Raw genomic sequence first — 56,454 nt, forward strand, 5'->3', positions numbered from 1 at the left:
ACGGGCGGGTGCTGGCCGGGCTCGGCCCCGCAGACGCGCTGATCTACCCGCGCTCCACGCTGAAGCCGTTCCAGGCCATCGCGTCGCTGCGCCACGGGGCGGCGCTGGCAGGTGAGGCCCTGTCCATCGCGTGCGGCTCGCACCGGGGCACGCTCCGGCACCAGGCGCTGGCCGAGCGCATGCTCGCGGACGCCGGCCTCGACGCGTCCGCCCTGCGGTGTCCGCCGGCCTGGCCCGCGGACACCTCCGAGGTCGTGGCCCAGGTCCGCCGCGACGGCGAGGCCGCCGCCGCGACCCCGCTGGCCTTCAACTGCTCCGGCAAGCACGCCGGCTTCCTCGCGGCCTGCGCGGCATCCGGGCACGACGTCGCCACGTACCTCGACCCGGCGCACCCCCTGCAGCGCGAGGTGGACGCGGTGATCGCCGAATACTGCGGCGAGCCGGTGGCCCACACCGGTGTGGACGGCTGCGGCGCCCCCGCCGCCGTCATCTCGCTGGCGGGCCTGGCCCGCGGCATCGGGCGGGTCGCCGCGGCACCCGGCCGCGCCGACGCGGACCCGCACGCGGCCGCCGTCGCCACCGCGATGCTCGAGCACCCGTGGGCCGTCCACGGGGAGACGAGCTCCAACACCGTGGTGATGCGCGAGCTCGGCCTGCTCGCCAAGGCGGGCGCGGACGGCGTCCTCGTCATGGCCGCGCCGGACGGCACGGCCGTGGCCGTCAAGGCGCTCGACGGCGGCACGCGGGCCGGCGACCTGGTCGCGCTCGCGCTGCTGGCCCGGTTCGCCCCGGACCACGTGGACCGGGCGACGCTGCCGGGCGTGCTGGCCGCCGTCGTGCCCCCGGTGCTCGGCCGGGGTGAGCCGGTCGGTGAGATCCGCCTGGCCGCGCCGGTGCGGGACCTCGTGGGGGACGTCCTGCCGGCCTTCGAGGCGCGGGCGTGACCACCGGCTCCGTGCCCCGCCGCCGGGTGCCTGTCGTCGAGGGCCACGCGGCGCTGCTGGCGTGGGCACGCGCCCACGAGGAGGACCCCGCGGCGGCCGCCGCGCTGCCGCGCCCCACGCGGGCCATGGCGGTGCGCTTCGCGCTCGAGGAGCTGGCGACCCGCGTGCCCGGGAACTCGGTGGAGGTGCGCGTGCCGCCCTTCGGCGTCGCCCAGTGCCTCCCCGGGCCCCGGCACACCCGCGGCACCCCGCCCAACGTGGTGGAGATGGACGCCGTGACATGGCTGTCCCTGGCCACGGGGCTGACGACCTGGGAGGACGCGACGGCGGCCGGCGGCGTGCGCGCCTCGGGCGTGCGGGCCGACCTCGGCGCGCACCTGCCGCTCGTGCGGCCGTGAGCGAGGGGTGTCCGGCAGTCCTCTCGGCGGCACCGACCGTTCGAACGTCGGCACCGTTCCTCGTCGCGGGATGCAGCTCTGCCGATCCCGCCCCGGACACCGCGGCGAAGGCACAGTTCGCCCGTGCCTGCGGGCAGGTCGTGCTCCCGCTGGAGGAGTATCAGGCCGCGGTCGACGAGCTCAACGTCACGCAACGCGCCGGCCAGAGCGTGCTCCGGGAGTGCCGCCACCGCCGCGGGCACGCGCGACTGGCCCCAGCGGCCGACTCGATAGACTGGCGCGCATGACCTCCGCCCCCGAGCCGACCCCCGATCAGCGCGCCTACACCGTCCGTCGCGCCCCGCGGCTGACCGCGGTGCTCGCGGTGGCGCTCGCGCTCGGCCTGCTGATCGCACTCGTGATCACCACCGCGGTCCACGCCTCCCCCACCCCGCCCGCGGACCCGTACTCCGGCATCCCGCTCTCCTTCTCGGAGACGTTCGGCTTCGCATCGCTGCTGAGCATGCTCGGCACGAGCGTGCTCGGGCTGCTCGTGTGGCTGCTGCTGGACCGCCGCTCCCGGTCGACCGCGCGCACCGTGGTCCTCGAGCGCACCGACGACCCGGCCGTGGCGGACGTCCGCCTGGACCGTGTGGACGCGGGTGCCCCGCCCGCCCGCACCACCCCCACCGAAAGGACCCCCGAGCAGTGATCGCACCGCGCACCCGACGAGGCGACGGCCGCCTGACCGCCGCCCTCGACCCCCAGGACCAGGGGCCGCAGGACGAATGCGGCGTGTTCGGCGTGTGGGCGCCGGGCGAGGAGGTCGCGAAACTGGCCTACTACGGCCTGTACGCCCTCCAGCACCGCGGCCAGGAGTCCGCGGGCATCGCCGTCTCGGACGGCGGGCGCATCGCCGTCTACAAGGACATCGGCCTGGTCTCCCAGGTGTTCGACGAGGCCACCCTGACCGCACTGAGCGGCCACATCGCCGTCGGCCACTGCCGCTACTCCACCACCGGCGTGAACAAGTGGGCCAACGCCCAGCCCACCCTGGGCGCCACCGCCGACGACGGCACGGTCGCCCTGGCGCACAACGGCAACCTCGTGAACTCCGCCGAGCTGCTGCGCATGGTGCACGCCGCGGACGGACGCCACACCCACGGTGAGATGAAGCAGGGCAACACCACGGACACCGCCCTGGTCACGGCCCTGCTGCACGGCACCCCCGGGGACCGCCTCGAGGAAACCGCCCTCGAGCTGCTGCCGAAGATCCGCGGCGCCTACTGCTTCGTGTTCATGGACGAGCACACCCTCTACGCCGCCCGCGACCCGCAGGGCGTGCGCCCGCTCGTGCTCGGCCGCCTCGAGCGGGGCTGGGTGGTGGCCTCCGAGCAGTCGGCCCTCGCCACCGTCGGCGCCTCCTTCATTCGGGAGGTCGAGCCCGGCGAGATGATCGCGATCGACGAGGAGGGCATCCGCTCCACCCGCTTCGCCGAGTCCAAGCCGGCCGGCTGCGTGTTCGAGTACGTCTACCTCGCCCGGCCGGACGCCACGATCGCCGGGCGCTCCGTGTACGAGTCCCGCGTGGAGATGGGCCGCCGCCTCGCGCTCGAGCAGCCGGTCGAGGCCGACGTCGTGATCCCCGTGCCCGAGTCCGGCACGCCCGCCGCCGTGGGCTACGCGGACGCCTCGGGCCTGCCGTTCCGCCAGGGCTTCGTGAAGAACGCGTACGTGGGCCGCACCTTCATCCAGCCGTCCCAGACGCTGCGCCAGCTCGGCATCCGCCTCAAGCTCAACGTCCAGTCCACCGTGGTGGCCGGCAAGCGCGTCGTGGTGGTGGACGACTCGATCGTGCGGGGCAACACCCAGCGCGCCGTCGTGCGGATGCTCAAGGAGGCCGGCGCCGCCGAGGTGCACGTGAAGATCTCCTCCCCGCCCGTGAAGTGGCCCTGCTTCTACGGCATCGACTTCGCCACCCGCGCCGAGCTCATCGCCAACGGCGCCGCGGTGGACCAGATCGCCGCGTCCATCGGCGCCGACTCGCTGGCCTACATCAGCGAGGACGGCATGATCGAGGCCACCGGGCAGCCGCGCGAGCGCCTGTGCACCGCCTGCTTCACCGGCGACTACCCGATCCCGCTGGCCGACGAGGGCGAGCGCGGCAAGGGCCTGCTGGAGCCGGTCGCCGTGTCGCCCGCGTCCACCGTGGTGCTGGACGAGGGCGGCGAGACCACCACCGTGACCGCCACGGGCTGCGAGCCCGGCCCGGACGCCGACGACGAGAAGCTGCTCACCGAGACGGACAGGACCCCGCTGTGACCCCGAACCAGACCCCCTCCTCCGCCGCCCCGATCACCTACGCCTCGGCCGGCGTCGACGTGGAGGCCGGCGACCGCGCCGTCGAGCTGATGAAGGACGCCGTGAAGGCCACCCACACCCCCGAGGTCATGGGCGGCATCGGCGGCTTCGCCGGCATGTGGGACGCCTCCGCGCTGCTGCAGTACCGCAAGCCGCTGCTGACCACGTCCACGGACGGCGTCGGCACCAAGGTGGCGATCGCACAGGCGATGGACAAGCACGACACCATCGGCCAGGACCTCGTGGGCATGGTCGTGGACGACATCGTGGTAGTCGGCGCCCAGCCCCTGTTCATGACCGACTACATCGCGTGCGGCAAGGTCGTGCCCGAGCGCATCGCGGACATCGTGCGCGGCGTGGCCGAGGGCTGCCGCCTGGCCGACACCGCGCTCGTGGGCGGCGAGACCGCCGAGCACCCGGGCCTGCTGGCCGTGGACGAGTACGACGTGGCGGGCGCGGCCACCGGCGTGGTCGAGGCGGACATGGTCCTGGGCGCGGAGCGGGTGCAGTCCGGCGACGTCGTGATCGGCATGGCCTCCTCCGGCATCCACTCGAATGGCTACTCGCTCGTGCGCCGGGTGGTGAACGCCGCGGGCTGGTCCCTCGACCGCGAGGTCACCGAGCTCGGCTGCACCCTCGGCGAGGAGCTGCTCGTGCCTACCCGCATCTACTCCCGCGCCTGCCTCGACCTGGTGCAGCGCCTCAACGGCCACGAGGGCGGCTCGGACCTGCCGGTGCGCGCGTTCAGCCACGTGACCGGCGGCGGCCTGGCCGCGAACCTGGCGCGCGTGCTCCCGCAGGGCCTCATGGCGACCGTCGAGCGCGACACCTGGTCCCTGCCGCCCGTGTTCCGCCTGGTGGGCGAGCTCGGCCGCGTTCCGCAGTCCGACCTCGAGCGCACCCTCAACCTCGGCGTGGGCATGGTGGCCGTGGTGGACCCGGAGGTGGCCGCGACGTCGATCTCCGTGCTCGTGGACGCCGGCATCGACGCGTGGGAGATGGGCACCATCGGCGCCCTCACCGACGACGCGGCGGCCGCGGGCCTGGACTTCGTGCAGGGCGCCAAGGGCGTCGACGGCGGCGCCGTGCTGATGCGCGGCCAGTACGCCGCCTGACCCCCCGGGGGGCGTTTTCGTTCGGGAAACGGCGGGCTCCGGGGTGTTTTCGTTCGGGAAACGGCGGTTCACGACGCGAACACCCGCCCGCCGAGCCGGGCCCGGTGCGTCTGCACCTCGGCGACGACGCGCCGGAAGTCGTCCCGTGCGTCGTCCACCGTGGCCCAGATCTGCGTCCAGCCCGCGCGCGCCCAGCCCTCGTCTCGCCACGCGTCCACGGCGACCTGTGCCGGGTCGAGGTGGTGACCGCCGTCGTAGTGGACCACCATGCGCCACTGCCGCCACCCCAGATCCGCGTCCGGCGACCGCGCCCGGCCCGGGTGCAGCACCAGCTGGAGCTCCGGCTCGGGCAGGCCGGCGTGGAGCAGGGCCAGTCGCAGGGCTGTCTCCTGTGGGGAGTCCGCGCCCACCCGCACCAGCTGGAGGGCGGCACGGGCGGTGCGCACTCCCTTGAACCGCCCGGCACGCAGGAGCGCGGACCGCAGGGCCGCCGTCGTGGTCCGTGGTGAGCGGCGCCCCTCCGGCGACCACGGCCGGTGGACGAGAGCGTCCCCGGCCGCCACGACGGGCACGAGCATGCCTGGACGGAGCAGTGCGGCCAGATCCGCCCAGGATCGCTCCAGGCTCGTCAGGCGGATCCCGTGGAGGACGGTCACATCCGCGGCCGGGACGAGGCGGGCATGCGAGGTGATCTCTGGGCGGACGCTCGCCCCGCGCGGGTGTGGCCGGGACACGTGCACCGTGCCGTCCTCCGCCAGGAACGGCGGCAGCGGCACGCGGTGCAGGAGCAGCGCCGTGAGGTGGGAGGCCACTCCCCCGCTCGCCTCCACGACCGCGGCCGTCTCCTCCGGCGCGAAGGGAGCGGGCGCCTCGGCGTAGCCGAGCTCCGCCCACGAGCCGAGGTGGTCAGTCCGGAGCCGATGGACCCCATGCGTCACGCGCCGCACGTCACCGCCGCGGACCAGTCGCTCCGAGACCCCGGCCGCGCGCAGGTCGCCACGGGTGAACGGCCGGCCGGTCTCGACGATGTCCGGCAGGGGCAGGGAAGACGTGGCCATGCCCGTGACGATGGCTCAACCCGGCCTATCCCGCCCGCTCAGGAGCACCCACCGTGGACGACGACACCGGCGGCGCCACCTGTGCAGGAGTCGTGCGTGGCCCCGGGCCACCCGGTGTCCACACCCCCGGCGCCCGCCGTTTCCCGCACGAAAACGCCCCGGCGTCCGCCGTTTCCCGCACGAAAACGTGGGTGGGGGTCAGAGGCGGGCGTCGAGCCAGGCCAGCGCGTCGGCGACCGGGGCGCGCCAGCGCCAGCGGGCCTTGGCGTCGGCGCGGGTGGGGCCGAGGTTGATCAGCCCCGTCTCATGCCCGGCCCGCTCGGCCCGCAGCACGAACCGGTAGCCGCTCATCACGGCCAGCGAGGTGCCGACGGCGAGCACCGTGCCGCCGTCGTCGGCCATCGCCTCCGCGGCCGCGCGCCGCGCCGCGGGCACGGACTCGCCGAAGTACACGACGTCCGGCTTGAGCTTCACGGAGCCGCACACCCGGCAGCCGACCATCGTGAACTCCTCCACCCAGTGCTGGTCGAGGGAGACGTCCCCGTCGGGGTTCACGGCGTCCGGGTCGATCGCCACGCGCTCGAGGTAGCCCGGATTGGCGGCCTCGAGCCGCAGGTCCAGGTCACGGCGGGACTCGGTGGCCCCGCAGTTCAGGCAGGCCACGCGCGCCAGGTCCCCGTGGAGCTCGATCAGCCGGTCCTCCGGCATCCCCGCCGCGCGTCCGGCCTCGGCGTGCAGCCCGTCCACGTTCTGGGTCAGGACGCCGGCGATCCGCCCCTCGGCCGCCCAGCGCGCGAGGATGCGGTGCGCCTCGTTCGGGCGGGCCTGGTCCATGCGGCGCCAGCCCACGAACGAGCGCGCCCAGTAGCGGTGGCGGGCGGCCGGGTCGTCCCGGAACTCCTGGTACGTCATCGGCCGGTGGCGGTGCAGGGACCCGTTTGGCCCCCGGTAGTCCGGGATGCCGGAGTCCGTGGACACGCCGGCCCCGGTGATCACGAGCGGGCGGGACTCCTCCATCAGACGCAGCAGACCCCGAGACGCCGTCTCGGGGTCCTGCAGCGGTGCTGTCTCATCCACCACCCTGGCGATCGACCGCAGGGCGGCCTGATACCCGTCCAGGGCCGGATGCCGTGCGGGCGTCATCGCGCCCGCGCGTCGTCGTCCTCGTCCTCCGCGTAGAGGTCCGCGTACGGATCCTCGTACTCGGGCTCCTGGTCCTGCTCCGGGCCGCGCGTGCGTCCGCCCGTGAGCTCTCGCTCCAGTGCCGAGAGGTCTGTTCCGGGAGAGAAGTACTTCATCTCCCGTGCCTGCTTCGTGGCCTTCGCCTTCTGACGGCCGCGCCCCATGAGCGTGACCCCCTTCGCATCTCTCGCCGCCTCGGATCTGTGGCGCACAGGGGCCCGCCGAGGTCTTCACTGGTCAATATGGTTCGTGCGGACAAGGATACATGACCCGCCGGACGGCCTGTGGACGACGACGACCGGCCCGGTCCGGCGGGGCGTGCAGTGGCGCCGGGCGCGGCGCGGGCGGCCGCGACACGGGCGGCATCCGGCTGGACGGGCGTGACACACACCCTGTACGGACGCTGGACGACCGGCTAGGTTGCGTACGTCACACCCACTCCGACGATGAGGATGCCCATGCGCCGCACCCCCACCCTGCTGGCCGCCGCCACCCTGGCCGCCACGCTGACCGCCGCCCCCGTCTCACTCGCCGCCCCGGCCGCCCCGGCCGCCCCGGCGAAGGCCAGCGCCGCCACCGCGCAGACCGCCGACCGGGGCCTGGGCCCCGGCCAGAACCGTGCCGGCGGCAACCCGAACTCACCGGAGAAGCTGGTCCGATCCATCTCCTCGGACCACCTCCGCCAGGACATCGAGGCGTTCGCGGCCATCGCGGACGAGCACGGCAACCGCGCCGCGGGCACGCCGGGCTTCCAGGCCTCGCTCGACTACGCCGTGGGCGAGCTCGAGGAGGCCGGCTACGACGTCGAGCTCCAGGAGTTCGAGATCACCTACACCGAGACCCTGCGGGACCGGCTTCAGCAAACCGGACCCGTCCAGCGCGACCTCGAGCACACCGTCTTCACGTCCTCGCCGTCGGCGCAGGTCACCGACGCCCCGCTCGCCGCCCCCGCCGGCGCCGCCACCGGCTGCGCCGACGCGGACTGGGCCGGCGCGGACCTGACCGGCAGCGTCGCCCTGGTCTCCCGGGGCGACTGCACCTTCGCCCAGAAGTCCCAGGTCGCGGCCGCCTCGGGCGCCGAGGCCGTCATCATCTACAACAACGCCGAGGGCGCGCTGAACGGCACCCTGGGCGCCGCGCCGGGCGACGTCGTCGGGACCGTGGGCGTGACCCGCGAGCTGGGCGCCGACCTGCTGGCCCAGACCCGCGCCGGCGGCGCGACCGTCACCCTGGACCTCGAGCAGCTCGTGGAGCAGCGGCCCACCTGGAACGTGCTGGCGGAGACGCGCACGGGCAGCGACGACGACGTCGTGATGCTCGGCGCCCACCTGGATGGCGTGCCGGAGGGCCCGGGCATCCACGACAACGCCTCGGGCGTCGCGGCGACCCTCGAGGTCGCGCGCCAGGCCGCCAAGGCCAACAAGGCCGAGAGCAAGGTCCGCTTCGCCCTGTGGGGTGCCGAGGAGATCGGCCTGCTGGGCTCGCACCACTACGTGGACACCCTGACCGCCGCGGAGCGCGAGGACATCATCCTCTACACCAACCTGGACATGGTGGCCCCGCTGGACCACCAGAACACGCTCGGCGTGCTCACGGCCGACTGGTCGATCGGTGCTGAGTCCCTGCTCGGCGCGCAGCTCGACCGCGACGGCCACACGCACCAGCCCGAGGGCAGCAACGGCCGCTCGGACTACGCGCCGTTCGTGGACGCGGGCATCGCCTCGACGGGCCTGCTCTCGATCCGCGACGACAACTACCACACGCCCCAGGACGACATCGACAACGTCTCCATCACCACGCTGACCCACACGGCCCGCGCGGTGGCGAACCTGATCGGCACCCTCCAGCAGGACGCCGACGCCCTCGGCACCCGCTGACCCGCGCGGCTCCGTCCGACCCGCAGACGCCGTCGGGGGCGGTTTCGGGTGGTATCCAGGCCGGATACCACCCGAAACCGCCCCCGACGCGCCAGAGGGAGGAGGAACACGAGCCGTCGGTCCCGGCGTCAGCCCTTCCGGGTCACGGTGAGGCCGTTCTCGCCCTCGACGCGGTCCACGACCACGGTGTCCCCGTCCGCGATCTCCCCGGCGAGGATGCCGCGGGCCAGGCGGTCGCCGATCTCGCGCTGCACCAGGCGGCGCAGGGGCCGGGCGCCGTAGGCCGGGTCGAACCCGGTCTCGGCGAGCCACGCCTTGGCGGCGTCGGACACCTCGAGGGTGAGGCGGCGGTCCGTCAGGCGCGCCTGCAGGGAGGCGACCTGCAGGTCCACGATCCGCGTCAGCTCGGCCACGGTGAGCGCGTCGAACTGCACGATCTCGTCCAGGCGGTTGAGGAACTCGGGCTTGAACGCCGCGCGCACCACGGACATCACGGACTCGCGCTTGGCGGCCTCGTCCAGGGTCGGGTCCACGAGGAACTGCGAGCCCAGGTTCGAGGTGAGGATCAGGATCACGTTGCGGAAGTCCACGGTGCGGCCCTGGCCGTCGGTGAGGCGGCCGTCGTCGAGCACCTGGAGCAGGATGTCGAAGACCTCGGGGTGGGCCTTCTCCACCTCGTCCAGCAGCACCACCGAGTATGGGCGACGCCGCACGGCCTCCGTGAGCTGGCCGCCCTCGTCGTAGCCGACGTAGCCCGGAGGGGCGCCGACCAGGCGGGAGACGGAGTGCTTCTCCGCGTACTCGGACATGTCGATCCGCACCATGGCGCGCTCGTCGTCGAAGAGGAACTCCGCGAGCGCCTTGGCGAGCTCGGTCTTGCCCACGCCCGTGGGGCCCAGGAACAGGAACGAGCCCGTGGGCCGGTTCGGGTCCGCAATGCCGGCCCGCGAACGGCGCACCGCGTCCGCGACGGCGACGACGGCGTCCCGCTGCCCGATCAGCCGCTCGCCGAGGTGCTCCTCCATGGTGAGCAGCTTCTCGGACTCGGCGGTGAGCATGCGCCCGGCGGGGATGCCGGTCCAGGCGGAGACCACCTCGGCGATGTCGTCCGCCGTGACCTCCTCGGAGACCATCGGCTCGGTGGCCGAGCGGTCGGCCTCGCGGGCGGTGCGGTCCGCCTCCTCGAGCTGCTTCTCCAGCGCGGGGATCTCGCCGTACAGCAGGCGGGAGGCCTCGGCGAGGTCGCCGTCGCGCTGGGCCTTCTCGGCGAGCGAGCGCAGCTCGTCCACCTTGGCGCGCAGGTCGCCGGCCTGGTTGAGGGTGGCCTTCTCCGCGTCCCAGCGGGCGGTGAGGGCGGTGAGCTCCTCCTCGCGGTCCGCCTTCTCGGCACGCAGGGCCTCGAGCCGCTCGATGGACGCGGGGTCCGTCTCGCCCTCGAGGGCGAGCTCCTCCATGGTCAGGCGGTCCACCTGGCGGCGCAGGACGTCGATCTCCTCCGGGGCGGAGTCGATCTCCATGCGCAGGCGCGAGGCGGCCTCGTCCACGAGGTCGATGGCCTTGTCCGGCAGCTGGCGGCCGGTGATGTACCGGTCGGACAGCGTGGCCGCGGCCACGAGCGCGGAGTCGGCGATGGCCACCTTGTGGTGGGCCTCGTAGCGCTCCTTGAGCCCGCGCAGGATGGCGATCGTGTCGTCCACGCTGGGCTCGCCCACGAAGACCTGCTGGAAGCGGCGCTCCAGGGCGGGGTCCTTCTCGATGTTCTCGCGGTACTCGTCCAAGGTGGTCGCGCCGATCAGGCGCAGCTCGCCGCGGGCCAGCATGGGCTTGAGCATGTTGCCGGCGTCCATGGCGCCCTCGGACGCGCCCGCGCCCACGACGGTGTGGATCTCGTCGATGAACGTGACGACCTGCCCCTCGGCGGCCTTGATCTCCTCGAGGACGGCCTTCAGGCGCTCCTCGAACTCGCCGCGGTACTTGGCGCCGGCGACCATGGCGCCCAGGTCCAGGCTGATCAGCGTCTTGCCGCGCAGGGACTCGGGGACGTCCCCGGCCACCATCCGCTGGGCCAGGCCCTCGACGACGGCGGTCTTGCCGACGCCGGGCTCGCCGATGAGCACGGGGTTGTTCTTGGTGCGGCGCGAGAGCACCTGCACCACACGGCGGATCTCGGCGTCGCGGCCGATCACCGGGTCGAGCTTGCCGGAGCGGGCGATCTCGGTGAGGTCCGTGCCGTACTTCTCCAGGGACTGGAAGGTGGTCTCCGGGTCCTGGGTGGTGACGCGGGAGTCGCCGCGCACCAGGGTCAGGGCGGCGGCGAGCGCCTCGAGGCTCGCCCCGTTCGAGCGCAGTGCCTCACCGGCCTCGCCGGAGTCCGCTGCCACGCCGAGCAGCAGGTGCTCGGTGGAGACGAACTCGTCCGAGCGCTGCTCGGCCTGGGTGCGCGCGTTCTGCACGACCTGCAGGGCGGCGCGCGAGAACTGGGGCTGGGCCACCGTGCTGCCCTGGGTGGAGGGCAGGCGTCGGATGGCCGAGGAGGCCGCCGTGGAGACGGCGTCGGGGTCGGCCCCGGCGGCCTTCAGGACGGCCACGGCGACGGACTCCCGCTGGTCCATCAGGGCCTTCAGCAGGTGGGCCGGCTCGACCTGGGGGTTGCCGGCGGTGGAGGCGTTCATGGCCGCAGCCGAGAGCGCCTCCTGGCTCTTGGTGGTGAACTTGGCATCCATGGACTACTGGCTCCTTCTCTCCCGTGTCCCGGGGTGTCGGACAACCGTCGACCGCGGGCCGTTCCCGCCGCAGACGAAGTTGAGTCTATATAGCTCAACCCTCCACGCACCAGGGCTATTCCCCGGCGCGCCGGTACGTTGGTGCCATGGCCGGCTCCACAGCGGCGCCCCGGCGCCTTCGCACGTACACCCGACCGCGGGTGTCCCTGCTGTACGTCCTGCGCCGCACCCTGCACCGGCTCTTCGAGCTGCAGGTCTGGGATGTGGCCGCCGCCATGACCTTCTTCGGGGCGCTGTCCCTGCTGCCCACCGTCATCGCCCTGCTCTCCGTGGTCTCGCTGCTGGGCGTCGAGGAGGAGACCGTGGACGCCGCGGCCCACCTGGCCGCCGAGATCTGGCCGTCGCTGACGCCCGACGTCGTCCGCGAATGGATCCTGACCCTCGGCTCGGCCGGGCCCGGCACCGGCGCCGTCGTCCTCGGGGCCGTCGGCACCGTGGTGTCCGCCTCGGGCGCCGTCGGTGCGTTCCACCGGGCGATGCACCGCATCCACGACACCCGCGAGGGCCGGCCCTTCCTCCACTTCCGCCTCGTGGTCTTCATCGAGACGCTCGCCCTCATGCTCGGCGCCGTGCTGATCACGATCCTGGTGGTCGTCGGCGGCGACCTCTCCCTGCGCCTCGGCCAGGCCGTCGGCCTGCCGGAGGAGACGGTCCAGACGTGGAACGTGGTGAAGTGGCCGGTCATCCTCGTGGTGATCGCCCTGATCGTGACCCTCGCCTACCGCCTGGGGCCCAACGTCCGGCAGCCCCGCTACCGCCCGCTCTCGCTCGGCGCCGTGGCCGTGGTGGTCCTGCTCTTCGGCGCCACCGTGGCCCTGGGCTGGATCACGGACCGGTTCGGCCAGTTCGCCGTGGTCGGGCGGATCAACTCCGCGATCGGCGTGCTCGCCCTCGCGTGGGTGGCGTGCATCGTGCTGTTGGCCGGGGCCGCCTTCGACGCGGAGGTGCTGCGTGCCCGCCAGCTGGCCGTCGGCATCGACGCCTCCGTCGAGATCCAGCTGGCGACGCGGCATACCGCAGTGCTCGAGGCCTCCGAACGGCACGAGGCCCGCAACCGCCGCCTGGCCCGGCTCGTGGCCGACGCCGTGCGCGCCGGCGAGGACCTCACGATCGACGCCACACCCCTGCTCTCCGAGGAGGGGCGCCTCCTCGCGGTCGAGTCGGGGCGGCGGGACCCGGAGGACGTCAGCTCGGGCAGCCCGTTCCACGCGGACCCGGTGTCCGACGACGGCGCCCGCCTCGAGCCGACGCCTCGGCCCGACGATTGACGGGTCAGCGCTCCCGGGTCTCGAACGCCTCGACCTGGGCACGCAGCGTCTCGGCCGCGATCTCCTCGTCGAGGCCCACCATGCCGAGGTACACGAGCTCGTCCCCGTCCGTGACGCCGCCGACGGTCATCGTGAACAGGGCCGTGTCCATGCCCGAGTTCCCCAGAGCGATGTGGGCCGCGTCCGGCACGCCGGGCACCTTTGTGAAGGCCGCCTCGACGCCGTCCGGGTCGCCGAACGTGCCGCACGTGTCGGCCAGCTCGCCGAAGGGCGCCAGCAGATCAGTGCCGTCCTCGGTGACCGCGACCATGCCGAACGCCCCGGCCTGGGAGCCGGCCAGGCCGGTGACGGCGGCCGGGTCCACCTCGTACTGGGCCAGCGCGCCGCCGAGCCCGGGCGCCTGCTGCGTGTTGATCTGCTCGATGAGGTCCGCGCAGGCGCCCGTGGGGGTGACGCCCGTCAGGCTCAGGCTGGTGCTGATCGGCTCCCCGCCGCCGCCGGCCTGGGTCTCCATGTCCGTGAACACACCGTCGGGCGCGGTCTCTGGGGTGAGCAAGACGTCCTCGAGCGCCTCCACGCGCTTCTCCTGCTCGGCCGTGAGGTCCGAGCCGGCCCCCCGCCGGGGCGGACTCGGACGCGTCGGCCGACGCGGAGGACGAGGCCTCGCCGCCGCCCCCGGCACAGCCGACGAGCGCGAGGGCGCCCACCGCGAGCAGGGACAGGGTGGCGGCGGGGCGGGCGGGGGCGGGGGTGCGGAGGATGAGAGACCTCTCAGACCGGGTGACGACGATGTGCCCAGCCTGACAATCCCCACAGCGCGAGGCCAGCCTTCGTCTGCTGAGGCGGGCCGCGGCAGGGCCACCGGTCGATCGGCTCGCTCCGCGGCGACGAGTCGTCTCCCGGCGCCCGCGACGGCCCCCGACGCACTACGATGACCTCCAATCACGGCGGAACACGTCACTCTGCCGGCTCCCTCCGACCCGCACGCCCGTCCTCCCGACGGCGGCACAGAAGGCACTCCATGACCCGCATCCACTCCCGCCTCCTCGGCGCCGTGGGGCTCACCGCGTCGGCGGCGCTGCTCACCGGCTGCGCCGTCCTCGGCGGCGACGCCGGATCCGCCGGCATCGTGTCCGACGACGACCTGAGCACCTCGTACGGCCTCGTCCAGCCCGGCGTCCTGACGGTCTGCTCCGACGTCCCCTACCCGCCCTTCGAGTTCGAGGAGAAGGGTGAGCTGACCGGCTACGACATCCAGCTGGTCGAGGCGGTGGCGGAGAAGCTGGGCCTCGGGGTGAACGTGATCGACTCCTCCTTCGAGGCCATCGAGTCGGGTGCCTCGCTCACTGGCTGCGACGTGAACGCCTCGTCGATCTCCATCACCGAGGCCCGCCAGCGCGTCATGGCCTTCACCCTCCCCTACCTCGACGACGACCTCGTCCTGGTCGCAAAGAAGGGCTCCGGCATCACCGGCATCGACTCCGCGAAGGGCCGCCGGATCGGCGTGCAGGCCGCGACCACCGGCGACGAGTACGCCCAGCAGAACGGCCTGAGCCCCGTGCAGTTCGAGGACGGCGGCATGCAGATCCAGGCCCTGCAGGCCGGCACCGTGGACGCCGCCCTGGGCAACCAGTCCGTGCTGCTCTACTCCCTCAAGGACGACGATCGCTTCGAGGTGGTCGAGTCGCTGCCCACGGGCGAGCAGCTCGGCATGGCGGTCGGCCCGCAGAAGGCGCAGCTCGGCTCCGCCGTGAACCGCGCGCTGCAGGAGCTGCGCAACGACGGCACCGTGGCCGAGCTCCAGGAGCGCTGGTTCGGTCAGGCACAGGAGGACTACCGATGAGCACGCAGGCCCCCGTCTCGCCCGCCCCGGCCCTGAAGCCCGGCCGCGCGCGCCGCCGTCGTCGGCTGTCCCTGATCATCCAGGCGGCCGTCTTCGTCCTCGCCCTCGTCGTCCTGGCCGTCCTCATCGACTGGGGCGCGCTCGCCGAGAACGTCCTGAACTTCCCCGCCGTGGCCCCGATGTTCCCCAACGTGATCCTCGTGGGGCTGGGCAACACGCTGTTCTACACGGTCACCTCGTTCGTCGTCGGCCTGCTGGGCGGCATCGTGCTCGCGCTCATGCGCCTGAGCTCGTTCGGCCCGTACCGGTGGCTGGCCACCGCCTACGTGGAGTTCTTCCGCGGCGTCCCCGCGCTGCTGGTGTTCCTCGCCTTCGGCTACGGGGTGCCCTTCGCGTTCGGGGTGTCCTGGCCGATCCCCGTCGTCGTGATGGTGGCCCTGGGCATGGTCTCGGCCGCGTACATCGCCGAGACCCTGCGTGCCGGCCTGCAGGCGGTGCCCCGCGGCCAGATGGAGGCGGCCCGGTCCCTCGGCATGCCGACGTGGCGGGCCATGGTCACCATCGTGATCCCCCAGGCGTTCCGCATCGTGCTGCCGCCGCTCACCAATGAGGTCATCCTCCTGACCAAGGACTCCTCGCTGGTCTACGTGCTCGGCCTGGCCGCGCACGAGTACGAGCTCACCAAGTTCGGTCGCGACGGCATCTCCGCCCTCGACGCCGGCATGACGCCGATCCTTGTGGCCGGCCTGTTCTACCTCGTGATCACCGTGCCGCTGTCCCTGTTGGCCCGCCGGTTCGAGGCCCGTTCGACCAAGAAGGGGCACTGAGATGGCCCAGCAGAACCCCATCACCGGATCCTTCGGCGCGGTGGCCGCCGCGGACGCCGCCGGCGTGCACGTGGCCGGCCTCAACAAGTCCTTCGGCGCCAACCACGTGCTGCGCGGCATCGACCTCGACGTCGCCCCCGGCGAGGTCGTGTGCCTGATCGGCCCGTCCGGCTCGGGCAAGTCCACCCTCCTGCGCTGCGTGAACCTGCTGGAGAAGCCCGACTCGGGCGTCGTCACGGTCGGTGAGTTCACGGTCACGGACGAGGACGTGGACCTGGACGTGCTGCGCCGGCACGTGGGCATGGTGTTCCAGCAGTTCAACCTGTTCCCGCACCTGTCCGTGCTGGAGAACTGCACCGTGGCCCAGCTCAAGGTGCTCAAGCGGGGCAAGGCCGAGGCGGTGGACGTCGCCCGTCGGCAGCTGGCCCGCGTGGGCCTGGCCGAGCTCGAGGACCGCTACCCGGACCAGCTCTCCGGCGGTCAGCAGCAGCGCGTGGCGATCGCCCGTGCGCTGGCCATGGACCCGCAGCTGATGCTCTTCGACGAGCCCACCTCGGCCCTCGACCCCGAGACCGTCGGCGACGTCCTGGCGATCATGCGTCAGCTGGCCCGCGACGGCATGACCATGCTCGTGGTCACCCACGAGATGGGCTTCGCCCGCGAGGTGGCCGACCGGGTCGTGTTCATGGACGGCGGCGTCGTGGTGGAGGCCGGCCCGGCCGCCGCGGTGATCTCCGATCCCCAGCAGCCGCGCACCCAGGACTTCCTGCGCCGCGTGCTGCACCCCACCGAGATCGATCTCTGAGCCTGCCCGCCCGCCGTGCCCCGGTGGGCGGGCGCATGCGTGAGGGGCCCCGCCTGGACCGTGGTCCGGGCGGGGCCCCTCAGGCATGCGGCGGGGGCGTCAGGCCTTCTTGCGCAGCTTCTTCAGCTCGTCACGGGCCTCGCGCAGCGCGGCGACCTGCTCCTCACGGGCGGCGTGGATCGCGGCGACCTTCTCGTCCTGGGCGTCGCGGATGGCCTGCACCTTGGCGTCGCGGGCGCCCTCGATGCGGGCGGCACGCTTCTTGGCGGCCTTGCGGCGCTTGCCGGGGCGGTTGGCCACGGAGTCGGCGGCGATGGCCAGGCCGGAGCCGACCAGGAAGATGTCCTTGGCGACGGCGGTGCCCTCCTGGGACGGGCGCACGCCGTCCGCCTCGGTCATCTCCGGGGTGTTCAGGTACATGGAGAACAGGCCGCCGGAGAACGCGGTCAGGGCGGAGCCGGCGAGCCAGCCCGGGACGAACGGGGCCAGCAGGGCCGAGCCCACGCCGATCTCGGTGGTCACGAGGAACTTCTTGAACTGCTCCGGTGACAGGTTGGCCAGCGCGGGCAGGCCGCGGGCGCTCATGTCGCGCAGGCCCTGGGCCTGCTCCGCGGAGATGCCGCGCTTGTTCAGGCCGGAGTTCAGGATGAACGCGCCGGAGGCCAGGCGCAGCGGAATCTGGACGATGCTCATGGAGTCTTCCTTCCAGTAGGGCCCGCGGCACGCACGTGGAGTGGGGTGTGGCGCGAACGGTCGGTGAGCGGTCTGCACCTCCGACAGTACCAACGGCAGCCCGCTCCCGCCCGCCCGGAGGCGCGGCTGTGCGCGCAGAGCGGACGACGTCGGCGCCTCCACCACGTCGCGGAGGCGGTCGATGATGGACAATGGGGCGCATGCTCCCCCTCGTCGCACCCCTGACCGTGGCCGCCGCCGCGCCCACCGACTACGGCTGGCTCGGCAACATCGTCGTGGACATCATGGAGGCGGTCGGCCCGATCGGCGTCGGCCTGGCCGTCTTCGCGGAGAACATCTTCCCGCCCATCCCGTCCGAGGTGATCCTGCCCCTGGCAGGCTTCACCGCGGCCGGCGGCGCCTTCAGCCCGCATGCCGCGCTGGTCTGGGCGACGGTCGGCTCGATCGTCGGAGCGCTGGCCCTCTACGGCCTCGGCGCGTGGCTCGGCCGCCACCGCATGTACCGCCTCGCGGACCGCATGCCGCTGGTGGACATGGAGGACGTGGCCAAGACCGAGCGCTGGTTCATCCGATACGGCTACTGGACCGTGTTCCTGGGCCGCATGGTCCCCGTGTTCCGCTCCCTGATCTCCATCCCCGCGGGCATCGAGCGGATGAACCTCGCGAAGTTCACCCTGTTCACGGCGCTGGGCTCCCTGATCTGGAACGCGATCTTCGTCTACGGCGGCTACGCGCTCGGGGAGCGGTTCCACGTCGTCTCCGAGTACGCGGACGTCTTCTCCAACATCGTCCTGGTCCTGATCCTGGCCTTCCTCGCGATCTGGGTGGTCCTGCGCCTGCGCCGTGACGCCCGCCGCCGGAACGACCCGGACTGGCGCCCGCCGACCGCGGACGAGATGGCCGCCCGCGTCGAGGCCATCCTGGAGTCCTCCGACCACCGGAAGTGAATCGCATGCACCCCGTCCTGCCCTCCCCCCGCCGTGGCCGCGCGGCCCTCGGCCTGGCCGCCGTCGCCCTGGTGACGCTGAGCGCCTGTGCCCGCACCGAGCCGCAGCCCGAGCCTGCGCCCGCCACGACGGCGGCCTCCGCCCTGCCGTCCATGGACATGGCCCCGTTCACGGTCGAGGTCCCCTCACACGACCTCGAGCGGGTGCCGGAGGCGAGCGTCGCCGTGCTCGAGGGCGAGGACCCGGACCACCACGGGGCGTGGCTGCAGGTGTCCGGGGCGCCGGCCTGGACGGACGCCATGGCCGGGGCCGTGCGCGACCAGATCGACCAGTACCGCCGGGACACCGACCCGAGCGCGGACCCCCGCCTGGAGATCCAGCCGCAGCTCGCCGTCGTGGCGGAGGACATCGCCGCGGCCCGCCTGCTCGCCACGGAGCGGCGCGGCACGGACTCCGTGTCCACCTCGCACGTGATCTGGTACTCGGCCCGCGAGGACCGCGTGCTCGAGACCGCCGATCTCTTCACCCCCGACGGCTGGGACGCGTTCCGCGCCGAGGTGCGCCAGCGCATGGCCAACGACCCGGACGTGATCGGCTCGCGCCTGGACTCGGCGGTCGACGCCCCGGAGCAGGTGGAGAACCGTCGCGTCTGGGACGCGGTGGTCTTCCTGCCGGACGGCAGCCTGATGCTCGAGGCGGACCAGGCGTCCATGGCGCCGGCCGCCGCGGGCGTGCTGACGGTGCGGATCCCTCGGGACACGGCGACCGCCTGGCTGTCCGACCTGGGCCACGTCGCCGCGGACGCCGCCTCCGCCCCCGCCGACCTGCGTCTGCCGGACCGCTCCACCCCGACCCCCGAGGAGCAGCAGCCGGAGCCCGCCCCCGAGCCGGAGCCCGAGACGTCCTCGTGGACGGAGGAGGCCACCGGCGCACCCGTGCCGCCCCCGTCCGCGCCCGCCGACACGGCGGCCCCGACGCCCAGCGTGACCACCCCGGTGCCGAGCAGCACGGCCCCGTCCTCCTCGGCCCCCGCGCCCACCCGCTCGGCCACGCCGTCCTCCCCGTCGTCTCCCCCCACCTCGTCCTCGCCGTCGGGCACGGGATCCGGCAGTCCGACGCCGAGCACCCCCGACCCGACGCCGACCTCCGCGACGCCGACCCCGACGTCCCCGACCCCGACGTCCCCGAGCCCGTCCGGTCCGTCCACGAGCGCGTCCGGTCCGTCCACGAGCGCGCCGGCCACGGACCCTGCGCCGGACCCGACCGAGTCCGCACCCGAGCCGACCGCCACCACGGCCTCCGCGTCCGCGTCGCCCACGTCGGGGGACCGCTCCAGCAGCACCCCCTGACCCCGGCGCCGGGCGCCGTCGTCGGCCGCGGTCTGCACCGTCGACGCGCGGCCGTGGCAGGATCGGGGCGATGACTGAGCACCTGCCCCGCCCCTGCCCGGACGCACCCGGCCCCGACGCCGTGCCGCCGCCCGCCGAGCGCGTCCACGCGCACGACCACAATCGGGACAAGGACCCCGCCCTCGTCCGACGGGAGCCGGTCTCCTTCGTCCGACGTGGTGCGCGCCTGAACGCGGGGCGGCAGGCCGTGTGGGACCGCCAGGCGGAGCGGGTCCTCGTGGACGTGCCTCGCGGCCGCGGCGCCACCTCGGTGGACGGCCAGGCCCGACTGGACTGGGCGGGGGTGTTCGGGCGCGAGGCCCCCCTGCTGGTCGACATCGGCTCCGGGCTGGGCGAGTCAACGGCGCAGGCCGCCGCCGACCGGCCGGACTGGAACGTGCTCGCCGTCGAGGTCTACGTGCCCGGCCTGGCCGCGCTCATGACGCGCGTGGAGCAGCAGGGCCTGGAGAACGTCCGCGCCGTGGAGGCCAACGCCCCCGAGCTGCTGGACGCCCTGCTCACGCCCGGCTCCGTCTCCGAGGTGTGGGTGTTCTTCCCGGACCCGTGGCACAAGAAGCGGCACCACAAGCGCCGCCTGGTCTCCCCCGCCTTCGCGGACCGCGTGGCGCGGGTGCTCACCCCCGGCGGGGTGCTGCGGCTGGCGACGGACTGGTCGGGCTACGCCGTGCAGATGCGCGAGGTGCTCGAGGCGCACCCGGGGTTCGAGAACCTCTTCCCCGGGCGCGCCGCGGGCGAGGACTCCCCGCTCACGCGGGTGCGCCGAGAGGGCAGGGAGACCGAGGTGGGCGCCCAGCCGCTGCCCGCCGGCTGGGAGAGCGCGGCCGAGGAGGAGCGCCCGCTGCGGGCCGGCCTGGGTGAGGCGCGGGCCGGCGCGGCGGCCGCGGACCCCGTGGACCACGAAGGCGGCTGGGCGCCCCGGTTCGAGGGTCGACCGATCACGAGCTTCGAGGCGAAGTCCCAGCGGGCCGGGCGCCTCGTGTTCGACCTGGCGTACCGCCGCCGCTGAGCACGGGGCCCGACGGAGCCGCTCAGACCGGGGCGACCGGCCCGGCCGGGTCGGCGCCGTCCGGGGCGGGCGACAGCGGCAGGCCGGCGGTCACCCGCGCGGTCGCCGCGAGCGTCACGGACCCGGCGTCCCGGTAGCCCCTCGGGGCGTCCTCGGAGGCCGTCGGCGACCAGCGGGCCGTGTGGTGGCCACGGACGGCGGCCCCCGCCAGGCCGGGCCGCGGGGCCACCGGCAGCACGGCGGCGTCCGTCCAGTCCCGACGTCGGCCCACCGCGCGGCCGACCCGGGCGAGGAGGTCGCCCGGGGCCAGGGCGCGGAACGTCCGTCCGGACCGCAGGCCGAGGTGCGCGGCCCGAGCTGCCAGGGCGGCGGGCAGGCCGACCGCGCCCGAGACCACGAGGGCCTCGACGGGACGCTCGGCCGGCCACGGGGCCTCGGCGTCGTCGGGCTGCAGGCCCCGGTCCGCGAGCAGGCGCAGGGCGTGCGCGGCCACGAGCGAGCCGTACGAGTGGGCCTCCACGGCCCCGTGCACGGCGGTCCCGCGGGCGCGCAGGGCCAGGGTGGCGTCATCGTCCTCCCCCGGCCCGTGGCGCAGGAACTCCCACCAGGCCCACACATCCGCGGCGAGCATCGCACCGCCGCGCCGGCCGGGGCCGTCGAGCACCACCCGCCAGGGCGTGGGTGCGGGGTAGCCGAGCCACCCGATGACGACGGGGCGGGGTGCGCCGGCGGCGCGCTGGGCGGCGGCGAGGTGGGCGGCCTCCCGGGCCGTCCCCCACATGGCCGTCTGGGGGCGGATGCCCATGCCAGAGACGAGCCAGGTCAGGTGGGTGGCGGTCGCGGGGTCCCCCGCGGCGACCACCGCGCGCGGCCCGTCCGGGCCCTCGAGGACGTAGTCCAGCAGATGCCGGGCGGGCAGGTGCGGGTCCATGCCCTCCGGCTTGAGGGCGTGGACGATCCCGTCCAGGGCGCTCCGGGCCTGCCGGCCGAGGCCGTCGCGCCGGGCCATGTCGGCGCGCAGCCGCTCCTGCACGCGGGACCGCGCGGCCGCCCCGAACGACGCCCGGCTCAGTCCTGCTCGGACTGCCACGTGGGCACCCGTCGGAGGCCTGCGACGCCGGAGGGCAGCCTCCGCAGGCCGCTCGGGCAGGCCTCGCCCGCGGTGTCCGCCCCGGCCCGTGCCGCGGCGTGACGGCGGACGGCCATCCGGTCGGCGTAGCGGGCCGAGACGTCACCGCCGGAGCCCACGGTGAAGACGCGGGCCAGGCGGGAGGCGTGGTGGAGGCGGTCCACCTGGGCAGCCAGCTCGACCACGGTGTCCTGCAGCTGCTCGACCTCGCGCTGCAGCGCGATCACGCGGCGGATGCCCTCCAGCGAGATGCCTTCGCGGCTCAGGGTCTGCACGGTCTGCAGCCGCTCGACGTCGGCGAGGGAGTAGCGGCGGTGCCGTCCGTCCTGGCGGGCGGGGACCACGAGGCCGAGCCGGTCGTACTGGCGCAGGGTCTGCGGATGCATGTCCGCCATCTCGGCGGCCACGGAGATCACGAAGACCGGGGCGTGCCGGTCGGGACCCCCCTCGCGGCCCCGGTCCGCACGGGCGGCGCCGTCGCGGGCGCTCACCAGGCTGCCTTCCGGGCCAGCTCCCGCCGCGGATCGTCGCCGGCAGTGGCGGACTGCAGGGCCTCGACGGCGGCGCGGGCGTCGTCGTTGAGCGTGGTGGGCACGGTGACGCGCAGCTCCACGAGCAGGTCACCCGTCGTCGTCCCGCGCTCGACACCGCGGCCCTTCAGGCGCAGCACGCGGCCACACTGGGAGCCCGCCGGCACCTTCACCTTCACGGGGCGCTCCAGCGTGGGCACCTCGATCGTGGCGCCGAGGGCGGCCTCGGGGAAGGTGACGGGCACGGTGATGCGCAGGTCGTCCCCGTCCCGGTGGAAGAACTCGTGCTCGCGCACGTGCACGGTGACCAGCAGGTCGCCGCGGCCGGCCGCACCGGGCGCGCCCTTGCCGCGGGCACGGACCTTCTGGCCGTCGCGGATGCCCTTCGGGATCTTCACCTCGATCGTCTCGCCGTCCGGGGCGCGCAGGGACACCGTGGTGCCCTGGATCGAGCCGCGGAAGGAGATCGTGGTGGTGGCGGTGCGGTCCGCGCCCTTCGTGGGGCGCGGCCGCGCGTAGCCGGCGTCGCCGAAGCCGCCGGGGCCGAAGCCGCCGGGGCCGAAGCCGCCGGTCTGGCCCGCGGCGCCGCCGAACATCCCGCTGAACAGGTCCGACAGGTCGGGCCCGGACTGCGTGGTGCGGGGGCCGCCCCCGCCGCCGAACATCCCGCCGAAGACGTCCTCGAAGCCGCCGCCGTCGGCACCGCCCGGGGCGGAGAACCGGGCGCCGCCGCCCATCGCGCGGATCGCGTCGTACTCCTGGCGCTCCTGGGGGTCGCTCAGGACGGCGTACGCCTCCGAGATCTCCTTGAACTTCTTCTCGGCCGCCTCATCCCCGGGGTTCTGGTCCGGGTGGTGGGTGCGGGCGAGCTTGCGGTAGGCCTTCTTCACATCCGCATCGGAGGCGTCCTTGGACACCCCCAGGGTCGCGTAGAAGTCCTTGTCCATCCAATCCTGCGAGGCCATGGTGCCTCCTCTCGTGTGTATCGGTCAGGGGGTCGGCCGGCGGCGGGGTGGGCCGCCGGCCGACGGGGTCACTCGTCTCCGGCGGAGACCATCACCTGGGCGGCGCGCAGCACGCGGCCGTCCCGGAGGTAGCCGTTGCGGAAGACCTGGACCACGTGGTCCGCGGGCACCTCTGCGTGCGGCTGGCGCATCACGGCCTCGTGCACGGCCGGGTCGAACTCGACGCCGGCCAGGGCCTCCTGGTCGTGACGCTCGAGGCCGAGGCCGGCCAGGGCGGTGTCGAGCTTGGTCGCGATGGCGGCGAACGGACCGTCCGTCAGGTCGCCGGCGGCGCGGGCGGCGTCGATGTCGTCGAGCACCGGCAGCAGCGCCGTGACGGCCTTGAGCACGCCGGCGTCCCTGGCCAGGTCGCGGTCGCGGTCCACGCGGCGCTTGTAGTTCACGTACTCGGCCTGAAGACGGCGCAGGTCGGTCTCGAGCTCGGCCTCGCGGTCCGAGGCCGCGGGCTGCGGCGCCTCGGTCCCGGCCTCCGCGCCGGCCTCGTCGAGGATGCGCTCGGCCTGGGCGAGGGCGTCGCCGTCCTCGGCCTGCTCGGCCGCGCTCTCGGCGGAGACGCGGGGCTCACCGGTCTCGGGGTCGATGCGGCGACGGTCGTTGAACACGATGGGCTCCTCCTCGGAGCCGCGCTCGGCGTCGGAGGAGCCGTGCGGACGCTGCTGGTCGGCGCTCATGGTGTGTCCTTTCGAAGCGGGTGGGCGCGGCGGGTCCGCCGCGCGGGGGGGGTGGTGCGGGAAGGCCGGCGGGCCGGCCTGGCAGGGGCGCTGCCGGGCCGGCCCGCCGGCGTCGTGGGCCTCCGGGCGGGGCGGGCGTGGACGCCCGCCCCGGCACCGGGGTGTCAGGCCTTCTTCTCGTCGTCCTCGTCGACCACCTCGGCGTCGACGATGTCCTCGTCGTCGCCCTGCGGGGCGGCGGACTCGGCGCCGGCGTCGGCCGACTCCGCGCCCTGCTGGGCGTAGAGGGCCTCGCCGATCTTGACCTGGGAGGCCTGGAGCTTCTCGAACGCGGCGGCGACCTCGTCGTCGTTGTCCTGCTTCTCCAGGGCGGCCTTCAGGGCGTCGACGTCGGCCTGCACCTCGGTCTTGACGTCCTCGGGCAGCTTGTCCGCGTTGTCCTGCAGGAGCTTCTCCACGGAGTACGCGGACTGCTCCGCCTGGTTGCGGCGGTCGGCGGCCTCACGGCGCTTCCTGTCCTCGTCCGCGTGGGCCTCGGCGTCCTTGACCATGCGGTCGATGTCCTCCTTGGACAGCGAGGAGCCGCCCGTGATGGTCATCGACTGCTCGGTGCCGGTGCCCTTGTCCTTCGCGGAGACGTGCACGATGCCGTTCGCGTCGATGTCGAAGGTGACCTCGATCTGGGGCATGCCGCGCGGGGCCGGGGCGATGCCGGTCAGCTCGAAGGTGCCCAGCGCCTTGTTGTCCCGGGTGAACTCGCGCTCGCCCTGGAAGACCTGGATGGACACGGAGGGCTGGTTGTCCTCGGCCGTGGTGAACGTCTCGGAGCGCTTGGTCGGGATGGCCGTGTTGCGCTCGATGAGCTTGGCCATCACGCCGCCCTTGGTCTCGATGCCCAGCGACAGCGGGGTCACGTCGATCAGGAGCACGTCCTTGCGCTCGCCGGCGAGCACGCCGGCCTGCACCGCGGCGCCGATGGCGACGACCTCGTCCGGGTTCACGCTCTTGTTGGGCTCCTTGCCGCCGGTCAGCTCCTTCACCAGGTCGGAGACGGCGGGCATGCGAGTCGAGCCGCCGACGAGGACCACGTGGTCGATGTCGGAGACCTTGACGCCGGCCTCCTTGATGACGTCCTCGAACGGCTTGCGGGTGCGCTCGAGCAGGTCCTTGGTGAGGTCCTGGAACTTGGCGCGGGAGAGGTGCTCGTCCAGGTGCACCGGGCCCTCGGGGGTCACGGACAGGTACTGCAGCGAGATGTTGGTGGAGGTGGCCGAGGAGAGCTCCTTCTTGGCCTGCTCCGCGGCCTCCTTCAGGCGCTGCAGGGCGATCTTGTCCTTGGACAGGTCCGCGCCCTTGGACTTGGCCTGCTGGAGCAGCCAGTCCACGATCCGCTGGTCCCAGTCGTCGCCGCCGAGGCGGTTGTCGCCTGCGGTGGCGCGCACCTGGATGGTGGCGAAGTCGTCCTCGTCCTTGGCGACCTCAAGCAGGGACACGTCGAAGGTGCCGCCGCCCAGGTCGAAGACCAGGATGAGCTCGTCCTCCTTGCCCTTCTCCAGGCCGTAGGCCAGGGCGGCCGCGGTGGGCTCGTTGATGATGCGCTTGACGTTCAGGCCCGCGATCTCGCCGGCCTCCTTGGTGGCCTGGCGCTCGGCGTCGTTGAAGTAGGCGGGCACGGTGATCACCGCGTCGGTGACCTTCTCGCCCAGGTACTCCTCGGCGTCGTGCTTGAGCTTCATCAGCGTGCGGGCCGAGATCTCCTGCGGGGTGTACTTCTTGCCGTCCACCTCGGTGGTCCAGTCGGTGCCCATGTGGCGCTTGATGGACGCGAAGGTGCGCTCCGGGTTGTTGACGGCCTGGCGCTTAGCGACCTCGCCGACCAGGACGTCCCCGCCCTTGGAGAACGCGACGACGGACGGGGTGGTGCGGGCGCCCTCGGCGTTCGCGATGACGACCGGGTCGCCACCCTCGAGGACGGCAACCACGGAGTTGGTGGTGCCAAGATCGATACCCACTGCTCGCGACATCATGTGTCCTTTCGTCGACTGCTGCTCGAGGTGACCGCGGCCGACCGGTGCCGGCCGCCCTTGAGCGTTCTGGACTCAACCTGCCACCGGGGCGGAAGGTCTGTCAAGAAACCTGAGTCACCTCGACTCATGTTCTGGTGTCGTGCAGTGCAACCACACCCCCGTGCGCTTCATTCCCGCCCGTCGGTGATCCTCGTCACACCCTCCGTGAATCCCCCTCTCAGGCATCTCGCGGGCGCCCTGCCGAGCCCCTCTCGGTGCCGGCGCACAGGTGCTGACTAGACTTCTGGAAATCGGACCCGCAACCCAGGAGTGACACGTGCTCATCCTCTCGAGTCGCATGCGACCCAAAGAGCAGTTCGAGGGATACGCCTTCGTCGGCACGGACTACGTGCACGGGCCCGCGGGCATGACTGCGTATCGCGCGCGCACCGGCCGCACCGTCGGCCCCGGCGAGGACGGCTGCTACGTGGTCGCACGCCGGGCGGGCAGGCTCTTCGGCCGCCGTTTCGAGGTGGGCACGGACGCCAGCGGTCTGGGCCGTCTCTTCCTTTACCGCAGCGGCGACGATTGGGCGCTCGGCTCCTCCTACAGCGGGCTGGTGGAGCACCTGCGCACCGAGGGCATGACGCTCACGCCCCGGCTCGGCAGGCTCCGTCCGTTCGCCCTCCGCCAGACGCTGACCATGCAGCTGTCCATCTTCCAGACCCCGTTCGACGAGATCCGACTCCTGCCGGTCGGCACCGTCGTGGTGATCCGCGGCAGCGTCCTCTCCCTCGAGCGCGCCCCCGAGCTCCAGCCGCTCGAGTACGAGGCGGCGCTCCAGGAGTACCTCGACGTCTGGCGCGGGCGCACCCGCGCCCTGCTCGCGGACCCGCGGGTCACCTTCACCGCGGACCTCAGCGGCGGCGTGGACTCCCGCACGGTGTTCGCGTTCCTCCTCGAGTCCGGCCTGTTCCGCACGGACTCGGACCGGTTCTGGCTGCACTCGGGCGTCAACCAGAAGGAGGATCTGGCCGTCGCAAAGGGGATCGCCGAGGCCCACGGCCTGACGGTGAACGGCCCCAAGCCGCCCACCCGCACCCTGGTGTCCGGGTCCCGCGCCTACCGCCACTGGCGGGAGAACAGCCTCGGCGTGTACACCCCGGTCTACATGTCGTCGACGTTCCAGAACCCGTTCGAGGTGCATGCACACGGCGGCGGTGGCGGCACCATCAAGCAGTACTACCGGCATGCCGAGCCGCTGCGCCTGCTGGAGCCGTTCAAGGAGAAGATGCCCGCCGCCGACTTCGCCCTCTGGCAGGAGGAGATGGCCACCACGCAGGAGCAACTGAAGCAGACCGCCCCGGGCGTCGTGCCGAGCATCCAACACTACCTCGAGTTCCGGAACCGCTTCCACTTCGGCCACATCCCGAAGGCCCGCCCGCTGTTCATGCCGCTCAACTCGAAGTACGCGATCCGGGCCCTCACCTCCCTCCCCCAGGACGTGCGCCGCCGCTTCTACTTCGACGTCATGGAGTCCCTCGCCCCCGGGCTCAAGGACGTGGACTACGACAACGCCCGCAAGGCACCCACCGCGCAGGAGCTCGAGAGCCTGCTCGTCCTGCCCGCCTCGGACCGGCTCGCCGCCGGCACGGCCTACGGCGACGACACGGTCGAGACAGCCGACCCGGACGATCCCCTGTCCGCCGGCTTCCAGCGCTGGCTGCAGGACATCGACCGGGCCGCCGCCCGCCCGGAGGTGCGTCGCTTCATCATGGGCCGTGCCATGGCGCGCACAGACCGCACAGTGGAGGCCCTGCGCGCGCTGGGCAAGCCCTTCCACTCCCACTCCGGTCACTCCGTGGCGCTGTCCCACCTGCTGATGGTGGACTTCACCCTCGGCGACTGACCGACGCCCCACGCCCGCCGTGTCGGGACGACGACGGCCCGCACCTCGGCGGAGGAGGTGCGGGCCGTCGTCGGGAAGGGTCCGGGACCGACCAGGTCAGGCGGCCTTGGCCGGCCACCAGACCTTCGGGCCGATGTCCCACACGAGGGCCGGGATCAGCAGCGTGCGCACCACCAGTGTGTCCAACAGCACGCCGAACGCGACGATGAATGCCAACTGCACCATGAACATCAGCGGGATCACCGCGAGCGCGGCGAAGGTGGCCGCCAGCACGACGCCGGCCGAGGTGATGACCCCGCCCGTGACGGTGAGGGCGCGCAGCACGCCCGCCCGCGTGCCGTGCCGCGGCGTCTCCTCCCGCGCCCGGGTCATCAGGAAGATCGTGTAGTCGATCCCGAGGGCCACGAGGAAGACGAAGCCGTACAGCGGCACGGTGGGGTCGGCGTCCTCGAAGCCGAACACGTGCCGGAACACGAGGGCCGAGACGCCCAGGGCCGCACCGAAGCTGACCACGGTGGCCGCCACGAGCAGCACGGGCGCCAGGAGCGAGCGCAGCAGCACCGCGAGGACGACCAGCAGCATCGCGAGGATCAGCGGGATGACGACCCGCAGGTCGCGCTGCGTGGTGACGTTCGTGTCCAACGCCTGGGCCGGCGGGCCGCCCACGAGGATCTCGCCCGAGGTGGGGAGATCCGCGAGCCGGTCGCGCAGGCGGGCCACGGTCTGCTGCGCGGCGAGGGACTCGCCCGGGTCCGCCAGGGTGGCCGAGACCAGCACGCGGCCGTCCACCACGCGAGGCTGCGGCTCCGGCGCGGACGCGGCGCCCGTCCCGCCCTCCGCCTCGAGCGCGCTCGGGGGCGGGACCGCGGCGGTCCCGGGGGCGTCCGCGGTGACCTCCGCCTCGGCCACGCCGGGGTCCTCCGCGACGGCGGCGAGCACCGCCTCCGCGTCCTCGGCCGGGGCGAGGATCTGGGCGGGGGCGCCCGCGCCGGCGTCGAAGTGCTCGCTCAGCAGGGCCTGGGCCTGCCGGGCGTCGGAGTCGCCGAGCAGCACGTCCTCCTGGGCGACGCCGTCCGCGCGCAGCTGCAGCAGACCGCCGCAGAGGGCGAGGAGCACGACCGTCGTGGCGACCCAGACGAGACGGGGCCGGCGCGCGACGACGGCACCCACCCGCGTCCACACCCCGTGGTCCTCCTCGAGGCCGGCGACGGGCCGGCCCACGCCGTCGCGCGGCGGGGTGAAGGCCCGGCCCCGGGCGGCGCGGCGCTCCGCGCGACGGCGCGCGCGCTCGGGGGACGGGATCGTGGGCCAGAAGGCGGCACGCCCGGTCAGCCGCAGCAGCGCCGGCAGCAGGGTCAGGGCGGCGAGCCACGCGAACGCCACACCCGTGGCGGCCACGGGGCCGAGGGAGCGCGTCGAGTTCAGGTCCGAGGCCATCAGGATCAGCAGGGCGAGGGCCACGGTCGAGGCGGACGCGGTGATCGCGCCGAAGGACCCGCGCACGGCGGCCCGCAGCGCCTCCCCGACGTCCGCCCGGACCAGCAGCTCCTCGCGGTGCCGGGCCACGAGCAGGAGGCAGTAGTCCGTGGCCGCGCCGATCACGAGGATCGAGAGGATGCCCTGGGCCTGGCCGTTGAGCTGGATCCAGCCCGCCAGGGCCATCCCGTAGACGGCCACGATCGCGCCGCAGAGCGCGGCCACGGCCGTCAGGAGCACGAAGATCGGCAGCAGGACGGAGCGATAGACCGCCACGAGGATCACGAACACCACCGCGAGCGCCACGAGCAGCAGCAGCCCGTCGATGCCCGCGAACGCGCCGCCCAGCTCCGCGACCAGGCCCGCCGGACCGCCCACGTGCCACTCGGTGTCCGCGGCCACGGTCCCGGCGAGGGCGGGGTCGGCGGCCGCCGGGTCCGCCACGACCTCCCGCAGGTCGGCCACCACGTCGGCCACGGGCCGCTCGGCCCCGGCCGAGGAGTCGACGAAGGCCAGGAACTGCACCGCCGCGCCGTCGTCGGAGGGGATCGGGCCGGCGACGTCGGTCACGCCCGGCACCTCACCCAGCCGGCCCGCGAGGTCCGCGAGCGCGGGGAAGGCGGCCGCGGGGTCCGCTGTGCTCGCCGGGCCCATGACGACGGCGGGCACGGCCTCGCCGTCCTGGAACGCCGCCGCCTCCTGCCCCGCGCGGGTGGACTCGGCCGACGCCGGCAGGAAGGTGGCCTGGTCATTCGAGGAGACGTCGCCGATCTTGCCGAACACGGGGCCGCCCAGGCCGAGCACGGCGAGCCAGACCACGGTGAGCGCCGCGGCCAGGCCCAGCCGCAGCCCCCGAGGGGGACGCCCCGTGGCGGCGGGGGTGCGGAAGGCGGAGAGGTCGGGCGGGGTGGGCATGCCCCGAGCGTAGGGGATGGTTCGATGATCAAACAACCATGGGGGCTGGCTAGACTCCCGGCCATGACCACGCAGCCCCCCTCCGCCCCCGCGGAGCACCTCGCCGTGGTCCACGCGCTGCGCGTCTTCAGCGAGAGCGCGGAGCACGCCGTCGACGAGGCCGGCCGCGGCGTCGGCCTGCACCGCACGGACCTCAGAGCCCTCGCGTACCTGATGGCCCGCGCGGCGGCCGGTGAGCCCGTCACGGCCTCGGACCTCGGCGCCCACCTGCACCTCACCCGGGCCTCGGCCACCGCCCTCGTGGACCGCCTGGCCGCCGCGGGCCACGTCCGCCGCCACCGGGACGAGGGCGATCGGCGGCGCGTGCTGGTGGAGCACACGGACACGGCCCGCCGCGACGGACAGCGCGCGTTCGAACCGATGTCCCAGCGGCTGAGCGCCGCCCTCGAGGGGTTCTCCGCCGCGGAGCTGCGGGCCGCGGTGCGGGTGCTCGAGGCGGCCACCGCCGCACTGACGGACCCCGCCCCGGAGGACCCGTGACCCGACCGGCGCTCATCGGCCTGGACGGCCGCTCGGGGTCGGGCAAGACCGTCCTCGCCGCCGCGCTCGCGGCCCGGATCGCACCGTTCGCGCGCGTCGAGGTGATCGAGATCGAGTCCATGTACCGGGGCTGGGACGGGCTGGCCACGGCGGTGGACGACGACGGCCCCTACCCGGCCGTCGTGCGCGCGCTGCGGGAGCGGGGCACGGCGACCTGGACCACGTGGGACTGGCACCGCGCCGCCCCCGGTCCGCCGCGGCGGACCGCGCCGGCCGACGTCGTGGTGTGCGAGGGCGTGGGCGCGCTCAGCACCGCCGCCCGACCGCTGCTCGACCTGGCGGTGTGGCTCGAGCTCGAGACCCCCGCGCGGCGCACGCGGGCGCTGGCCCGGGACGGCGAGACCTTCGCCCCACACTGGGACCGCTGGGCCGCACAGGAAGAGGACTACCTGGCCCGGCATGCCCCGCGCGCCGCGGCGGACCTGGTCCTGCACCCGCCCTCCGCCTGACGGCGGCGGTGCCCGGGGCCGGGGGCGTCGGGGTCTGCGTGCGGGCCGGTTGGGCGCCCGCGCTGGGACCGGAGCGGTTCGCTCCGCTTAGGTGTAGCATCGGAGGCGGCGCGCCGCGTCCGGCCGCGTCCCACCCCAGCGCACGGAGACCTCCCCTTCCCATGGCGACACTGCTCTACCGTCTCGGCCTCGGCGCCGCCCGCCGCCCCCTCCTCGTGATCCTCGCCTGGGTGCTCGCCCTGGCCCTCGCCGTCGGCGGGTTCCTCGCCTTCGGCGGCACGCTCTCCTCCACCGTCACCATCCCCGGCACGCCCACCGCCCAGGTCACGGACCGCCTCAAGGAGGAGTTCCCCGAGGCCTCCCGCGGCAGGGGCCAGGTCGTGTTCACCACCGAGGACGGCTCCCCCCTGACCGACGCCCAGCGCGAGCAGATCACCGCCCTGTTGGACGACGTCGCCGAGCAGCCGGCCGTGGAGGGCGTCGTGAACCCGTTCGAGGCCCAGGCCCAGCAGGACGACGCCCGCACCCGGCTGGACGAGGGCCGCACCGAGCTGGCCGACGGCGAGCAGCGCCTCGCGGACGGACGCCAGGAGATCGAGGACGGCCGGGCCGAGCTCGAGCGTCGCACGGCCGAGGCCGACGCGGCCGAGCAGCGCCTGGCCGAGGCCGCCGCCCAGCTGGACGAGGGGCAGGCGAAGCTCGACGCCGCGCGCGCCGACCTCGAGGAGCGTGGCCTGGACGCCCTGCCGGCCGAGGCCCTGGCCCCGCTCCGGGAGGCCGAGCAGCAGGTGGCCGAAGGCCAGGAGCAGCTCGACGCCGGCCGCGCCGAGCTCGAGGAGCAGGCGGAGCGCCTCGAGGCCGGGCAGGCCAAGCTCGACGCACAGCGTCAGGAGCTCGAGGCCGCGCAGGCCGAGCTCGACGCCCGGTGGGCCGAGCTCGAGGCCGGGCAGGCCGAGCTCGACGCCCGGGCCGAGCAGCTGGCCGCGGGCCGCGCCGAGCTCGAGCAGGCCCGGGACGCCGCACTGGCCGAGGCCGAGGCCGCCGGCATCCCGGCGGAGCAGGTCACCGAGCAGTTCGCCGACCAGGAGGCGCAGCTCGCCGCCGCCGAGGCACAGCTGGCGGCCGGTCAGGACCAGGCCGACGCCGCCCGCGCCCAGCTGGAGGCCGCCCAGGCCGAGGCCGACGCGGGCGCCGAACAGCTCGCGGCCGCCCAGGCCGAGGCCGACGACGGCGCCGCCCGACTCGCCGCCGGCCGGCAGCAGCTGCAGGAGTCCGAGGCCGAGCTCGAGGCCGGCCGCGAGCAGGTGGCCGCGGGACGGCAGCAGGCCCTGGACGCGGCCGAGGCCGAGCTCGACGCGCAGCAGCAGAAGATCGACGAGGGCCGGGCCGAGTACGAGCGCGGCGTCGCCGAGCTCGAGGACGGCCGGGCCCAGCTGGCCGCCGGCGCGGAGCGCCTGGACCAGGCCGAGGCGGACCTCGCCGACGGCCGCGCCGAGCTGGAGGACGGCCGCGTCGAGGCCGAGCGCGGCGAGCGCACCCTGGCCCTCGCGGAGGACTTCCGCACCGTGTCCGAGGACGGCAGCACCGCCGTCGGGATCGTCACCTTCACCACGCCGACCCTGGACGTCACCGCCGAGGACAAGGAGGCGGTCACCGGCGCCCTCACCGGCGCGGACATCGACGGCGTCGCCGTGCATCCCTCCCAGGAGCTCAACGCCACCGCGCCCTCCCTGCTCGGCCCGGGCGAGGTCGTGGGCCTCGTGGTCGCCGCGATCGTGCTGGTGGTCATGCTCGGCACCCTCGTGGGCGCGGGTCTGCCGCTGGTCAACGCGCTGGTGGGCGTGGGCGTGGGCGCCGCCGGGGCGCTCGCGTTCTCCTCCGCCGTGGAGATGATCTCCGTGACCCCGGTGCTCGGGGTGATGCTGGGCCTGGCCGTGGGCATCGACTACGCGCTGTTCATCGTCAACCGGCACCGCCAGGAGCTGCGTCGCGGCACGGGCCTGCACGAGTCGATCGCGCTGGCCAACGGCACCTCCGGCAACGCCGTGGTGTTTGCCGGCATCACCGTGATCGTCGCCCTCGTGGGCCTGAACGTCACCGGCATCCCGTTCCTGGGCCTGATGGGCACCGTGGGCGCGGTCTGCGTGGCCGTGGCCGTGCTGGTGGCCGTCACCCTGACCCCGGCCCTGCTCTCCCTGGCCGGGATGCGGATCCTCTCGAAGAAGGAGCGGGCCCGCCTCGCCGACGAGGGTCCCGCCTCCGTCGCCGAGGGCTCCGCCGCCGTGCGCCGCGCCGGGCGCCGCTCGACCATGTCCACCCCGGCCGCGATCGCCTCGGCCCTGGCGGCCGTCGCCCTGCTGGTGCTCGTGGCCCTGCCGGTCGGCTCGATGCGCCTGGGCCTGCCGGACGGCGGGTCCGAGCCGGAGGGCTCCGACTCGCAGGTTGCGTACGAGCTCACCGCCGAGAAGTTCGGCGAGGGCTACAACGGCCCGCTCGTGGTGACCGTGGACCTGCCCGCCGGCCTGGACGAGGACGCGGCCGAGGACGCCCGCCTGGCGGTGGGCGAGCAGCTCGCCGGCCTCGAGCACGCGCACGCCGTGGTGCCCGCGGGCTTCAACGAGGACCGCACCGTCACCATGTTCCAGGTGCTGCCCGAGGAGGGCCCGAACGCCGTCTCCACCGAGGAGCTGGTGCGCGACCTGCGCGCCACCGAGCCGGCCGGCGAGGCCTCCAACCTCGGCGTGGCCGGCATGACCAGCGGGTTCATCGACGTCTCGGAGAAGCTCTCCGACGCCCTGCCCCTCTACCTGGGCGTGGTGGTGGGCCTGTCCCTGCTGATCATGGTGCTGGTGTTCCGCTCGATCCTGGTGCCGCTGATCGCCACCGGCGGGTTCGTGCTCTCCATGTTCGCCGCCATGGGCGGCGTGGTGGCCATCTACCAGTGGGGCTGGCTCGGCTCGGTGTTCGGGGTCCACAACCCCGGCCCCGTGCTCAGCTTCCTGCCGACCATCATGATCGGCGTGCTGTTCGGCCTGGCCATGGACTACCAGCTGTTCATCGCCTCCGGCATGCGCGAGGCCTACGCCCACGGCCTGCCCGCCCGCCAGGCCGTGCTGACCGGCCTGCGCTCGGGCCGGGCCGTCGTGATCGCCGCGGCGATCATCATGATCTCCGTGTTCGGCGGGTTCATCTTCGCCCACGACGCGATGATCCGCCCGATGGGCTTCGGCCTGGCCTTCGGCGTGCTGCTGGACGCGTTCGTGGTGCGCCTGCTCCTGATGCCGGCGCTGATGCACCTGCTCGGCGAGAAGGCGTGGTGGCTGCCGCGCTGGCTCGACCGGATCATGCCGGACGTGGACGTGGAGGGCGCCCAGCTCGAGCGCGCCCACGCCCCGGCGCAGCCCTCCGTCCCCGCCCCGGACGGCGGCGCCCACCGGGCCTGACCGCCCCCGACTGATGCCCGCCCCCGGCCCCGATCGGCCGGGGGCGGGCGTCTATCCTGGGCGGATGCGTCCCACCGCCTTCTCCCCCGCCGCCGGCTCGCCCGTCCTCGTCCTGCTCGAGACGGACGCGGACGGCGCCCCCGCCCCGCGGCTCGCGGACCCGGCCGTCCCGCACCTGAGCGTCACGGACCAGGGGGTCACGCGCGGCGACGGCATCTTCGAGACGGCGCTCGCCGTCGCCGACGGGCTCGGGACCCTGCGCATGCGCAAGCTCGGAGCCCACCTCGGCCGGCTGGCCGCGTCCGCCGCCGCCCTGCAGCTGGCCGCCCCCGAGGCGGCGGCGTGGGAGGCCGCCGTCGCGCTCGGCCTGCGGGCGTTCACCGAGGCCAACGACGTCGCGCCCGGGGACCGTCTCGCCGTGCGCCTGACCGTCACCCGCGGCCCGGACGCGGCTCCCGGCGCGGTGCCCACGCCCACCGCGTGGGCGCTGCTGAGCCCGGCCCCGGCGATCCAGGACGAGGAGCGGCAGCGGGGGCTGCGGGTGCTGCTGCTGGACCGCGGCATCGACTCGCAGGCCCCCGAGCGCTCCCCGTGGCTGCTCACCGGTGCGAAGACCCTCTCCTACGCCGTGAACATGGCCGCCCTGCGCTACGCCCGCGCCCACGGCGCCGACGACGTCGTCTTCACCAGCGCGGACGGCTACCTGCTCGAGGGCCCCACCTCCACGGTGCTGATCGTGCGCACCGGGGAGGACGGCGTCCGCCGTCTCCTCACCCCGCTGCGCCAGAAGGGCATCCTCGCCGGCACGTCGCAGGCCGTGATCTTCGCGGCCGCCCACGCGGACGGCTGGGAGCTCGGCTACGGCCCGCTCGTCCCGGCGGACCTGAAGGGCGCCGAGGGCGTCTGGCTCGTCTCCTCGGTGCGCGGCGTCCTGCCGGTGCGCGCCGTCGACGGCGTCGAGATCCCCGTGGACCACGAGCTCACCGGCATGCTGCAGGCCCATCTGGACGCCGACGGCGACCCCGGCCGGCACGTCAGCGGCGACCCGGTGCCCACCGCGGGCTAGGCTGGGGACCGGCCCGTCCGGCGTCGTCGGCCGCGGCCGCAACCGCACGTGAGATCCCCGACCACGGAAGGCGCACCATGAACACGCTCGTCCAGAAGGCCCTGTCCGCCGGCATCACGCTGGTCGGCGGCATCGTCGGCTCCCGCGTGGTCGCGGGCGGCTGGCGGCTCGTCACCGGCCACAGCGCCCCGGACGACGCGGCCGACGAGACGCTGCCCCTCGTCGAGGCCCTGTCCTTCGCGTTCATCTCCGCGGGCGTCGCGGCGCTGCTGAAGGTCGCCGGCCAGCGCGGCGCCGGCGCCGCGATCCGCAAGGTGTCCGAGTCCACCGCGCACCGCGTGGACCACGAGGTCTGAGCCGCCCGCGACCACCACGACGACGGCCGCCGCCCGGAGGGATCCGGACGGCGGCCGTCGTGCTGTGCGGGGTGGTGTCAGCGGCGCCCGCGTGGCCGGGCGCCGGCGCGGCGCGGCCCGGGGTCCGCCGGGGGCTCGGCCCGACGGACGACGGCGGCCAGCTCGTCCCGGTGCAGCAGCTCACGGCGGGCGTGCTTGGTGCGGTAGCCCGTGCGGCCCACCAGGTGGGAGGCCACCGGGGCCGTGACCATCTGGGTGACCCAGGCCAGGAACAGCACGGGCAGCCACACCCACGAGCGCCACTCGATCGCCAGCCCCGCGAGCATGAGCAGCAGGCCGAGGACCTGCGGCTTGGCGGCGGCGTGCATGCGGGCCAGCAGGTCCGGCAGCACGAGCAGGCCCACGCCGGCCACCAGGGAGAAGAAGGCGCCGCTGACGAGCAGGAACGCGGCCAGCCAGTCCAGGAGCGTGGCGGTGTCGGTCATCGGCCCTCCTCCCCGCCCGGCACGTCCGTGGTGCCGGGCACGCGCGCCTGGTCCTCGAGCGAGTGGTCCGGGCGCCGGTCCTCCGCGAAGCGCGCCACCGTCACCGAGCCGACGAAGCCGACGGCGGCGGCCAGCACCACGAGGACCACGTGGTGGGTGTGGCGGTGCACGGCCATCTCCAGGACGAGCATCCCGGAGAACACCACGAGCAGCACGTCCGTGGCGACCGCCCGGTCCAGCAGCGAGGGGCCGCGCACGATCCGGTAGAGCGCACCGACGGCGCCGACCACGAGCAGCGCCCCGCCGGCCCACGTGGCCAGGTCCATGGGGTCCATCAGGCCTCCTCCTTCGGGGGGCGGGCGGCGGGGGGCGCCGAACTCGGGAAGCGGCGGACCAGCTCGAGGTCCTCACGCGTGCCGACGGCGCGGATGATGCCCGCCTCCACGTCGAGGGCCTTGGCGCGGAAGCCCGCCACGTCCTCGTCCGTGGTCGCGTCGAGCACGTGCAAGTACAGGACGGAGCGGACCCGGTCCACGTCCAGCACGATCGAGCCCGGCACCAGGGCCAGGGCGTGGCTGACGAGCGTGATGATGAGGTCGTCGTGGCTGCGCAGCGGGACGCCCACGATCGAGCCGCGGGCGCGGCGGCCACGCAGCAGCACCGTCCCGGTCACGTTGACTGAGGCGCGCACGACGTCGACGAGGAACCGCACCGTGAACACGAGGGACCACCAGGGGTTCAGACGGCCGCTGAACGGGATGTCCGGCATCGGGAAGAGCCCGATGATCAGCAGCGCGAAGGCGAGGCCGGTCAGGGCCACGTGCGGAGCGAAGTCCTGCCACAGGGCGCACCACACGGCCACCATCACGAGGATCAGCGGCCACTGGGCCACGATGCCCCGGATCCGGTCGGGGCGCACCACGTCGCGGCGAGCGGAGTCACTTCCGGGCATCGTGCACCTCCGTCGGGTCGACGCTGAGGGTGGCCGCGGCCCGCTCGGCCGCGGCGTCGTCGAGCACCGCGGCGATGTAGGGCGAGCGGTCGAGCATGTCCGTGGCGGCCTCGTCGGCCAGGGCGAACAGCGGACCGGCGGCCACCGTGAACACCAGCGTCAGGCCCACGAGCGCCGTGGTGGGCAGCACGAGGCCCGGCTCGAGCGGGCGGGGGCGCTCGCCACGGGCGACGGCCCGCTCGTAGGCGGCCACGAGCTGGGCGGGCGGGTGCTCCAGGTCCTCGACGCGGCGCCAGAACGCGCGGGTCCACACGCGCACCACCACGAGCAGGGTCAGCAGGGACACGAGCAGGGACACGCCCACCAGCGTGTAGGCCAGGGGCGTGGCCTGCTCGACGCCGCCGCGCAGCAGGCCGACCTTGCCGAGGAAGCCGGAGAACGGCGGGATGCCGCCGAGGTTGAGCGCGGGCACGAGGAACAGGACGCTCACAAACGGGGAGACCTTCGCCAGGGACCCGAGGCGGTCGATGTTCGCGGTGCCGGCGCGGTTCTCGATCAGACCCGTGACGAGGAAGAGCGTGGTCTGCACGGTGATGTGATGGGCCACGTAGTACACGGTGGCCGCCAGCCCCGCCTCCGTGGCCAGGCCCAGGCCGAAGATCATGTAGCCGATGTGGGAGACGAGGATGAAGGACAGGATGCGCTTGATGTCCGTCTGGGCCAGCGCGCCGAGGATGCCCACCACCATGGTCAGCGCGGCCACCACGAGCAGGAGCGCGTTGACGTGCTCCCCCGGGAAGAGCAGCGTCTCGGTGCGGATCATCGCGTATACGCCGACCTTGGTGAGCAGGCCCGCGAACACCGCGGTCACCGGGGCGGGCGCGGTGGGGTACGAGTCCGGCAGCCAGAAGGAGAGCGGGAACACGGCCGCCTTGATGCCGAAGCCCACCAGGAGCAGCACGTGCAGGACCATCTGCACGTCGGTGGGCAGTTCGCCCAGCTTCACGGCCAGGTCCGCCATGTTCACGGTGCCGGTGGCCGCGTAGATCATCGCGATCGCGATCAGGAACACCACCGAGGAGATCACGGAGACCACCACGTAGGTGACGCCCGCGCGGATCCGCTGGGCCGTGCCGCCCATGGTCAGCAGCACGTAGGAGGACGTCAGGAGGATCTCGAAGCCCACGTAGAGGTTGAACAGGTCGCCGGCGAGGAACGCGTTGGACACGCCCGCCACGAGGATCAGGAACGTGGGGTGGAAGATCGAGACCGGTCCGCCCTCGTCCCGGTTGATCAGCCCCTGGGCCGAGGCGTACAGCAGCACCGCCAGGGTGATCAGCGCCGACACCACGAGCATGAGGGCCGAGAGCCGATCCACCACGAGGCTGATGCCCAGCGGGGCCGGCCAGCCGCCGAGGTGGACGGCCGCGACCCCGGTGTCCCAGACCGCGGCCAGCAGCAGCGCGTCCAGCACGAGGGTGAGCACGAGCGCGGAGACCGTGACGGTGATCTGCGCGCGGGGGCGGCGCACGAGCATGAAGGTCACGGCCGCGCCCAGCACGGGCAGCATGACGGCCAGCGGGGCCAGGTCGGTCAGGGGGACGGAACCGATGCTCATGCGCGCTCCCCGCCCTCGGGACGGCGGCCGCGGGACGCTGCCCCGGATCCGGTGGGCGCCTGGGGGGCGGGCGTGGCGTGCTGCACCTGGGGCCGTGCCTCCGTCGCGTGCTCGTAGTGGGCGTTGGGGTCCGCGGCGTCGTCCAGGAACTCGGAGGACTCCGCCACGAGCTCCGCGTCGTCCTCCGCGTCCCAGGCGGGCATCCGGGCGATCTTGACGTCCTCCGCGTCCACCTCGACCTCGTCCTCGCGGACGAGCAGCCACGAGCGGTAGATCATGGCGGTCAGGAACGCGACCACGGCGAAGCCGATCACGATCGCGGTGAGGATCAGCGCCTGCGGCAGCGTGTCCGCGTACTCGTGCGGGTCCCGTCCGCGCACGAACAGCGGGGCCAGGCCCGTGCCGCCCGAGGAGAGGAACAGCAGCATGATGGCGCCGTTGTTGATCAGCACGATGCCGAGCAGGATGCGCGTCAGGCTGCGCTCGAGCACCAGGTAGATCCCCCCGGCGAACATCACGCCCATCGCCAGGAGCAGGGCCAGGTCGACGGTCATCATCGGGCGGCCTCCGGGGCGTCGGGGGTGGACGGGGTGGGCATGCGCGGATGACGACGGCGGGCCGCGGCGCGCAGGCGGGCGCGGCGGGCCTCCTCGCCCCGGCGGTCCACCTCACCGCCGAGCGAGCGCAGCACGTCGATCACGAGCCCGACCACCACGAGGTACACGCCGATGTCGAACGCCGTGGCCGAGACCAGCTTGAGGGCGTCGCCGAACAGCGGCAGGTCGGTGAACTCCACCACATAGGACTGCAGGATCTGCCCGCCGAAGAAGAGCGGGGCGATCCCGGTGAGCGTGGCGATCGCCAGGCCCAGGCCGATCATGGGCCCGGCCGGGATCACGGAGGCCTCCTGCAGCTCGTACCGGCCGCCGGCGAGGAAGCGCAGCGTGAGGGCCAGGCCTGCGAGCAGGCCGCCGGCGAAGCCGCCGCCGGGGGTGTTGTGCCCGGCCAGCAGCAGGTAGACGGAGAGCAGCATCATGATCGGGAACATGAAGCGGGTGACGACCTCGAGGATGATCGAGCGCCGCTCGGGGGCCATCGTGTGGCCGGCCACGAGCCACTGGCCCTTGCGATCGTCCACAGCGAAGCTGCGCACGACGGACAGCTCGCGGGCCCCGAGCGAGGAGTCGGCGCCGAAGTCGCCGACGGAGCCGGGGGCGACGTCGTCGATGCTGCGGGTGCGCCCGTCGCGGTGCTGCAGGAAGATCAGGGAGGCCACGCCGGTGGCCGCGGCGGCCAGCACCGTGATCTCGCCCCACGTGTCCCACGCGCGGATGTCCACGAGGGTGACGTTCACGGCGTTCGTGCCGTAGCCGTCCGTGTAGGCGAGCTCCGGCATGGGCAGCGAGATCCGCTCCGCCGTGCGGGCGGCCAGCGCGGTGGCGGCGATCCACATCATGGTCAGGGCGAAGCCGCCGGCGACCGCCATGCGGGCGATCCGCCGCGAGCCGGTGCGGCGGTCGTACCAGTCCGGCGGCAGCACGCGCAGGCCCAGGATGAGGGTGACCAGGATGATGGTCTCCACGAGCACCTGGGTGATCGCGAGGTCCGGGGCGCCGCGCATCGCGAACAGGGCGGCGGCGCCGTAGCCGGTCACGGACACCAGCATGATCGCCTTGAAGCGGCGGCGCGCGCGGACGGCGAACACGGTGGCGACGGCGATCATCAGCACCACGACCAGCTGCGCCGGGGTCTGGAACCAGGCGACGTCCGCGGAGAGGAACGAGGTGGCCAGCGTGCGCTCGCTGCGCCCCACGGGGAAGAGCAGGAACGCGGCCGGCAGCAGGAACGCGGTGGCCAGGATGATGCCCAGGTAGCGGCGCAGGGAGCCGGTCTGGGTGCGCCCCGTGACCCAGATGGCGACCTCGTCGAGGGCGCCGGTGATCTTCCGGTACGTGCGCAGGGCGTCGACCGGGAACTCGACGCGGCGCTGGAACGCCTCGACTCCCGTCCGGCCGAGGGCGAGCAGCGCGCCGAGCACCCAGACCCCCGCGGAGAGGGCGAGGATGGGCGTCCAGCCGTGCCACAGGGCCAGGTACGCCGGCGCCTCCTCCGGGTCCAGCGGCGGCAGGGAGCCCGTGTGGGCGGTGATGATCCCCTCCACCGGGCCGGGCAGGAAGGCGAGCACGAGGCCGACGAGCGCGAGCAGCGCGGCCGGGGCCAGCTCGAGGGTGGTGACGCGGGTGTGGAAGCGCGTGACGGGGACCGCGGCCCCCTCCTCGTCCCGCTTGGCGGCGAACGAGCCCCACAGGAACCGCCACGTGTAGGCGAAGGTGAGCACCGAGCCCACGGTCATGAGCACGAGCGGCGTCCAGCCCCACACGTCCGCGTGCGCCACGCCGTGGGCGGCCAGGCCCTCCAGGACGGACTCCTTGGCCACGAAGCCGAACAGCGGAGGCAGGCCGGCCATGGACAGGCCCGCCACCACGGCGACGGCGGCCAGGGCCGGGTGGCGGCGGCCGATCCCGGAGAGCTGGCGCAGATCGCGCGTGCCGGCCTCGTGGTCGATGATGCCGACCACCATGAACAGGGGGGCCTTGAACACCGCGTGGGCCAGGAGCATGGCGAGGCCGGCCATGGCGGCGTCGCGGGTGCCCAGCCCGTTGGCCACCATGAGGAAGCCGAGCTGGGAGACCGTGCCGTACGCGAGGACGAGCTTGATGTCTGTCTGCCGCAGGGCGCGCCAGCCGCCGAGCAGCAGGGTCCACAGACCCACGCCGATCACGAGGACCTGCCACATGGCGAGGCCGTGGAACTCCGGGGCCAGGCGGGCCACGAGGAAGACGCCGGCCTTCACCATGGCCGCCGCGTGCAGGTACGCGGACACGGGGGTCGGCGCGGCCATCGCGCCCGGCAGCCAGAAGTGGAACGGCGCCTGGGCGGACTTGGTCAGCGCGCCGATCAGCACGAGGCCGACGGCGACCTCGAGCAGGACGCGCCCGCCGTCGTCCGCGAGGAGGCCGGGGGCCGCGGCCAGCACGCCGGAGATCCGCCAGGAGCCGGCCATGTGGGCCAGCATGATCAGGCCCGCCAGCATGGCCAGGCCGCCGACCGTGGTGACGATCAGCGCGGTGATGGCCGAGCGGCGCGCGAAGATGCGGTGGCCGGAGTAGCCGATCAGCAGGAAGGACAGGACGGAGGTGACCTCCCAGAAGGTGTAGAGCACCATGAGGTCGTCCGTGGTGACGAGGCCGAACATCGCGCCGGCGAAGGCCAGCAGCTGGCCCCCGAACACGGCGTTCTTCGCCTCGTGCTCCCGGAAGTAGCGGGCGCAGTAGGCCAGGACCAGCGCGCCGACACCCAGCACGATCAGGGACATGAACGCGGCCAGCACGTCCATGCGGAACGCGAGCTCGATCTCGAGGTACGGCACCCACGGCACGGTGCGGTCCAGGTGCGCCGCCGAGGCCGGGACCGGCCGGCCGGCGTCGAGCGCCTCCTGCAGCGCGAACACGTGTGGCAGCTGGGTGAGCAGCCAGACGAAGCCCGCCGCGGGAGCGGCGGCGAGCAGATAGAACCCCTGACGTCCCGTCCACCGGAAGAGCACCGGGGCGGCGAGCGCGACGACGAAGAGCGCGGTCAGGGTGACGAGCATGCGGTCCCTTCGTCAGGCACGGGCGAGGGTCCGGTCCAGACTAGCGGAGGGATGCATCCCGCCCGGGGTCAGCGAATCGATTCCGCGCTCCGCGTGATCGGTTCCGTGACGCGGGCGAACAGCAGCCCACCGGCCACGAGCACGACGGCGATCACGGGGATGACCACCCGGTTGTCCGGGTGCAGGGCGAGCGCGAGCGTCACGAGGGCGGGCGTGATGAACCCGACCGCGCGGCCCGTGGTGGCGTACAGCCCGAACACCTCGCCGGCCGTCCGCGGCGTGGTGAGCCGGCCCAGGAACGCGCGCGAGGCCGACTGCACCGGGCCCACGAACAGGCACAGCGCCAGCCCGCCGACCCAGAACGCGAGGGTGCCCGAGGCGAAGAACAGCGCCCCGGCCACGAGGACCATGGCGGCCAGCGAGCCGAGGATCACTCGGCGCGGACCGACCGCGTCGTCGAGCCGCCCGCCCACGAAGGCGCCCAGGGCGGCCACCACGTTGGCCGCGATCGCGAACAGGATCACGTCCGAGGCCGCCAGCCCGTAGACCGTGGTGCCCAGGATGGCGCCGTAGACGAAGACCGCCCCGACGCCGTCGCGGAACACCGCCGAGGAGAGCAGGAACCACAGGGTGTTGCGGTCCTCGCGCCACATCCGCGCCAGGGTGGACCCCAGCGCACGGTACGAGGCCGCCAGGGACTCCCGCCGCGGGCCGCCGCCGGGGGACGGCGCGGGCGCCGGGTCCGGCACGGCCACCAGCACCGGGATCGCGAACACCAGGAACCACGCCGCGGCCACCAGCGCCACGACCCGGATGTTCAGCCCCTCGTCCTCCGTGATCCCGAACCAGTGCGCGTCCCCCGAGACGAAGCCCACGAACACGATCAGCAGCAGCAGGATCCCGCCGAGGTAGCCCGCTCCCCAGCCGATCCCCGAGATCCGGCCGATCGTGGCCGGCGTCGAGATCTGCACGAGGATCGCGTTGACCTGCACCTCCGCGAACTCGAAGAACACGGTGCCCAGGGCGATCAGGGTGACGCCCAGCAGCAGGGAGGACTCCCGGGGCGTGACGAAGAAGCACGCCGCGGTGCACGCGATCACCGCCGCCGTCATCACCCCCAGCCAGAGGCGGCGCCGGCCCGCGCCGTCCGCGCGCCGGCCCATCACGGGCGCGGTGACTGCGATGACGACGCCGGCCACCGCCATCGCCGTCGAGAGCCAGGCCGTGCCCCGCTCGTCCGGCCCGAACGCGTCCGAGGCCAGGTAGGTGCCGAACACGAAGGTGACCATGACCGCGTTGAACGCGGCCGAGCCCCAGTCCCACAGCGCCCACGCGGCCACCTGGCGGCGCGGGGCGGCGGAGGCGACCGGCGGGAGCGCGACGTCGGTCATCGCTCGATGCGGGTGAGATGGAAGTCGCGGTGCGCCCGGGAGGCCGTGGGCCCGCGCTGACCCTGGTACCGGTTCTGGTTGGCCCCGGTGCCGTACGGCGACTGGGCCGCCGAAGAGAGCCGGAAGAAGCACAGCTGGCCGATCTTCATCCCCGGCCACAGCGTGATGGGCAGCGTGGCCACGTTGGACAGCTCGAGCGTGACGTGCCCGGAGAAACCGGGGTCGATGAACCCGGCGGTCGAGTGCGTCAGCAGGCCCAGCCGCCCCAGCGAGGACTTGCCCTCGAGGCGGGCGGCGAGGTCGTCCGGCAGCGTGACCTGCTCATAGGTGGAGCCGAGCACGAACTCCCCCGGGTGCAGGATGAAGGCCTCGTCCGGGTCCACCTCCACCAGCCGGGTCAGCTCGTCCTGCTCCTGGCGCGGGTCGATGTGCGCGTACCGGTGGTTGTCGAAGAGCCGGAAGAACCGGTCCAGGCGCACGTCCACGGACGCGGGCTGGACCATCGCCGGGTCGAGGGGGTCCAGGCCCACGCGGCCGGAGTCGAGCTCGGCGCGGATGTCACGGTCGGAGAGCAGCACGGCTCAGTCCATTCGCACGACGACGGCCAGCGGGGTGCGCTCGCGGCCCTGGCCCAGCGGGTTGTCCGCGAAGGCGGCTTCGAGGACGGCGGCCGACGCGGCGGTGTCCTTGCCGAGGGCGTTGCGGCCGATGTCGTTGGCGTCCATCACGACGGTGCCGGCGAAGGAGGCCTTCGCCCAGGCCGGGATGTCCGCCGCCCGGATCATCGCCGAGACCTCGGCGGCCACCCGGTCCGGCTCGGCCGGGGGCAGCTTGGCCGAGACGTTGGCCGGGAACGTGGAGTAGGTGGTGGGCCCGTCGATCGCGCGGACGTTGCCGCCCACCACGTTGTAGAACACACCGCGCTTGCCGGCGACCTTGCCGGCGGCGCCGGCGGCCGCGGAGAGCACGATGCGCGGCAGGCCGGCCTCCTGGATGGCCAGCTGCATGGTGGTGGGGTCACCCAGACCGATGCCCGCGGGCGTGCGGGTGACCAGGCGGGAGAGGGCGCGCGCGGCCACGGAGGGGCGGACCTCCCAGGTGTAGTAGGAGCGGCCCTGGGTGATGGCCACGATCTTCTCGGACACGGAGAAGTGCCACGGGGCGTCCTGCGGCATCGCGTCCGCGGGCAGGTCGCGGAAGAAGTCCTCGATCTCGCCGCGCAGGTAGGCCTGCAGGTCCGTGTCCCGGTCCACCAGGCCGGTCTGCACGGGGAAGCGGCGGTAGCGGCGGCCGTCCTCGGCGGAGACCAGGTCGAGCTCCTTGCCCGGGTTCGGCTCGTGGTCCGGCTTGGCCGGCGCCGGGGCTCCCGCGGCCTCGTCGACCGCGGCGGCGGGGCCGGCCGGGGCGGCGTCCGCGTCCACCGCCTCGCGCAGCCAGAGCTCGAGGTTGAGCAGGCGCCAGAAGCGCTCGGGGTCGTGCCGGCGCGGGTGGGCGAGGAAGTCCTCGAACAGCGCGCGGACGGTGGGCGCGTCGGCGTACGGGCGGGCGGCGAACGAGTCGGAGGCGAACACCTCGCGGACCGGCTCGCGCAGGGCGAGCAGCAGGCCGGCCGCGGCGTCGTCGTCCGCGGGGCGGGCCGGCGGGAGGACGGCGTCCACCAGGCCGGCGAGCCGCCCGCGCGGCACGCCGCGGTCGGCGGGGCGCTCGTCCGCGTGGGCGTCCACGAAGGCCGAGTTCAGCAGCGCCTCGACGGGCACGTCGGCGCGCTCGCGGGAGTCGGCCAGGCGGGCGGCGACGTCGCGCCGGGTCGCGGTCAGGGTGCGCGCGGCGCCGCGCAGGCCACGGGACGCGCCGGCGGCCGGCGGCGTCGGGGCGGGGCGGCCGCACACCTGCGCGGTCGAGGCCAGGGGACCGCCGTGGGCGCGGATCGCGGCGCGGACCGACTCGAGGTCGGCGACCGGGGACGGCGTCGCGGCGGGGGCGGGCGGTGCGGGCCGGGGACCGCCCACGAGGAAGGGGCGGTCCGTCTCCCCGAACGCGAGGTAGCGGTACACCGCCGTGTCGTCGGGGTGGGCGGGGACCTGGGCCGCGTCGGCCGTGGTGTCGCGCATGGGACGTCCTTCCGGGACGGGGGCTGCCGGACGCGGCCGGCCGCGGCCGGACGCGGTTCGGACTCTACCAGCGGCCCCCGGCGCACTTTCGTTCGGGAAACGGCGGCCCCTGGCGCACTTTCGTTCGGGAAACGGCGGCCAGGACGTCGACGGCGCGGCCACAACCTACGATGTACGACATGAGCCTCCACGAGACCTCCCTGCCGGGCATCGGCGTGCGCCGCGAGCTGGCCCTCGCCGACGGCCGCCGCATCGGCGTGGTCACCCACCGCGACGGCCAGACCGAGCTGATCCTCTCCGATGCCGAGGACCCGGACGCCTGCGCGACCTCGCTCCCCCTGACCCTCGAGGAGGCGTCCGCCCTGGGCGCGCTCCTGTCCGGGCCGCGACTGGTCTCCCAGCTCCAGGAGGAGCACGCGGACCTGCCCGGCATCACCACCCGTCAGCTGATCCTGCCGTCCGACTCCCCGTACGCGGGCGAGGTGCTCGGGGCGACCCGCATGCGCACGCGCACCGGCGTCTCGATCGTCGCCGTCGTCCGCTCCGGCGTCACCCACGCCTCCCCCGCCCCGACCATGCTCCTCGAGGGCGGCGACCTGCTCGTGGTGGTCGGCACCAGCGAGGGCCTCCGGAAGGCCGAGCGGCTGCTGGCCGCCTGAGGCCCCCGTGGACACCACGCTGATCGCCCTGATCGAGCTCGGGGCCGTGCTCCTGCTGCTCGGCGCCCTCGGCCGGTTCGCCGGAAAGATCGGCATGTCCCCCGTCCCGCTGTACCTGCTGGGCGGACTCATGGTCGGCGTCGGCGGGCTGCTGTTCACCCACGTCGACGCGGCCGGTGTCGCGCACAACCCCATGGAGCCCATCGAGGAGTTCAGCCGACTGGCCGCCGAGATCGGCGTCGTGCTCCTGCTGCTCATGCTCGGCGTGGAGTACTCGGCCCGTGAGCTCGTCGACGGGCTGCGCGGCTCCTGGCGGGCCGGTGTGTTGGACATCGTCCTGAACTTCACCCCCGGAGCGGTGGCCGGGCTGCTGCTCGGCTGGGGGCCGGTGGGCTCCCTCGTACTGGGCGGCATCACCTACATCTCCTCCTCCGGCATCATCGCGAAGGTCCTCGGCGACCTCGGCCGCGTCGGCAACCGCGAGACCCCCGTGCTGCTGTCCGTGCTCGTGTTCGAGGACCTGGCCATGGCGGTCTACCTGCCCGTGATGACGGCGCTCGCGGCGGGCACCGCCTTTGTCTCCGGTCTGAAGGCGGCGGGCGTCGCGCTCGTCGTCGTCGCCCTCGTGCTGGGGGTGGCGGTGCGGTACGGTCCCCAGATCTCGCGGCTGCTGCACTCGGACGAGCAGGAGAACTTCCTGCTCACGGTGCTGGGGCTGGCGCTCGTCGTCGCAGGCGTGGCCGGGGCGCTGCAGGTCTCGGCGGGTGTGGGCGCGTTCCTGCTGGGCATCGCGATCTCCGGAGCGGCCGCCAAACAGGCCCGCGCCGTGCTCGAGCCGCTGCGCGACCTCTTCGCCGCCCTGTTCTTCGTGCTGTTCGGCATGAGCGTGGATCCGCGCACCCTGCCGCCCGTGCTGCTGACCGCGCTGGCCCTGGCCCTCGTCACGGCCGCCACGAAGGTGGCCACGGGCTACCTCGCCGCGCGCGGGGCGGGGATCGGCGTGGCCGGCCGCTGGCGCGCGGGGGCGGCCCTGACGATCCGCGGGGAGTTCTCCATCGTGATCGCCGGGCTCGCCGCGTCGGCGGGTGGCGTGCCACCGGAGATGACCGCGTTCGCGACGGCCTATGTGCTCGCCCTGGCGGTCGCCGGGCCGGTGCTCATGCGGTACGCGGACGCGTTCGGTCGCTCGCGCGCCCGGGCGGCGACGCGGCGGGTGCGGTCGCGCGAGGTCGGCGCGGCGGACCCGGTGCACTGACGTACGGGTCCGCGGGGCTCGATGACGACACGGGGCCGGTGCACCGGCCGGGCTGGTGTATCGTGGTACCCGCGCCGCAGGCGGAAACCGAGCGGTTGCGCGGGCGTAGCTCAATGGTAGAGCGCTTGCTTCCCAAGCAAGATACGCGGGTTCGATTCCCGTCGCCCGCTCCACACCACGACGACGGCCCCGGGCCCCTCACGCGAGGGACCCGGGGCCGTGTCGCTTTACGCCGCTCCCCTCAACGGCCCGCGCGGATCTCGCGCAGCCGGCGTTCCAGGTCGACCGGCAGGTCCGCGGCGAAGCGCGGGTCGAGGTCTGGCCCGGCGTCCGCCAACCGGTAGACACCGTCGGCGCGGTCGAGGAACCCGTAGTCCACGAGTTCGCGACGCAGCGTGGCCACGTCCTCGTGGGCGGGGCGCAGCAGGTCGTTGACCTCAGCCTCCGCGTAGGCGCGGCCCGCTCTGAAGCGACGCAGCAGCTCGAGAAGGACGGCCACCCGCGGCTTGCGGCGCGCGGGGATGGAGCGCAGCCGGTCCCCGTCGAAGAAGCGGGCGAGCACGGTCGCGTGGTAGCGCTCGGCGGACTGCCACTCGTCGGCGAGGGCCGCCGCCGCGGCGGTGTACCGCTCACCGGTGACGGCCATGCGGGCGCGGATCAGGGTCTTGAGGTCGGACTGACGGGTCATGGTGCATCCTCGCCGGCGCGCTCCCGGCCATGCCGCGCCGCGGGTCGGGGACGACGTCCGTCGCGTGTGGGTGGGCCCGAGGATCCGCTCCCCTTCGCGCCGGGCTGCAGGGCCCTGCCGCGCGGGGCCGGGCCGCGTGGCGCGCTCGGCGGTGGGCGCCGCCGTCGTGATCCAGGCTAGCCGACGCCCGCGGCGTAGGATCGCGCCATGCCCCTGACCCCGCCGCGGACCGCCCCACCCCGACCCGTGGAGGCCCGTCCGTGACCCAGGTGCTCTCCGGCTTCGCGGTCGTGTGGGTGATCATCCTCGTGGGCGTCCTGGTGGGGCGCACGGGGGTGCTCGGCGAGCACGGCCGCACCGTGCTCTCCCGCGCGGCGTTCTTCATCGGCAACCCGGCGCTGCTGTTCGTCACGCTCTCCCGCGCGGACGTGGGCGCCGTGCTGGGCCCCCAGCTGTGGGTGGCCTCGCTGTCCGCGTTCGCGGCGGCCGCGCTGTACCTCGCGGTGACGATCCCGCTGTTGAAGGGCAGGCCGGCCTCGGAGCGGATCATGTCCGCGCTCAGCGCCTCGCTCGTGAACTCGGCGAACCTCGGCATTCCCATCGCGGCCTACGTCCTCGGCGACGCCGCCCTGGCCGCCCCGGCGCTCATCTTCCAGCTGGCGATCTACACGCCGCTCTACGTGGCCGCGATGGACGCCGCCACCGCGCGCGAGGCCCGGCGACGCACGACGGCGGGCCGGCGCCGTGCGGTGCGCCGCTCCCCCGGGCGCGCCGTGGCCGACCAGGTCCGCCACACGGTCACCAACCCCCTGATCCTGGGCTCGGTGGCCGGCCTGGCCTTCTCTCTCACCGGCTGGTCGCTGCCGGGCCCCCTCATGGAGTCCGTGGAGCTCATCGGCGGGCTGTCCATCCCGGCGATGCTCCTGGCGTTCGGCATGTCGCTGGTCGGCTCGCGGCCGCTCGAGCGCGCCGGCGGGCGTCGCGCGGACGTGCTGCTCGCCTCGGCGGTGAAGCTGGTGGTGCATCCGCTGCTGGCCTGGCTGCTCGCGCAGTTCGTGTTCGGCCTGGATGCACGGCACGTGTTCGTCGCCGTCGTCCTGGCCTCGCTGCCGACCGCACAGAACGTGTTCGTCACCGCCGTGCGCTACGACGCGGGGCTGCGCGTCTCGAAGGACACGATCCTGGTCACCACGATCGTCGCGATCCCGGCGATGATCGCCGTCGCCCTGCTGCTGGCCTGAGGCCGACGACGGCGGCGCCCGGCCCGGTGTCACGCGCCGGACGCCTCGCCGCGGCTCAGACGTCCCGGCGGATCAGCTCGTCCAGCCCCGTGGGCGAGAGCAGGTACGGGGCGACCTCGAGCACGGTGCGCGCCCCCGTCTCCCCCTGGGCCTTCAGCCGCGCGGCGGCACGGCCGTCGGCGACCTGTGCGGCGCGGGCCTCGGCGATCGCCTCCTCGCTGGGGATCGTGTACTGCACGCCGCGCCGGACGCCGGGGACCCGCCGGACGGCGTCGGAATGGCCCGGCGAGAGGCCCCTGCCCCAGAACATGTTCTGCTGCGCCTGCGGGAACAGCGCCGCACCCAACACGCGATTCATCGAGAACAGGCCCGGGTCCCAGCCGGTGGAGATCATCGCCACGTGCCCGCCCTCCCGGGCCGCGGCGTCCGTCTCGGCGCGGTGCCGCGGGATGAGCTGGTGGTTGCCGTACTGGCGGGGTCGTGGTCAGGTCGGTCCCACCGGCCTAGGGCGTGTCTGAGAATGGATCCAGGGGGCCAGCTGACACCCTGGAAGGCATGTCCCGCTTCGAGATCCTCTCCGATGCCCAATGGGAACTGATCGCCCCGATGCTCCCTGCCCGGACCGGTCGACGGGGCCGGCCGTTCTCGGACGCCCGCACCATGGTGGAGGCGATCATCTACCGATACAGGTGCGGGATCCCCTGGCGGGACCTGCCCGAGGTCTACGGGCCTTGGCAGACCGTGTGGACCTGGCACCGGCGCTTGGCTGAAGAGGGCACCTGGGATGCGGTGCTGGCGAGGCTGACCGCCGCCGCGGACGCCGAAGGCCTGATCGATTGGTCGGTCTCGGTGGACTCCACGATCGCCCGCGCCCACCAGCACGCCACGAACATCACCCGCCTCACAGGGGGATGGGTCGAACTACAAGAATCCGCGTGAGGAGCCGGCCGATCACGGCATCGGGCGCTCCCGTGGAGGGCTGAGCACGAAGATCCATCAGCTCGTGGACGGGGCCGGGCTGCCGTTGGTCAGTCTGATCACCCCTGGCCAAGCCGGGGACTCCCCGATGCTGCTGCCGCTGCTGGGGCAGCTGCGCGTGGCACGGCCGGTAGGGCGGCCCCGGACCCGCCCCGAGGCGGTGCTGGGTGACAAGGCGTACTCCTCCCGGGCGATCCGCACCCACCTGCGTGCCCGCCGGATCAAAGCCGTGATCCCCGAGCCGGCGGATCAGCAGGGCCACCGCAGGCGCCGCGGCTCGGCCGGTGGCCGTCCCGTTGGCCTGGACTCGCAGGCTTACAAGGGCCGGAACGTGATCGAGCGCCAGTACGCGCACCTGAAGCAATGGCGGGGCCTGGCGACCCGGTACGACAAGTACGCGATCGTCTACCGAGCCGCCGTGGTGTTGAACGCTGTGCTCGCGTGGTCCAAACGATTGTCAGACATGCCCTAGGCCCGGCGCCGCGGGGCGCCGAGCCCGCCCGCCGGACCGCGCAGCAGGAGCACGACGACGGCGACCAGCCCCGCCAACGCCAGCACGCTGACCACGTAGATCGGCCAGGCCCACGGGCTGTGGTCGCCCCCGCCGATGCCGTAGGTGTCCGCGAGCGCCATGCCCGGCCCGAACGAGGCCATGAAGTAGGCCGGGGACGCGGCGACGAGCGAGGCGAGGCCCAGGGCGAGGACCGCCAGCGGGTCGACCTCCTCGCGACGCCACGTGAGGAACCACAGGATCGCGGCCACACCGAACCCGGCCGCTAGGATCACGGCCGGAAGGACGAAGGGGACGCCGAGCTGGCCCGCCGCGCTCAGGTCCGCGTAGATCCTCCCGAGGCCGCGGTCGCCGGGCGCGGCGGCCAACGGGTTGAGGACGAACACCTGCAGGGCCGCGAGCGCCGCGACCGCCGCGACGACGCCCGGGACCACCGCACCCGCGGCGAGCCGCACCCAGCCGGGCCGGTCGGGCAGAGCGAGGGGCGCCGTCGTCGGGCGGGGCCGGGCGGGGCGGGAGGACGCGGCGGGGCGACGGGCGGCATGGGACATGCGGCCAGGTTAACCGCTCGCCTCGGCTGCGGACACGAGAGCCTCCGTCGCCGTTTCGTCAACGAAAGCGTCTGCGGAGGCTCCTCCGCCTCCACCGTCTCGTCGACGACAGCGGCGGGTGAGGTCAGCGCACGCCGGCGCCGGGGAGGGTCTTGGCCCAGGCCTCGATGGCGTCCCAGTCGCGGAAGTCGCCGTAGTGCTCGTTGCGGGAGAGCTTGAGCTTCTCCAGCCGGCCCAGGCGCTCCTCGAAGAGCGCCCCGCGGAAGTACGCCACCTCGCGCGGACCGTAGGACTCGAGCTTCTCCCGCACCGGCGGGGCCAGCTCGGGCGCGCCGCCGGAGGCCAGGATCACGAGCGGCAGGTCCGCCAGCTCGGCCCGACGGGTGTCGAGGAACGCCCGCGCGTCGGCGGCGAGCGAGCCCGTGTAGACCGGGGCCGCGACGATCACCGCGTCCGCCGTGGCCAGCCACGCGGCGGCGCCCTCGACGTCCTCCACCACGGTCGGGACGGCCTGCGACGTGCGCAGCACCTCCGCGACACGCTCGGCGATCTCTCGCGTGGATCCGTGGGCGGACGAGGTGACGATGAGCGTGGTCATGGTGGGGCGCAGCCTTCGGGGTCGGGGGCGGACGACGCGCTCAGTGTATCCCGCGCAGGTCCAGGTCCAGGCGGGTCTCGGCGCCCTTCGGGGCCCGGTCCGGGGTGTGCACCGTGACCGGGATGCCCCAGTCCTGCTGGTACAGGTGGCAGGCGGCGTGGTCCGGGATGGGCTGCCCCTTCTCCCCGTCGCACGCGGCGGCCCGGGCGGTGATGTGCAGGACGCCCTCCTCGACCTCGGGGTTCAGCCGCAGCGTCCGGTGCAGCCCCGTGGACGTGCCGGCGCCCTCGAGCAGCAGCTCCTCCGGGGACGAGGAGACCTTCAGCTGCGTGGGGTCGCCCCAGCGGTCGTCCAGCTTCTGCCCCGTGGGCGCGGCGAAGCCGATCGTCAGGTCCAGGTCGCCGGCCACCACCGGGGTGCGGGGACGCTGCGTCTGCCGCGCGCCCTCGTCCACGGTGAGGAACTCCTCCGGCACCGCCAGCCGCGTGAGCCGGTGGGCGTTGGACTCGACCACCACGATCGCAGTGTCGTTCCCGTCCGCGTCGTGCTCCACGAGCACGTCCGAGGGCTCGAGCAGCCCCCGCGCCACCGTGGTCACCGTGGCCGGGACCGCCCGGCCCGCGGCATCCTCGCCGGCCGGGGCGTACCGGCGGATCGCGCCGTTGTACGTGTCGGCGATCAGCACGGAGCCGTCCGGCAGGGCTGTGACGCCCAGCGCGTGCTGCAGGCGCGCGCGGTCCGCCTCCCCGTCCACGTGGCCGAAGTCGAACAGGCCCGCCCCGACGGCGGTCCCGACCTCGCGGCGCCCGTCCTCCCCGGTCCGCACCCAGCGCACCGCGGAGGTCTCCGAGTCCGCGACCCACAGCGTGCCGTCCGCGCCCACGGACAGCCCCGAGGGCTGCGCGAACCAGGCCCGTCCGGCGTCGCCGTCCAGCAGGCCCTCGAGCGCCGTGCCCGCGTGCACCGCGAGCGCGTCTGTGACGGGGTCGAAGTCGAAGAGCTGGTGCGTGCCGGCCATCGCGATCACCACACGCCCCAGGGCGGGGTGCCACACGACGTCCCACGGGGAGGACAGCGAGATCGCGGTCGGCTCCCCGGGCAGGTCCGCGAGGTCGACGGCGACGTCCCCCTCGTCGTCGACGGCGGCGGCCTCCTTGGCGCGCTCGGAGTCGATGAGCTTCTGCACGCCGTTGCCGGCGAGGGTGCTGACGTGCCCGTCCGACAGGCGCAGGCCCCGCAGCCGGTGGTTGACGGAGTCCGCCACGACGACGTCGTAGCCGACGCGCTGGGCGACGTCCTCGGGCAGCAGCGCCAGGCCCTGCGGCTCGTTGAACAGCGCCTGGTCCGGCCCGCCGTCCGCGTGGCCCTTCTCCCCGGGCGTGGGGAATGCGAGCTCGGCCTGGCCCGCGTCCGCCGTGGCGGGGTCCCCGCCGCCGAACGCGCGGAGCACCGTGGTCAGGTCCTCGGCGACCTCCAGGAGGCGGTGGTGGCCGGTGTCCGAGACGAGGAACGTGCCCGGGCGGGAGCCGCGGCCGCCGAGCGACACGGCCTTGCCGGGGAACGACAGGTCCCGGGCCACGGGGGCGGGCGGGACGTAGGGGCCCGAGCCGCGGTGCAGCGTGCCCTTGGCCTCGTGCTCGGCCACGAGCTCGCGCACGAGCCCGTAGAGCCCGGCCACGTGCCCCTCTCCGGACAGGTGCGCGGCGATGTAGCCCTCCGGGTCCACCACCACGAGGGTGGGCCACGCGCGCGCCGAGTACGCCTGCCACGTGGTCAGCTCGGGGTCGTCCAGCACGGGGTGCTCGATGGCGTAGCGCTCGACGGCGGCCGCGAGCGCGTCCGGGTCCGCCTCGTGCTCGAACTTGGGCGAGTGCACTCCCACCGTGACGAGCACGTCCGCGAACTCCTCCTCGAGCGGGCGCAGCTCGTCCAGGACGTGCAGGCAGTTGATGCAGCAGAACGTCCAGAAGTCGAGGAGGACGACCTTGCCGCGCAGGTCCTCGAGGCTCACCTGCTCGCCGCCGGTGTTCAGCCAGCCGCGGCCCACGAGCTCGGACGCGCGCACCCGGGTGGCCGCGCGCGGCACGGCGGCGGGGGCGTCAGCGGTCGGGGCGGGGTTCGGGGTCTGCGGTGCGGTCATGTCCACCATCATGACGCACGCCCCGGACGCGTCAGCCGTGAGCGGACGCCGGCGGCGTCACAGGGGGAAAGACGACGCCGCCGGGCGGGTCCGGCTCAGTCGGCGGCCAGGGCGGCGGCCAGCATCTCCTCGGCGATGAGGGTGAACTCCTTGCGCCCGGCCTCGGGCCGGCCCACGAAGGAGACCATCACCACGGCGTCGGAGGTGACGGCGGTGAGCACCTGGGCCGTGAGCTGGGGCTCGGACTCCGAGGCCACGGTCCGCTCCCACACGAGGGCGGACTGCGCCGGCGTGCCGTCGGACAGCGGCGCGTCGGAGACCTCGAGGCGGTAGTCGACGGTCGCGTCCCCCTCCTGCACGGTCATGGTCATCTCGCGGCAGTCGGCGCGCAGGGCGTTGACGGTCTGGATGTGGCGCTCGACGTCCTGGCGGCCCTGGCCCGTGAGCCGGGCGACCTCCACGGTGCCCGTGCCCGTGAAGGTGTCGGCGCCGACGTCCACGCGCGTGGCCTCGGCCCCGTCGAGGGCGATCGGAGAGAAGTCCAGGGCGGTCAGCGGCGCCTTGCACTGCGCCGGCTGCACGGTGGTCCGGTCCGCGTCCGCACGCCGGTCCCGGGAGTCCTCGCGGGCCGCGTCGATCTCCTCCGCCGTGGCGGCCCGCTGCCGGACGAAGCCGAACGTGGCCGCACGCTCGGCCGCGGCCTCCGCCATGCGCTCGTCCTGACGGTCGCCCAGGCCGAGCCCCTCCGGGGCCGCCGACTCCGTGTGCACCGCGGTGCCGGCGTCGTCGTGGACCCCGTCCGCGGGCACGGACGCGGCGGCCGGATCGTTGTCCCCGGCCCCGCAGCCCGTCAGGGCCAGCAGGCCGGCGGCGACGGCGGCCACGAGGCGCAGCCGACCACGCCGGGGCGCGGCCGGGCGGCGGAGGGGACGGACACGGTCAGCGGACATCACGGGCCTCCTCGGGGCCGGTGGAGGAGTCACGGGCCGCGGGCTCGGCGCCGCTCGGGGCGTCGGTGGCCGGGGTGCCGTGCATGCGGGCGTACATCTCGTTCCAGCGGCGCAGCTCCGCGTCGCCGTCGCGGTCGGCCTGCCGGTCCAGCCGGACCGCGTTCTTGCGGTCGCTGCGATACCAGAGCACGGCCACCATCACCGCCATCATCACGGTGGGGAACTCGCCGATGCCCCACATCACCGCGCCGCCGATGCGCTGATCCTCGAGGGCGGTGGGGCCCCAGTCGCGGCCCATGTTGCCGAACCAGGACGCCTGCAGCAGACCGGTGGAGGTGGTCATGGCGACGCCGATGAAGGCGTGGAAGACCATCGTGGCCATCAGGAGCACGAGCCGCAGGGCGTACGGGGGCCGGCGCGGCAGCGGATCCGAGCCGATCATGACCAGGGCGAACAGGAACCCGGTCAGCAGGAAGTGGACGTTCATGAACTCGTGGCCCACGTGGGTCTCCAGCGAGAACCGGAAGAAGTCCGTGTAGTAGAACACCAGGATCGAGCCGGCGAAGTTGACCCCCGCCACGATCGGGTTCGTGATGAACCGCCC

General features: G+C 74.0%; 50 protein-coding genes, 1 tRNA gene and 1 pseudogene (2 of these 52 cut by a window edge). 24 read left to right on the forward strand and 28 right to left on the reverse strand.

Features of this window, described 5'->3' with window-relative positions; all coding sequences use genetic code 11:
- The 5 genes from G6R13_RS02810 to purM all read left to right on the forward strand — a co-directional run.
- Positions 1-944, forward strand: partial view of an asparaginase gene (locus G6R13_RS02810; protein WP_049146831.1) — the 3' portion only. It extends 130 nt beyond the left edge of the window; the window shows 944 of its 1,074 coding nt (coding positions 131-1,074); its start codon lies beyond the left edge, outside the window; its stop codon occupies positions 942-944.
- Entirely contained in the window at positions 941-1,342 is a 402-nt protein-coding gene (locus G6R13_RS02815; RefSeq protein ID WP_044658863.1) for a sterol carrier family protein, read from the forward strand. Before G6R13_RS02810 ends, G6R13_RS02815 begins: the two co-directional genes overlap by 4 nt.
- Positions 1,343-1,625: 283 nt before the next feature.
- Positions 1,626-2,033, forward strand: a complete 408-nt coding sequence (locus tag G6R13_RS02820) for a hypothetical protein (RefSeq protein ID WP_044658862.1) — start codon at positions 1,626-1,628, stop codon at positions 2,031-2,033.
- Positions 2,030-3,643, forward strand: coding sequence for an amidophosphoribosyltransferase (gene purF / locus G6R13_RS02825; RefSeq protein WP_060973673.1), 1,614 nt, complete (start codon positions 2,030-2,032; stop codon positions 3,641-3,643). The genes G6R13_RS02820 and purF overlap by 4 nt, the downstream gene beginning before the upstream one ends.
- Positions 3,640-4,797, forward strand: coding sequence for a phosphoribosylformylglycinamidine cyclo-ligase (gene purM / locus G6R13_RS02830; protein WP_060973674.1), 1,158 nt, complete (start codon positions 3,640-3,642; stop codon positions 4,795-4,797). Before purF ends, purM begins: the two co-directional genes overlap by 4 nt.
- Before the next feature lie 68 nt (positions 4,798-4,865).
- On the opposite strand, the gene G6R13_RS02835 is transcribed toward purM, so the two are convergent.
- The 3 genes from G6R13_RS02835 to G6R13_RS02845 form a co-directional block, all read right to left on the reverse strand.
- Positions 4,866-5,855: a type IV toxin-antitoxin system AbiEi family antitoxin domain-containing protein gene (locus tag G6R13_RS02835; RefSeq protein WP_060973675.1), complete on the reverse strand. Its 990-nt coding sequence runs from the start codon at positions 5,853-5,855 to the stop codon at positions 4,866-4,868.
- Positions 5,856-6,053: 198 nt separating this feature from the next.
- The gene (locus G6R13_RS02840) at positions 6,054-6,998 is read right to left on the reverse strand and encodes a Sir2 family NAD-dependent protein deacetylase (RefSeq protein ID WP_061867644.1); all 945 of its coding nucleotides are present in this window, start codon (positions 6,996-6,998) and stop codon (positions 6,054-6,056) included.
- Entirely contained in the window at positions 6,995-7,201 is a 207-nt protein-coding gene (locus tag G6R13_RS02845; RefSeq protein ID WP_036314242.1) for a DUF3073 domain-containing protein, read from the reverse strand. Before G6R13_RS02845 ends, G6R13_RS02840 begins: the two co-directional genes overlap by 4 nt.
- A 294-nt stretch (positions 7,202-7,495) precedes the next feature.
- On the opposite strand from G6R13_RS02845, the gene G6R13_RS02850 reads away from it, so the two are divergent.
- Entirely contained in the window at positions 7,496-8,914 is a 1,419-nt protein-coding gene (locus G6R13_RS02850; protein WP_230278063.1) for a M20/M25/M40 family metallo-hydrolase, read from the forward strand.
- 128 nt (positions 8,915-9,042) lie between these two features.
- On the opposite strand, the gene clpB is transcribed toward G6R13_RS02850, so the two are convergent.
- Complete coding sequence (clpB, locus tag G6R13_RS02855; protein WP_163720995.1) at positions 9,043-11,637, reverse strand: ATP-dependent chaperone ClpB; 2,595 nt, start codon at positions 11,635-11,637, stop codon at positions 9,043-9,045.
- 146 nt (positions 11,638-11,783) lie between these two features.
- On the opposite strand from clpB, the gene G6R13_RS02860 reads away from it, so the two are divergent.
- Positions 11,784-12,965, forward strand: a complete 1,182-nt coding sequence (locus tag G6R13_RS02860; RefSeq protein WP_163720998.1) for a YihY/virulence factor BrkB family protein — start codon at positions 11,784-11,786, stop codon at positions 12,963-12,965.
- A 4-nt stretch (positions 12,966-12,969) separates the two neighbouring features.
- Here the strand turns inward: G6R13_RS02860 and G6R13_RS02865 are convergent, their stop codons facing one another.
- Positions 12,970-13,542, reverse strand: a complete 573-nt coding sequence (locus G6R13_RS02865) for a hypothetical protein (protein ID WP_163720999.1) — start codon at positions 13,540-13,542, stop codon at positions 12,970-12,972.
- Positions 13,543-13,986: 444 nt separating this feature from the next.
- Between G6R13_RS02865 and G6R13_RS02870 the strand changes: the two genes are divergently transcribed.
- From G6R13_RS02870 to G6R13_RS02880, 3 genes are read left to right on the forward strand one after another with little or no spacing between them, the layout of a single operon-like run.
- Positions 13,987-14,808 (forward strand): ABC transporter substrate-binding protein, encoded by an 822-nt coding sequence (locus tag G6R13_RS02870; protein WP_163721001.1) that lies wholly within the window; start codon positions 13,987-13,989, stop codon positions 14,806-14,808.
- A complete protein-coding gene (locus G6R13_RS02875; protein WP_163721004.1) occupies positions 14,805-15,635 on the forward strand; it encodes an amino acid ABC transporter permease in 831 nt (276 codons plus the stop codon). The genes G6R13_RS02870 and G6R13_RS02875 overlap by 4 nt, the downstream gene beginning before the upstream one ends.
- A gap of 1 nt (position 15,636) precedes the next feature.
- A complete protein-coding gene (locus tag G6R13_RS02880; protein ID WP_036314233.1) occupies positions 15,637-16,440 on the forward strand; it encodes an amino acid ABC transporter ATP-binding protein in 804 nt (267 codons plus the stop codon).
- A gap of 99 nt (positions 16,441-16,539) precedes the next feature.
- On the opposite strand, the gene G6R13_RS02885 is transcribed toward G6R13_RS02880, so the two are convergent.
- The gene (locus G6R13_RS02885; RefSeq protein WP_020626481.1) at positions 16,540-17,133 is read right to left on the reverse strand and encodes a hypothetical protein; all 594 of its coding nucleotides are present in this window, start codon (positions 17,131-17,133) and stop codon (positions 16,540-16,542) included.
- A 200-nt stretch (positions 17,134-17,333) separates the two neighbouring features.
- Between G6R13_RS02885 and G6R13_RS02890 the strand changes: the two genes are divergently transcribed.
- From G6R13_RS02890 to trmB, 3 genes are all read left to right on the forward strand, one after another.
- Entirely contained in the window at positions 17,334-18,080 is a 747-nt protein-coding gene (locus G6R13_RS02890; RefSeq protein WP_036382290.1) for a DedA family protein, read from the forward strand.
- A gap of 5 nt (positions 18,081-18,085) precedes the next feature.
- Complete coding sequence (locus tag G6R13_RS02895) at positions 18,086-19,429, forward strand: hypothetical protein (protein WP_163721006.1); 1,344 nt, start codon at positions 18,086-18,088, stop codon at positions 19,427-19,429.
- 70 nt (positions 19,430-19,499) lie between these two features.
- Entirely contained in the window at positions 19,500-20,495 is a 996-nt protein-coding gene (gene trmB, locus G6R13_RS02900) for a tRNA (guanosine(46)-N7)-methyltransferase TrmB (RefSeq protein ID WP_069941131.1), read from the forward strand.
- Positions 20,496-20,517: 22 nt separating this feature from the next.
- Here trmB and G6R13_RS02905 read toward each other — a convergent pair whose 3' ends face one another.
- The 5 genes from G6R13_RS02905 to dnaK all read right to left on the reverse strand — a co-directional run bounded on the left by G6R13_RS02905 (position 20,518) and on the right by dnaK (position 25,874).
- Positions 20,518-21,585, reverse strand: coding sequence for an alpha/beta hydrolase (locus tag G6R13_RS02905; protein WP_231866265.1), 1,068 nt, complete (start codon positions 21,583-21,585; stop codon positions 20,518-20,520).
- Positions 21,564-22,115: a MerR family transcriptional regulator gene (locus G6R13_RS02910; RefSeq protein ID WP_020626477.1), complete on the reverse strand. Its 552-nt coding sequence runs from the start codon at positions 22,113-22,115 to the stop codon at positions 21,564-21,566. Before G6R13_RS02910 ends, G6R13_RS02905 begins: the two co-directional genes overlap by 22 nt.
- A complete protein-coding gene (locus G6R13_RS02915; protein WP_069941130.1) occupies positions 22,112-23,119 on the reverse strand; it encodes a DnaJ C-terminal domain-containing protein in 1,008 nt (335 codons plus the stop codon). Before G6R13_RS02915 ends, G6R13_RS02910 begins: the two co-directional genes overlap by 4 nt.
- Before the next feature lie 68 nt (positions 23,120-23,187).
- On the reverse strand, positions 23,188-23,850 hold the full coding sequence (locus G6R13_RS02920; RefSeq protein ID WP_070708624.1) for a nucleotide exchange factor GrpE: 663 nt from the start codon (positions 23,848-23,850) through the stop codon (positions 23,188-23,190).
- A gap of 164 nt (positions 23,851-24,014) precedes the next feature.
- Positions 24,015-25,874, reverse strand: a complete 1,860-nt coding sequence (dnaK, locus tag G6R13_RS02925; protein ID WP_070708878.1) for a molecular chaperone DnaK — start codon at positions 25,872-25,874, stop codon at positions 24,015-24,017.
- Between the two features lie 340 nt (positions 25,875-26,214).
- Between dnaK and G6R13_RS02930 the strand changes: the two genes are divergently transcribed.
- Entirely contained in the window at positions 26,215-27,765 is a 1,551-nt protein-coding gene (locus tag G6R13_RS02930; RefSeq protein ID WP_153236557.1) for a hypothetical protein, read from the forward strand.
- Positions 27,766-27,861: 96 nt separating this feature from the next.
- Here G6R13_RS02930 and G6R13_RS02935 read toward each other — a convergent pair whose 3' ends face one another.
- Complete coding sequence (locus G6R13_RS02935) at positions 27,862-30,156, reverse strand: MMPL family transporter (protein WP_163721008.1); 2,295 nt, start codon at positions 30,154-30,156, stop codon at positions 27,862-27,864.
- Positions 30,157-30,219: 63 nt separating this feature from the next.
- Between G6R13_RS02935 and G6R13_RS02940 the strand changes: the two genes are divergently transcribed.
- The 5 genes from G6R13_RS02940 (at position 30,220) to G6R13_RS02960 (ending at position 36,070) form a co-directional block, all read left to right on the forward strand.
- Entirely contained in the window at positions 30,220-30,696 is a 477-nt protein-coding gene (locus G6R13_RS02940; RefSeq protein ID WP_036317223.1) for a MarR family transcriptional regulator, read from the forward strand.
- On the forward strand, positions 30,693-31,205 hold the full coding sequence (locus tag G6R13_RS02945; RefSeq protein WP_119217822.1) for a hypothetical protein: 513 nt from the start codon (positions 30,693-30,695) through the stop codon (positions 31,203-31,205). The genes G6R13_RS02940 and G6R13_RS02945 overlap by 4 nt, the downstream gene beginning before the upstream one ends.
- A 161-nt stretch (positions 31,206-31,366) precedes the next feature.
- Positions 31,367-34,648 carry an MMPL family transporter gene (locus tag G6R13_RS02950; RefSeq protein ID WP_163721010.1) on the forward strand — a complete coding sequence of 1,094 codons (3,282 nt, stop codon included), beginning with the start codon at positions 31,367-31,369 and terminating at the stop codon, positions 34,646-34,648.
- A gap of 64 nt (positions 34,649-34,712) precedes the next feature.
- Positions 34,713-35,714, forward strand: coding sequence for an aminotransferase class IV (locus tag G6R13_RS02955; RefSeq protein WP_163721011.1), 1,002 nt, complete (start codon positions 34,713-34,715; stop codon positions 35,712-35,714).
- Positions 35,715-35,791: 77 nt separating this feature from the next.
- Positions 35,792-36,070 (forward strand): DUF4235 domain-containing protein, encoded by a 279-nt coding sequence (locus G6R13_RS02960; protein WP_036317169.1) that lies wholly within the window; start codon positions 35,792-35,794, stop codon positions 36,068-36,070.
- A 77-nt stretch (positions 36,071-36,147) separates the two neighbouring features.
- Here the strand turns inward: G6R13_RS02960 and mnhG are convergent, their stop codons facing one another.
- From mnhG to G6R13_RS03005, 9 genes and pseudogenes are all read right to left on the reverse strand, one after another.
- Positions 36,148-36,555 carry a monovalent cation/H(+) antiporter subunit G gene (gene mnhG / locus G6R13_RS02965; RefSeq protein WP_073116706.1) on the reverse strand — a complete coding sequence of 136 codons (408 nt, stop codon included), beginning with the start codon at positions 36,553-36,555 and terminating at the stop codon, positions 36,148-36,150.
- Positions 36,552-36,890: a monovalent cation/H+ antiporter complex subunit F gene (locus G6R13_RS02970; protein WP_036317163.1), complete on the reverse strand. Its 339-nt coding sequence runs from the start codon at positions 36,888-36,890 to the stop codon at positions 36,552-36,554. Before G6R13_RS02970 ends, mnhG begins: the two co-directional genes overlap by 4 nt.
- Positions 36,890-37,507 (reverse strand): Na+/H+ antiporter subunit E, encoded by a 618-nt coding sequence (locus G6R13_RS02975; protein WP_102708545.1) that lies wholly within the window; start codon positions 37,505-37,507, stop codon positions 36,890-36,892. The genes G6R13_RS02970 and G6R13_RS02975 overlap by 1 nt, the downstream gene beginning before the upstream one ends.
- Positions 37,494-39,125, reverse strand: coding sequence for a Na+/H+ antiporter subunit D (locus G6R13_RS02980; RefSeq protein ID WP_102708544.1), 1,632 nt, complete (start codon positions 39,123-39,125; stop codon positions 37,494-37,496). The genes G6R13_RS02975 and G6R13_RS02980 overlap by 14 nt, the downstream gene beginning before the upstream one ends.
- Positions 39,122-39,682, reverse strand: coding sequence for an NADH-quinone oxidoreductase subunit K (locus G6R13_RS02985; RefSeq protein ID WP_101962225.1), 561 nt, complete (start codon positions 39,680-39,682; stop codon positions 39,122-39,124). The genes G6R13_RS02980 and G6R13_RS02985 overlap by 4 nt, the downstream gene beginning before the upstream one ends.
- Positions 39,679-42,777: a Na+/H+ antiporter subunit A gene (locus tag G6R13_RS02990; RefSeq protein WP_163721013.1), complete on the reverse strand. Its 3,099-nt coding sequence runs from the start codon at positions 42,775-42,777 to the stop codon at positions 39,679-39,681. Before G6R13_RS02990 ends, G6R13_RS02985 begins: the two co-directional genes overlap by 4 nt.
- A 68-nt stretch (positions 42,778-42,845) precedes the next feature.
- Positions 42,846-44,231: pseudogene (locus tag G6R13_RS02995) on the reverse strand (MFS transporter); the annotation flags it as partial.
- Positions 44,165-44,746 carry a dCTP deaminase gene (gene dcd, locus G6R13_RS03000; RefSeq protein ID WP_036317147.1) on the reverse strand — a complete coding sequence of 194 codons (582 nt, stop codon included), beginning with the start codon at positions 44,744-44,746 and terminating at the stop codon, positions 44,165-44,167. The pseudogene G6R13_RS02995 and the gene dcd, both read right to left, overlap by 67 nt.
- 3 nt (positions 44,747-44,749) lie before the next feature.
- Positions 44,750-46,279 carry a hypothetical protein gene (locus G6R13_RS03005; RefSeq protein ID WP_145015386.1) on the reverse strand — a complete coding sequence of 510 codons (1,530 nt, stop codon included), beginning with the start codon at positions 46,277-46,279 and terminating at the stop codon, positions 44,750-44,752.
- A 179-nt stretch (positions 46,280-46,458) separates the two neighbouring features.
- Here G6R13_RS03005 and G6R13_RS03010 point away from each other — a divergent pair, with 179 nt between their 5' ends.
- The 3 genes from G6R13_RS03010 to G6R13_RS03020 all read left to right on the forward strand — a co-directional run bounded on the left by G6R13_RS03010 (position 46,459) and on the right by G6R13_RS03020 (position 48,366).
- On the forward strand, positions 46,459-46,938 hold the full coding sequence (locus G6R13_RS03010) for a TrkA C-terminal domain-containing protein (protein WP_101962221.1): 480 nt from the start codon (positions 46,459-46,461) through the stop codon (positions 46,936-46,938).
- A gap of 7 nt (positions 46,939-46,945) precedes the next feature.
- Positions 46,946-48,193: a cation:proton antiporter gene (locus tag G6R13_RS03015; RefSeq protein WP_159833463.1), complete on the forward strand. Its 1,248-nt coding sequence runs from the start codon at positions 46,946-46,948 to the stop codon at positions 48,191-48,193.
- 99 nt (positions 48,194-48,292) lie between these two features.
- A tRNA-Gly gene (locus G6R13_RS03020) sits at positions 48,293-48,366 on the forward strand.
- A 68-nt stretch (positions 48,367-48,434) separates the two neighbouring features.
- Here G6R13_RS03020 and G6R13_RS03025 read toward each other — a convergent pair.
- Positions 48,435-48,881, reverse strand: coding sequence for a DUF2087 domain-containing protein (locus tag G6R13_RS03025; protein WP_065572502.1), 447 nt, complete (start codon positions 48,879-48,881; stop codon positions 48,435-48,437).
- A 260-nt stretch (positions 48,882-49,141) separates the two neighbouring features.
- Between G6R13_RS03025 and G6R13_RS03030 the strand changes: the two genes are divergently transcribed.
- Entirely contained in the window at positions 49,142-50,122 is a 981-nt protein-coding gene (locus G6R13_RS03030) for an AEC family transporter (RefSeq protein WP_159833465.1), read from the forward strand.
- 55 nt (positions 50,123-50,177) lie between these two features.
- Here the strand turns inward: G6R13_RS03030 and G6R13_RS03035 are convergent, their stop codons facing one another.
- A complete protein-coding gene (locus G6R13_RS03035; protein ID WP_236557204.1) occupies positions 50,178-50,516 on the reverse strand; it encodes a hypothetical protein in 339 nt (112 codons plus the stop codon).
- 161 nt (positions 50,517-50,677) lie between these two features.
- Here G6R13_RS03035 and G6R13_RS03040 point away from each other — a divergent pair.
- A protein-coding gene (locus tag G6R13_RS03040) for an IS5 family transposase (protein WP_159833467.1) occupies positions 50,678-51,572 on the forward strand; the annotation gives its coding sequence in 2 pieces (ribosomal slippage) (positions 50,678-51,034 and positions 51,036-51,572; 894 coding nt in all).
- On the opposite strand, the gene G6R13_RS03045 is transcribed toward G6R13_RS03040, so the two are convergent.
- The 5 genes from G6R13_RS03045 to G6R13_RS03065 all read right to left on the reverse strand — a co-directional run.
- Entirely contained in the window at positions 51,569-52,162 is a 594-nt protein-coding gene (locus G6R13_RS03045; protein ID WP_163721015.1) for a hypothetical protein, read from the reverse strand. The two genes, G6R13_RS03040 and G6R13_RS03045, sit on opposite strands and share 4 nt — an antisense overlap.
- Positions 52,163-52,286: 124 nt before the next feature.
- Positions 52,287-52,760: a flavodoxin domain-containing protein gene (locus G6R13_RS03050; protein WP_163721017.1), complete on the reverse strand. Its 474-nt coding sequence runs from the start codon at positions 52,758-52,760 to the stop codon at positions 52,287-52,289.
- A gap of 40 nt (positions 52,761-52,800) precedes the next feature.
- Positions 52,801-54,900, reverse strand: a complete 2,100-nt coding sequence (locus G6R13_RS03055; RefSeq protein ID WP_134377241.1) for an NHL domain-containing thioredoxin family protein — start codon at positions 54,898-54,900, stop codon at positions 52,801-52,803.
- Between the two features lie 95 nt (positions 54,901-54,995).
- A complete protein-coding gene (locus G6R13_RS03060; RefSeq protein ID WP_228070732.1) occupies positions 54,996-55,850 on the reverse strand; it encodes a hypothetical protein in 855 nt (284 codons plus the stop codon).
- A protein-coding gene (locus G6R13_RS03065) for a cytochrome c oxidase assembly protein (protein WP_163721018.1) crosses the window boundary here: on the reverse strand, positions 55,840-56,454 show its final stretch. It continues 1,644 nt past the right edge of the window; only the last 615 of its 2,259 coding nucleotides appear in the window; its start codon lies off the right edge, out of view; its stop codon occupies positions 55,840-55,842. The genes G6R13_RS03060 and G6R13_RS03065 overlap by 11 nt, the downstream gene beginning before the upstream one ends.

It is taken from the genome of Micrococcus sp. Alg238-R198 (assembly GCF_900537135.1).
GTDB classification, from domain to species: domain Bacteria; phylum Actinomycetota; class Actinomycetes; order Actinomycetales; family Micrococcaceae; genus Micrococcus; species Micrococcus luteus.

Coding starts and splice junctions, on each gene's coding strand:
- G6R13_RS02820 (WP_044658862.1), top strand. CDS start 1,626: ATGACCTCCGCCCCCGAGCCGACCCCCGATCAGCGCGCCTACACCGTC.
- G6R13_RS02835 (WP_060973675.1), bottom strand. CDS start 5,855: ATGGCCACGTCTTCCCTGCCCCTGCCGGACATCGTCGAGACCGGCCGG.
- G6R13_RS02840 (WP_061867644.1), bottom strand. CDS start 6,998: ATGACGCCCGCACGGCATCCGGCCCTGGACGGGTATCAGGCCGCCCTG.
- G6R13_RS02845 (WP_036314242.1), bottom strand. CDS start 7,201: ATGGGGCGCGGCCGTCAGAAGGCGAAGGCCACGAAGCAGGCACGGGAG.
- G6R13_RS02850 (WP_230278063.1), top strand. CDS start 7,496: ATGCGCCGCACCCCCACCCTGCTGGCCGCCGCCACCCTGGCCGCCACG.
- clpB (WP_163720995.1), bottom strand. CDS start 11,637: ATGGATGCCAAGTTCACCACCAAGAGCCAGGAGGCGCTCTCGGCTGCG.
- G6R13_RS02860 (WP_163720998.1), top strand. CDS start 11,784: ATGGCCGGCTCCACAGCGGCGCCCCGGCGCCTTCGCACGTACACCCGA.
- G6R13_RS02870 (WP_163721001.1), top strand. CDS start 13,987: ATGACCCGCATCCACTCCCGCCTCCTCGGCGCCGTGGGGCTCACCGCG.
- G6R13_RS02875 (WP_163721004.1), top strand. CDS start 14,805: ATGAGCACGCAGGCCCCCGTCTCGCCCGCCCCGGCCCTGAAGCCCGGC.
- G6R13_RS02880 (WP_036314233.1), top strand. CDS start 15,637: ATGGCCCAGCAGAACCCCATCACCGGATCCTTCGGCGCGGTGGCCGCC.
- G6R13_RS02885 (WP_020626481.1), bottom strand. CDS start 17,133: ATGAGCATCGTCCAGATTCCGCTGCGCCTGGCCTCCGGCGCGTTCATC.
- G6R13_RS02890 (WP_036382290.1), top strand. CDS start 17,334: ATGCTCCCCCTCGTCGCACCCCTGACCGTGGCCGCCGCCGCGCCCACC.
- G6R13_RS02895 (WP_163721006.1), top strand. CDS start 18,086: ATGCACCCCGTCCTGCCCTCCCCCCGCCGTGGCCGCGCGGCCCTCGGC.
- trmB (WP_069941131.1), top strand. CDS start 19,500: ATGACTGAGCACCTGCCCCGCCCCTGCCCGGACGCACCCGGCCCCGAC.
- G6R13_RS02915 (WP_069941130.1), bottom strand. CDS start 23,119: ATGGCCTCGCAGGATTGGATGGACAAGGACTTCTACGCGACCCTGGGG.
- G6R13_RS02920 (WP_070708624.1), bottom strand. CDS start 23,850: ATGAGCGCCGACCAGCAGCGTCCGCACGGCTCCTCCGACGCCGAGCGC.
- dnaK (WP_070708878.1), bottom strand. CDS start 25,874: ATGTCGCGAGCAGTGGGTATCGATCTTGGCACCACCAACTCCGTGGTT.
- G6R13_RS02930 (WP_153236557.1), top strand. CDS start 26,215: ATGCGACCCAAAGAGCAGTTCGAGGGATACGCCTTCGTCGGCACGGAC.
- G6R13_RS02935 (WP_163721008.1), bottom strand. CDS start 30,156: ATGCCCACCCCGCCCGACCTCTCCGCCTTCCGCACCCCCGCCGCCACG.
- G6R13_RS02940 (WP_036317223.1), top strand. CDS start 30,220: ATGACCACGCAGCCCCCCTCCGCCCCCGCGGAGCACCTCGCCGTGGTC.
- G6R13_RS02950 (WP_163721010.1), top strand. CDS start 31,367: ATGGCGACACTGCTCTACCGTCTCGGCCTCGGCGCCGCCCGCCGCCCC.
- G6R13_RS02955 (WP_163721011.1), top strand. CDS start 34,713: ATGCGTCCCACCGCCTTCTCCCCCGCCGCCGGCTCGCCCGTCCTCGTC.
- G6R13_RS02960 (WP_036317169.1), top strand. CDS start 35,792: ATGAACACGCTCGTCCAGAAGGCCCTGTCCGCCGGCATCACGCTGGTC.
- mnhG (WP_073116706.1), bottom strand. CDS start 36,555: ATGACCGACACCGCCACGCTCCTGGACTGGCTGGCCGCGTTCCTGCTC.
- G6R13_RS02970 (WP_036317163.1), bottom strand. CDS start 36,890: ATGGACCCCATGGACCTGGCCACGTGGGCCGGCGGGGCGCTGCTCGTG.
- G6R13_RS02975 (WP_102708545.1), bottom strand. CDS start 37,507: ATGCCCGGAAGTGACTCCGCTCGCCGCGACGTGGTGCGCCCCGACCGG.
- G6R13_RS02980 (WP_102708544.1), bottom strand. CDS start 39,125: ATGAGCATCGGTTCCGTCCCCCTGACCGACCTGGCCCCGCTGGCCGTC.
- G6R13_RS02985 (WP_101962225.1), bottom strand. CDS start 39,682: ATGATGACCGTCGACCTGGCCCTGCTCCTGGCGATGGGCGTGATGTTC.
- G6R13_RS02990 (WP_163721013.1), bottom strand. CDS start 42,777: ATGCTCGTCACCCTGACCGCGCTCTTCGTCGTCGCGCTCGCCGCCCCG.
- G6R13_RS03005 (WP_145015386.1), bottom strand. CDS start 46,279: ATGCGCGACACCACGGCCGACGCGGCCCAGGTCCCCGCCCACCCCGAC.
- G6R13_RS03010 (WP_101962221.1), top strand. CDS start 46,459: ATGAGCCTCCACGAGACCTCCCTGCCGGGCATCGGCGTGCGCCGCGAG.
- G6R13_RS03025 (WP_065572502.1), bottom strand. CDS start 48,881: ATGACCCGTCAGTCCGACCTCAAGACCCTGATCCGCGCCCGCATGGCC.
- G6R13_RS03035 (WP_236557204.1), bottom strand. CDS start 50,516: ATGATCTCCACCGGCTGGGACCCGGGCCTGTTCTCGATGAATCGCGTG.
- G6R13_RS03045 (WP_163721015.1), bottom strand. CDS start 52,162: ATGTCCCATGCCGCCCGTCGCCCCGCCGCGTCCTCCCGCCCCGCCCGG.
- G6R13_RS03050 (WP_163721017.1), bottom strand. CDS start 52,760: ATGACCACGCTCATCGTCACCTCGTCCGCCCACGGATCCACGCGAGAG.
- G6R13_RS03055 (WP_134377241.1), bottom strand. CDS start 54,900: ATGACCGCACCGCAGACCCCGAACCCCGCCCCGACCGCTGACGCCCCC.
- G6R13_RS03060 (WP_228070732.1), bottom strand. CDS start 55,850: ATGTCCGCTGACCGTGTCCGTCCCCTCCGCCGCCCGGCCGCGCCCCGG.